The 57,414-nt window shown below is 45.5% G+C and carries 58 protein-coding genes, 1 pseudogene and 1 riboswitch (1 of these 60 only partly in view); of the genes and pseudogenes, 12 read left to right on the forward strand and 47 right to left on the reverse strand.

All coding sequences use genetic code 11. From position 1 onward, the window contains the following. Nucleotides 1–124: 124 nt before the first annotated feature. The 4 genes from ACI39P_RS05885 to ACI39P_RS05900 form a co-directional block, all read right to left on the reverse strand. A complete protein-coding gene (locus ACI39P_RS05885; protein WP_439719744.1) occupies nucleotides 125–451 on the reverse strand; it encodes a hypothetical protein in 327 nt (108 codons plus the stop codon). A gap of 235 nt (nucleotides 452–686) precedes the next feature. Beyond that, complete coding sequence (locus ACI39P_RS05890; RefSeq protein ID WP_439719745.1) at nucleotides 687–1,703, reverse strand: transglutaminase domain-containing protein; 1,017 nt, start codon at nucleotides 1,701–1,703, stop codon at nucleotides 687–689. Further along, a complete protein-coding gene (locus tag ACI39P_RS05895; protein WP_439719746.1) occupies nucleotides 1,676–1,861 on the reverse strand; it encodes a VOC family protein in 186 nt (61 codons plus the stop codon). Before ACI39P_RS05895 ends, ACI39P_RS05890 begins: the two co-directional genes overlap by 28 nt. Nucleotides 1,862–1,876: 15 nt before the next feature. Beyond that, the gene (locus ACI39P_RS05900) at nucleotides 1,877–2,632 is read right to left on the reverse strand and encodes an exodeoxyribonuclease III (RefSeq protein WP_439719747.1); all 756 of its coding nucleotides are present in this window, start codon (nucleotides 2,630–2,632) and stop codon (nucleotides 1,877–1,879) included. A gap of 125 nt (nucleotides 2,633–2,757) precedes the next feature. On the opposite strand from ACI39P_RS05900, the gene ACI39P_RS05905 reads away from it, so the two are divergent. From ACI39P_RS05905 to ACI39P_RS05915, 3 genes are read left to right on the forward strand one after another with little or no spacing between them, the layout of a single operon-like run. Then, nucleotides 2,758–3,093 carry an arsenate reductase family protein gene (locus ACI39P_RS05905; protein ID WP_439719748.1) on the forward strand — a complete coding sequence of 112 codons (336 nt, stop codon included), beginning with the start codon at nucleotides 2,758–2,760 and terminating at the stop codon, nucleotides 3,091–3,093. A 26-nt stretch (nucleotides 3,094–3,119) separates the two neighbouring features. Continuing rightward, nucleotides 3,120–3,920 (forward strand): nitrilase-related carbon-nitrogen hydrolase, encoded by an 801-nt coding sequence (locus ACI39P_RS05910; protein ID WP_439719749.1) that lies wholly within the window; start codon nucleotides 3,120–3,122, stop codon nucleotides 3,918–3,920. Next, nucleotides 3,889–4,995, forward strand: a complete 1,107-nt coding sequence (locus ACI39P_RS05915) for a M20/M25/M40 family metallo-hydrolase (protein WP_439719750.1) — start codon at nucleotides 3,889–3,891, stop codon at nucleotides 4,993–4,995. Before ACI39P_RS05910 ends, ACI39P_RS05915 begins: the two co-directional genes overlap by 32 nt. Before the next feature lie 65 nt (nucleotides 4,996–5,060). On the opposite strand, the gene ACI39P_RS05920 is transcribed toward ACI39P_RS05915, so the two are convergent. Together ACI39P_RS05920 and ACI39P_RS05925 are read right to left on the reverse strand one after the other, a co-directional pair. Beyond that, nucleotides 5,061–7,673, reverse strand: a complete 2,613-nt coding sequence (locus tag ACI39P_RS05920) for a M56 family metallopeptidase (protein WP_439719751.1) — start codon at nucleotides 7,671–7,673, stop codon at nucleotides 5,061–5,063. Nucleotides 7,674–7,675: 2 nt separating this feature from the next. Continuing rightward, nucleotides 7,676–8,059, reverse strand: coding sequence for a BlaI/MecI/CopY family transcriptional regulator (locus ACI39P_RS05925; protein ID WP_439719752.1), 384 nt, complete (start codon nucleotides 8,057–8,059; stop codon nucleotides 7,676–7,678). 213 nt (nucleotides 8,060–8,272) lie between these two features. On the opposite strand from ACI39P_RS05925, the gene asnA reads away from it, so the two are divergent. From asnA to ACI39P_RS05940, 3 genes are all read left to right on the forward strand, one after another. Beyond that, complete coding sequence (gene asnA, locus ACI39P_RS05930) at nucleotides 8,273–9,280, forward strand: aspartate--ammonia ligase (protein ID WP_439719753.1); 1,008 nt, start codon at nucleotides 8,273–8,275, stop codon at nucleotides 9,278–9,280. Between the two features lie 174 nt (nucleotides 9,281–9,454). Further along, on the forward strand, nucleotides 9,455–9,697 hold the full coding sequence (locus tag ACI39P_RS05935) for a hypothetical protein (RefSeq protein WP_439719754.1): 243 nt from the start codon (nucleotides 9,455–9,457) through the stop codon (nucleotides 9,695–9,697). 71 nt (nucleotides 9,698–9,768) lie between these two features. Further along, nucleotides 9,769–10,662, forward strand: coding sequence for a LysR substrate-binding domain-containing protein (locus ACI39P_RS05940; RefSeq protein ID WP_439719755.1), 894 nt, complete (start codon nucleotides 9,769–9,771; stop codon nucleotides 10,660–10,662). Nucleotides 10,663–11,176: 514 nt separating this feature from the next. On the opposite strand, the gene ACI39P_RS05945 is transcribed toward ACI39P_RS05940, so the two are convergent. From ACI39P_RS05945 to ACI39P_RS06010, 14 genes are all read right to left on the reverse strand, one after another. Continuing rightward, the gene (locus tag ACI39P_RS05945) at nucleotides 11,177–12,256 is read right to left on the reverse strand and encodes a glycosyltransferase (protein ID WP_439719756.1); all 1,080 of its coding nucleotides are present in this window, start codon (nucleotides 12,254–12,256) and stop codon (nucleotides 11,177–11,179) included. Between the two features lie 113 nt (nucleotides 12,257–12,369). Continuing rightward, complete coding sequence (locus ACI39P_RS05950) at nucleotides 12,370–13,050, reverse strand: V-type ATP synthase subunit D (protein ID WP_439719757.1); 681 nt, start codon at nucleotides 13,048–13,050, stop codon at nucleotides 12,370–12,372. A gap of 6 nt (nucleotides 13,051–13,056) precedes the next feature. After that, entirely contained in the window at nucleotides 13,057–14,433 is a 1,377-nt protein-coding gene (locus tag ACI39P_RS05955) for a V-type ATP synthase subunit B (RefSeq protein ID WP_439719758.1), read from the reverse strand. Further along, the gene (locus ACI39P_RS05960) at nucleotides 14,430–16,205 is read right to left on the reverse strand and encodes a V-type ATP synthase subunit A (RefSeq protein ID WP_439719759.1); all 1,776 of its coding nucleotides are present in this window, start codon (nucleotides 16,203–16,205) and stop codon (nucleotides 14,430–14,432) included. Before ACI39P_RS05960 ends, ACI39P_RS05955 begins: the two co-directional genes overlap by 4 nt. A gap of 25 nt (nucleotides 16,206–16,230) precedes the next feature. Continuing rightward, on the reverse strand, nucleotides 16,231–16,548 hold the full coding sequence (locus ACI39P_RS05965; RefSeq protein ID WP_439719760.1) for a V-type ATP synthase subunit F: 318 nt from the start codon (nucleotides 16,546–16,548) through the stop codon (nucleotides 16,231–16,233). Beyond that, nucleotides 16,541–17,518: a V-type ATP synthase subunit C gene (locus ACI39P_RS05970; protein WP_439719761.1), complete on the reverse strand. Its 978-nt coding sequence runs from the start codon at nucleotides 17,516–17,518 to the stop codon at nucleotides 16,541–16,543. Before ACI39P_RS05970 ends, ACI39P_RS05965 begins: the two co-directional genes overlap by 8 nt. A gap of 12 nt (nucleotides 17,519–17,530) precedes the next feature. Further along, entirely contained in the window at nucleotides 17,531–18,091 is a 561-nt protein-coding gene (locus tag ACI39P_RS05975) for a V-type ATP synthase subunit E (protein ID WP_439719762.1), read from the reverse strand. A gap of 30 nt (nucleotides 18,092–18,121) precedes the next feature. Then, nucleotides 18,122–18,616, reverse strand: coding sequence for a V-type ATP synthase subunit K (locus ACI39P_RS05980; protein WP_439719763.1), 495 nt, complete (start codon nucleotides 18,614–18,616; stop codon nucleotides 18,122–18,124). Beyond that, nucleotides 18,600–20,597 carry a V-type ATPase 116kDa subunit family protein gene (locus tag ACI39P_RS05985; protein ID WP_439719764.1) on the reverse strand — a complete coding sequence of 666 codons (1,998 nt, stop codon included), beginning with the start codon at nucleotides 20,595–20,597 and terminating at the stop codon, nucleotides 18,600–18,602. The genes ACI39P_RS05980 and ACI39P_RS05985 overlap by 17 nt, the downstream gene beginning before the upstream one ends. Beyond that, nucleotides 20,584–20,910 (reverse strand): hypothetical protein, encoded by a 327-nt coding sequence (locus ACI39P_RS05990; protein WP_439719765.1) that lies wholly within the window; start codon nucleotides 20,908–20,910, stop codon nucleotides 20,584–20,586. The genes ACI39P_RS05985 and ACI39P_RS05990 overlap by 14 nt, the downstream gene beginning before the upstream one ends. Nucleotides 20,911–21,568: 658 nt before the next feature. After that, a complete protein-coding gene (locus tag ACI39P_RS05995) occupies nucleotides 21,569–22,027 on the reverse strand; it encodes an NUDIX domain-containing protein (protein ID WP_439719766.1) in 459 nt (152 codons plus the stop codon). Nucleotides 22,028–22,053: 26 nt separating this feature from the next. Further along, complete coding sequence (gene hslO / locus ACI39P_RS06000; protein WP_439719767.1) at nucleotides 22,054–22,932, reverse strand: Hsp33 family molecular chaperone HslO; 879 nt, start codon at nucleotides 22,930–22,932, stop codon at nucleotides 22,054–22,056. Nucleotides 22,933–22,947: 15 nt separating this feature from the next. Then, nucleotides 22,948–23,694, reverse strand: a complete 747-nt coding sequence (locus ACI39P_RS06005) for a methyltransferase domain-containing protein (RefSeq protein ID WP_439719768.1) — start codon at nucleotides 23,692–23,694, stop codon at nucleotides 22,948–22,950. 386 nt (nucleotides 23,695–24,080) lie between these two features. Beyond that, nucleotides 24,081–24,290, reverse strand: coding sequence for a small, acid-soluble spore protein, alpha/beta type (locus ACI39P_RS06010; protein WP_439719769.1), 210 nt, complete (start codon nucleotides 24,288–24,290; stop codon nucleotides 24,081–24,083). Between the two features lie 157 nt (nucleotides 24,291–24,447). Then, nucleotides 24,448–24,624: riboswitch (Lysine riboswitch) on the forward strand. A gap of 239 nt (nucleotides 24,625–24,863) precedes the next feature. On the opposite strand from ACI39P_RS06010, the gene ACI39P_RS06015 reads away from it, so the two are divergent. From ACI39P_RS06015 to dapB, 3 genes are all read left to right on the forward strand, one after another. Next, entirely contained in the window at nucleotides 24,864–25,862 is a 999-nt protein-coding gene (locus ACI39P_RS06015; RefSeq protein ID WP_439719770.1) for an aspartate-semialdehyde dehydrogenase, read from the forward strand. Between the two features lie 59 nt (nucleotides 25,863–25,921). After that, entirely contained in the window at nucleotides 25,922–26,803 is an 882-nt protein-coding gene (gene dapA / locus ACI39P_RS06020; protein ID WP_439719771.1) for a 4-hydroxy-tetrahydrodipicolinate synthase, read from the forward strand. Nucleotides 26,804–27,092: 289 nt separating this feature from the next. Further along, the gene (dapB, locus tag ACI39P_RS06025) at nucleotides 27,093–27,845 is read left to right on the forward strand and encodes a 4-hydroxy-tetrahydrodipicolinate reductase (protein ID WP_439719772.1); all 753 of its coding nucleotides are present in this window, start codon (nucleotides 27,093–27,095) and stop codon (nucleotides 27,843–27,845) included. A 612-nt stretch (nucleotides 27,846–28,457) separates the two neighbouring features. Here dapB and ACI39P_RS06030 read toward each other — a convergent pair. The 17 genes and pseudogenes from ACI39P_RS06030 to plsX form a co-directional block, all read right to left on the reverse strand. Next, nucleotides 28,458–28,598, reverse strand: a pseudogene (locus tag ACI39P_RS06030) (S-layer homology domain-containing protein); the annotation flags it as partial. Between the two features lie 21 nt (nucleotides 28,599–28,619). Beyond that, nucleotides 28,620–29,117, reverse strand: coding sequence for a cob(I)yrinic acid a,c-diamide adenosyltransferase (locus ACI39P_RS06035; RefSeq protein ID WP_439719773.1), 498 nt, complete (start codon nucleotides 29,115–29,117; stop codon nucleotides 28,620–28,622). 23 nt (nucleotides 29,118–29,140) lie between these two features. Continuing rightward, nucleotides 29,141–29,818, reverse strand: a complete 678-nt coding sequence (locus ACI39P_RS06040; protein ID WP_439719774.1) for a single-stranded DNA-binding protein — start codon at nucleotides 29,816–29,818, stop codon at nucleotides 29,141–29,143. Nucleotides 29,819–29,952: 134 nt separating this feature from the next. Next, on the reverse strand, nucleotides 29,953–30,261 hold the full coding sequence (locus ACI39P_RS06045) for a hypothetical protein (protein ID WP_439719775.1): 309 nt from the start codon (nucleotides 30,259–30,261) through the stop codon (nucleotides 29,953–29,955). A gap of 171 nt (nucleotides 30,262–30,432) precedes the next feature. Then, complete coding sequence (gene uvrA, locus ACI39P_RS06050; protein WP_439719776.1) at nucleotides 30,433–33,267, reverse strand: excinuclease ABC subunit UvrA; 2,835 nt, start codon at nucleotides 33,265–33,267, stop codon at nucleotides 30,433–30,435. Between the two features lie 162 nt (nucleotides 33,268–33,429). Beyond that, entirely contained in the window at nucleotides 33,430–35,409 is a 1,980-nt protein-coding gene (gene uvrB, locus ACI39P_RS06055) for an excinuclease ABC subunit UvrB (protein ID WP_439719777.1), read from the reverse strand. Between the two features lie 1,021 nt (nucleotides 35,410–36,430). Then, the gene (locus ACI39P_RS06060) at nucleotides 36,431–36,799 is read right to left on the reverse strand and encodes a hypothetical protein (protein WP_439719778.1); all 369 of its coding nucleotides are present in this window, start codon (nucleotides 36,797–36,799) and stop codon (nucleotides 36,431–36,433) included. Nucleotides 36,800–36,899: 100 nt separating this feature from the next. Continuing rightward, nucleotides 36,900–37,961, reverse strand: a complete 1,062-nt coding sequence (locus ACI39P_RS06065; protein WP_439719779.1) for a zinc-binding dehydrogenase — start codon at nucleotides 37,959–37,961, stop codon at nucleotides 36,900–36,902. Nucleotides 37,962–38,156: 195 nt separating this feature from the next. Continuing rightward, complete coding sequence (locus tag ACI39P_RS06070) at nucleotides 38,157–38,651, reverse strand: hypothetical protein (RefSeq protein WP_439719780.1); 495 nt, start codon at nucleotides 38,649–38,651, stop codon at nucleotides 38,157–38,159. Between the two features lie 129 nt (nucleotides 38,652–38,780). Then, complete coding sequence (locus ACI39P_RS06075; protein WP_439719781.1) at nucleotides 38,781–39,056, reverse strand: hypothetical protein; 276 nt, start codon at nucleotides 39,054–39,056, stop codon at nucleotides 38,781–38,783. A gap of 97 nt (nucleotides 39,057–39,153) precedes the next feature. Continuing rightward, on the reverse strand, nucleotides 39,154–39,699 hold the full coding sequence (locus ACI39P_RS06080; protein ID WP_439719782.1) for a hypothetical protein: 546 nt from the start codon (nucleotides 39,697–39,699) through the stop codon (nucleotides 39,154–39,156). Beyond that, nucleotides 39,696–40,790, reverse strand: a complete 1,095-nt coding sequence (locus tag ACI39P_RS06085; RefSeq protein ID WP_439719783.1) for an ATP-binding protein — start codon at nucleotides 40,788–40,790, stop codon at nucleotides 39,696–39,698. Before ACI39P_RS06085 ends, ACI39P_RS06080 begins: the two co-directional genes overlap by 4 nt. Beyond that, nucleotides 40,787–41,458 carry a response regulator gene (locus ACI39P_RS06090; RefSeq protein ID WP_439719784.1) on the reverse strand — a complete coding sequence of 224 codons (672 nt, stop codon included), beginning with the start codon at nucleotides 41,456–41,458 and terminating at the stop codon, nucleotides 40,787–40,789. The genes ACI39P_RS06085 and ACI39P_RS06090 overlap by 4 nt, the downstream gene beginning before the upstream one ends. Next, nucleotides 41,433–42,116, reverse strand: a complete 684-nt coding sequence (locus ACI39P_RS06095; RefSeq protein WP_439719785.1) for a hypothetical protein — start codon at nucleotides 42,114–42,116, stop codon at nucleotides 41,433–41,435. Before ACI39P_RS06095 ends, ACI39P_RS06090 begins: the two co-directional genes overlap by 26 nt. Nucleotides 42,117–42,284: 168 nt before the next feature. Then, nucleotides 42,285–42,983, reverse strand: coding sequence for a ribonuclease III (gene rnc / locus ACI39P_RS06100; protein ID WP_439719786.1), 699 nt, complete (start codon nucleotides 42,981–42,983; stop codon nucleotides 42,285–42,287). Further along, nucleotides 42,980–43,228, reverse strand: coding sequence for a phosphopantetheine-binding protein (locus ACI39P_RS06105; RefSeq protein ID WP_439719787.1), 249 nt, complete (start codon nucleotides 43,226–43,228; stop codon nucleotides 42,980–42,982). Before ACI39P_RS06105 ends, rnc begins: the two co-directional genes overlap by 4 nt. Before the next feature lie 215 nt (nucleotides 43,229–43,443). Then, the gene (plsX, locus tag ACI39P_RS06110; protein WP_439719788.1) at nucleotides 43,444–44,436 is read right to left on the reverse strand and encodes a phosphate acyltransferase PlsX; all 993 of its coding nucleotides are present in this window, start codon (nucleotides 44,434–44,436) and stop codon (nucleotides 43,444–43,446) included. A 197-nt stretch (nucleotides 44,437–44,633) separates the two neighbouring features. Between plsX and ACI39P_RS06115 the strand changes: the two genes are divergently transcribed. Next, nucleotides 44,634–45,407, forward strand: coding sequence for an AIM24 family protein (locus ACI39P_RS06115; RefSeq protein ID WP_439719789.1), 774 nt, complete (start codon nucleotides 44,634–44,636; stop codon nucleotides 45,405–45,407). Between the two features lie 94 nt (nucleotides 45,408–45,501). Here the strand turns inward: ACI39P_RS06115 and rpmF are convergent, their stop codons facing one another. From rpmF to ACI39P_RS06140, 5 genes are all read right to left on the reverse strand, one after another. Further along, complete coding sequence (gene rpmF, locus ACI39P_RS06120; protein WP_066090780.1) at nucleotides 45,502–45,681, reverse strand: 50S ribosomal protein L32; 180 nt, start codon at nucleotides 45,679–45,681, stop codon at nucleotides 45,502–45,504. 2 nt (nucleotides 45,682–45,683) lie between these two features. Then, entirely contained in the window at nucleotides 45,684–46,190 is a 507-nt protein-coding gene (locus ACI39P_RS06125; protein ID WP_439719790.1) for a YceD family protein, read from the reverse strand. A 49-nt stretch (nucleotides 46,191–46,239) separates the two neighbouring features. Further along, nucleotides 46,240–47,436: an acetate/propionate family kinase gene (locus tag ACI39P_RS06130; RefSeq protein ID WP_439719791.1), complete on the reverse strand. Its 1,197-nt coding sequence runs from the start codon at nucleotides 47,434–47,436 to the stop codon at nucleotides 46,240–46,242. Nucleotides 47,437–47,629: 193 nt separating this feature from the next. Further along, nucleotides 47,630–48,631, reverse strand: a complete 1,002-nt coding sequence (gene pta / locus ACI39P_RS06135) for a phosphate acetyltransferase (protein WP_439719792.1) — start codon at nucleotides 48,629–48,631, stop codon at nucleotides 47,630–47,632. 194 nt (nucleotides 48,632–48,825) lie between these two features. Then, nucleotides 48,826–49,881, reverse strand: coding sequence for an ATP-binding protein (locus ACI39P_RS06140; RefSeq protein WP_439719793.1), 1,056 nt, complete (start codon nucleotides 49,879–49,881; stop codon nucleotides 48,826–48,828). Between the two features lie 336 nt (nucleotides 49,882–50,217). On the opposite strand from ACI39P_RS06140, the gene ACI39P_RS06145 reads away from it, so the two are divergent. Both ACI39P_RS06145 and ACI39P_RS06150 read left to right on the forward strand, forming a co-directional pair. Further along, nucleotides 50,218–51,441, forward strand: a complete 1,224-nt coding sequence (locus ACI39P_RS06145; RefSeq protein WP_439719794.1) for a nucleotidyltransferase — start codon at nucleotides 50,218–50,220, stop codon at nucleotides 51,439–51,441. Nucleotides 51,442–51,568: 127 nt separating this feature from the next. Next, nucleotides 51,569–52,678: a nucleoside recognition domain-containing protein gene (locus ACI39P_RS06150; RefSeq protein ID WP_439719795.1), complete on the forward strand. Its 1,110-nt coding sequence runs from the start codon at nucleotides 51,569–51,571 to the stop codon at nucleotides 52,676–52,678. Nucleotide 52,679: 1 nt separating this feature from the next. Here ACI39P_RS06150 and ACI39P_RS06155 read toward each other — a convergent pair whose 3' ends face one another. The 5 genes from ACI39P_RS06155 to ACI39P_RS06175 form a co-directional block, all read right to left on the reverse strand. Further along, the gene (locus ACI39P_RS06155; protein ID WP_439719796.1) at nucleotides 52,680–53,183 is read right to left on the reverse strand and encodes a hypothetical protein; all 504 of its coding nucleotides are present in this window, start codon (nucleotides 53,181–53,183) and stop codon (nucleotides 52,680–52,682) included. 10 nt (nucleotides 53,184–53,193) lie between these two features. Further along, entirely contained in the window at nucleotides 53,194–53,673 is a 480-nt protein-coding gene (gene coaD, locus ACI39P_RS06160; RefSeq protein WP_439719797.1) for a pantetheine-phosphate adenylyltransferase, read from the reverse strand. Continuing rightward, a complete protein-coding gene (rsmD, locus tag ACI39P_RS06165; protein WP_439719798.1) occupies nucleotides 53,670–54,230 on the reverse strand; it encodes a 16S rRNA (guanine(966)-N(2))-methyltransferase RsmD in 561 nt (186 codons plus the stop codon). The genes coaD and rsmD overlap by 4 nt, the downstream gene beginning before the upstream one ends. A gap of 103 nt (nucleotides 54,231–54,333) precedes the next feature. Beyond that, complete coding sequence (recG, locus tag ACI39P_RS06170; protein ID WP_439719799.1) at nucleotides 54,334–56,550, reverse strand: ATP-dependent DNA helicase RecG; 2,217 nt, start codon at nucleotides 56,548–56,550, stop codon at nucleotides 54,334–54,336. Next, nucleotides 56,444–57,414 carry the 3' portion of a DAK2 domain-containing protein gene (locus tag ACI39P_RS06175; protein WP_439719802.1) on the reverse strand. It continues 670 nt past the right edge of the window, so the window shows 971 of its 1,641 coding nt (coding positions 671–1,641); its start codon lies beyond the right edge, outside the window; its stop codon occupies nucleotides 56,444–56,446. The genes recG and ACI39P_RS06175 overlap by 107 nt, the downstream gene beginning before the upstream one ends.

A 57,414-nucleotide genomic window follows, 5' to 3' on the forward strand; every position in this document is an offset into this window, starting at 1 on the left:
CAGCATTATTTCTAATACTGAGATCCCGATTCGTCATCTTAACTTAATGACATTGCCCTAATACCTCTTTAATTAACTTAGAAGAAAGACCGAGAGGGAAATTCCCTTCTCGGTCTTTCTTCTTTTATATTACAGAAACTGACTTAAAAATTCTACGACCTGATCCTTTTGTACTGTTTTGGAATATTCTATCGTTATTCCAAACATGCCATCCCATCGAAATAATAAAATTCAATGGGGCATTTAAAAATTTATATTGCATATCTCCCATTTCAATAATATCTGTCTCCAAATTCATCCCTATTTTCTTTAACAAAAAACAAAAAGAATCTGGTTCATCTAAATCCCATCCGCAATCACTGGATATGAAAATCCACCGTTCTTCCTCATCAATTCTAACTATTCTGTAATGAAAATTATGCGCTCTTTTCCCTCCAGCAATTTCTTCCATAATCCACCCTCCAAAATGCTACACATCTCCATCTACAAAGCCAATACCAATGCCATCTTTAGATTTTAATACTCCTACGTATTTTCCCTTTTCAAAATAGAACTCATTTCTTCGAGAATTCTATCCCATCTGTTTCTTTATTCCAGGAAAAAGGATCTTTCTCGTCCCAAAATCTGTAATTTCATTATTCAACCTAAATAACCATCTTCAGTCTAAACCTGTTTTAATTCATCCTTTATTCTTTTTCCCCTTCATTGGCCTCTTCCATAGTCAGCTCTTCCAGCGGGGCTTGTGTAATGAATTCCACCCGTACCACCGCCTGCGCCCAGTTCAGGGAAACCTTGGCGAATTTTTCTTTTTTTGCCGCTTCTTCCTTGAAAATCTGCAAAAATTCCTGCACGATCTCTCTGGTCATATAGCCGCCCCGCCAATGAAACAAAAGAATCCTGCCTTTCTTCACCGCCTGGGCGGAACGTTTCCGCACATCCTCCATCTTTGTGAAGGAGAACTTCTTCTCTTTATAATAAAACCGATCTCCATCTGTACAGGCAGGCATTTCCCAGACCAGTTTTTCATGATCCCGGAAAATCTGCTTATCAGGCAGAAGGAAATAATCATAGCGAATCTCCTCCGGAGTTCCCAAAGAATTATCAAAGGTGCAGTCCAGATGATAATATTTTTTATCCACACGGACAACATTCCAAGCATGGCGATATTTTACGCCCTTCTCCGGATTATTTTCCGCAAGGGCAACAACGCACCAGAGATTCAGCCCATCGCACAACACCTTGACCGCCTTGGCGATCCCCTCACAGACCCCCATCCCATGGCCCAAAGGGCCGATGATTTCATGGGAATACTGCTTTTTCAGCTTATCATACCGCACATTTTTGCAGATAAAATCATGGATATACAGCAGTTTTTCCATTTCACTCAGCTTTGCCGCCGGGCGTATCAGCTTTTCCACACGGGCCTGCAAGGCCTTCTGATGCTCCTTGATTTTCCCCTTTTCGAACAGATACTCGGGTATCATCTCCGCATTTTCGGAATCAGGATAATAGCGATACTGGAAGGTGCCTGCATAAAAAAACTGAGGATTGTCCAGCCGCACCTTCATAAAAACCTCGGAAAGCTCCTTCCGCTCCAGCAAAGGCACAGAAAAAGACGGTGCCACGGACTGTAACCCTATCTTAATGGCATTGTAAGTATTCTGTTGTGATTTTTTCAATGTATTGTAATAATACTGCTCCATTTTCTCTTTCCTTTTTCCTTTGTCTGCAGGCAAACGCCTCCCGTCAGGGTCACATTCGCCCCAAAATCCATGATACCCCGGAGCCCCAGCACATCTTTATAAAATTTCTTCGATTGTTCCATATCTGTAACAACCAATAAAGGGTTTTTGAATTTCATATCCGCATCCCCTTTTTACAGTTCTATCTCCAATTCCACCGGACAATGGTCGGAACCCATGACTGCAGTATGGATCTTGGCATCCACCAGCTTTTCCTTCAGCCGTTCAGAAACCACATAATAGTCGATACGCCATCCGGCGTTGTTCTGTCTGGCTTTGAAGCGATAGCTCCACCAAGAATAGATGCCTGTCGCATCGGGATAAAAATAGCGGAAGGTATCCACGAAGCCGGCTCCCAACAGCTCAGTAAATTTGCCCCGTTCCTCATCTGTAAAGCCGGCACTGCGGCGGTTGGTGGAAGGATTTTTCAGATCGATCTCGTTATGAGCCACATTCAGGTCACCGCAAATGATCACAGGCTTTTTCTCATCCAGCCCCTTCACATAGGCACGAAAAGCATCCTCCCAATCCATGCGGTAAGCCAGGCGGGCATTTTCCTGCTGGGAATTGGGTGTATAAACCGTAACGTGGTAAAAATCTTCAAATTCCAATGTAATCACACGGCCTTCATGGTCATGCTCCTCCACGCCGATGCCGTAAGTCACCGCCAAGGGTTCCTTTTTCGTAAATACCGCCACACCGGAATAGCCCTTCTTTTCGGCATAATTCCAATATTGGTGATATCCCTCTGTTTCCAAGTCAATCTGCCCTGCCTGCAGTTTCGTTTCCTGCAGAGAAAATATATCCGCATCGGCTTCTTTGAAATATTCCAAAAAACCTTTGCCCACAGCGGCCCGCAGACCGTTTACATTCCATGAAATCATTCTCATTTTATCCTGCCTCCTTCTGAAAAGTACTTTCAGTATACCAGAACAACTGTCCTTTGTCTTGCCCCCCGGGCTAAAATCATATAAAATTAAGAAAAAGCAAATTTTGAGAAAGGAGCTTTTTGCAGATGAATATACAAATCTATGGTTCCAAGAAATGCTTCGATACCAAAAAAGCAGAACGCTATTTCAAGGAACGGAAAATCAAATATCAATCTATCGACCTGCATCAATTTGGCATGGCGAAGGCTGTTTTTGAAGCAGCCAAAAAATGTATCCCTGTGGAAGATATGATCGACCGCAAAGCAAAGGCCTACACCAAACTCTACATGGATTACATCGACGAAGCGAAACGGGAAACGACCCTTTTTGAAAATCCCGAGCTGTTCGCAACACCAATCGTACGCAATGGCAAGGCATTCACCCTGGGCTTCTGCCCTGATATTTGGAAAACATGGGAATAAGAAAAGAAAACGTTAGGAGGATTATTATGAGAATTGCACTGGGACAAATCGACATGGGTTTTGAAGAAAAAGAAAGAACAATGGCATTGTGCAGCCGCCTGATGGCAGAAGCAAAGGAAAAAGGCGTTGATTTCGTAGTTTTTCCGGAAATGACACTGGCAGGCTTTACGCTGAACCCCGAAACCTATGGTGAAGATAGAAAAGAAAGTAACTCTCTGGCATTCTTCAAGGAAGAAGCCAAGAAAAATGGTGTGGCCGTATGCTGGGGCATGCCTGTTTATGAAAACGGCGTTTCTACCAACCACTGCATCATTTTTGATGAAAACGGCAATCAGCTGGCGGATTATGCCAAAATCCATCCCTTCTCCTTTGGCGCAGAGGCAAAGCATTATATCGGCGGCAGTGAACTGCAGTTCTGTCAGGTAAAGGGCGTACCCGTTTCTCCCCTGATCTGCTATGATTTGCGCTTCCCGGAACTTTTCCAGGTCCTGTCTGAAAAGAGCCACATCATCACAGTCATCGCCAGCTGGCCCACAGCCCGCAGAGACCATTGGATGACCCTGCTGAAAGCCCGTGCCATCGAAAACCAGTGCTTTATCATCGGCGTAAACCGCAGCGGCGATGGCGGCGGCCTGTCCTATCATGGGGATAGCATGGTGATTTCTCCCAATGGCGAAGTGCTGGCCCATGTAGAAGGCGGCAATGGCCTGACTATTGTAGATATCGACCCTGAAGAAGCAGAAAAAGTACGGGCAGGGTTCCCCCTGAAAGCAGATCGGAAACCGGAATTGTATCATGCCCTTTGGGAACAGCATCACGAAAGATAAGGTGATACAGGTGATTCTCGAAACCATCCTGCAGCTGCGAAAAAAGCTGCATGCCTGCCCGGAAATTTCCGGCAGAGAAGAAAAATCAAAAGCCCTTTTAACGGATTTTTTCAAGCAGCATACTACTCTGGAAATTCACCCCTGCGGTGACGGGTTTTATGCTGCCCATAGGGAACCCGGCGCAGCCAAGCCTGCCATCGCCCTGCGGGCCGATTATGATGCGCTTTCCCTGCCCGATGGCAATGCAGGCCATCTTTGCGGCCACGACGGGCATGCCGCCGCCCTTTGCGGCGCGGCTCTCTCTGCAGAAGGAAAAACATTCGGCCGAAATATATTTTTCCTGTTCCAGCCTGCAGAAGAAACAGGCGCAGGGGCAGAAGGCTGCTGTGAACTGTTTGCAAAAGAAACTGTCCATGAAATTTATGGTGCCCATAATCTGCCGGGCCTTCCCCTGGGGCTGGTAACTACTCGCCCCGGTACATTTGCCTGTGCTTCTCGCGGGGTCATTTTATATTTTCAGGGGAAACCCGCCCATGCGGCATATCCGGAAAACGGCATCTCCCCTGCGGAGGCAGTCGGAAAACTATTATGCGCTCTGCCTGCGCTATCCGCCCCCTCCCGCTATACCGGCATGACGATGTGTACTGTCATTGGCGTAAAAATGGGGGAAAAAGCCTTCGGCGCGGCAGCGGAATCTGCGGAAATCTGGCTGACCCTCCGGGCAGAACATGATCAGGATCTGGCATCTCTATTTGATGAAATTCTGCGTCTGTCTCAAAATCTGGCAGCAGAACAGCATCTTTCTTTCTCCCATCAGCTGCAGGATGTTTTCCCCGCTACAGAAAATGATCCTGCCTGCGCTGAAAAGGTGCTTTCCCTCTGCCAGGGGGAACTGCTGGAAAGCCCCATGCGCTGGAGCGAAGATTTTGGGCATTATCTGCATATTTGTTCCGGAGCATTCTTCGGCATTGGCGCAGGAATCGAACAGCCGCCTCTGCATACAGAACATTATGAATACCCTGATGCCCTGCTGCAGCCCACAATAAATGCATTTCTTGCGCTCATGCATTCCTGATTTTTAAAAGAACCGCCCTCTATACGAAAAGGGGCGGTTCTTTTATCGTTGAAATAAACGGGCTTTTATACGCCTGTTTCATACATTGGGATGATTTCAATCAATTGGTTTATTTTTTCCATATTGCTCTCTTCCATATAAGAATGGAAATAAATCGGCATACGCATCCCTTCATAATACGCCTGCATATAATAGACGATATTTTGCCACAGCAGCATCTGGCAAGCCTCACTGTCATAGGAAATCATTTTATTTGCCAAACCGCCGTTTCCATTGCACATTTCCCTGATGGAATCCCCATAATCGCTGCCATCCTGGGCCTGTGTCCATTTTATCAGCACCCAGTTTCCGCCCCGTTTTTCAAAATCGAGACGGGAAGGAATGATGGAACCACCCTGCTCAAAAAATGCGTATCCGCCGCCTTTGGTGCGGCTCATGGCATAGGTATTATCGAAAATCACAGCAAACACACTCATGTTGTTTCCTTTTTCCACGATTTCCTGCACCAATGGTGCATAAAACGTCACCTTATGCCCCACTGTCATTTTCTCATTAAATCTGGCATCCAGTGCGGCATAGACTGCCGCCAGCCGTTCCTCCTGCCCGGCCGCCGCAACGCTCCATTTTTTTGCTGCGGAAACATCCAGCCCATATTCCTTTTCCATATCCGCCCCATAAAGCATTGCATCATAGGCAAAAGGGGCGCAGAGAGTAGAATCCAGAGCGGCGTATGCCTGATACCATTCCGTCGGCTGCAAATCCGCATGCCTGGGTTCTCCTAAAATATCCTGACAAGCCAGCATCATCACTTGCCCCCGCAGGTCATCCTCCACATATCCCATGGCAAATTGAGAAAGAAATTCCCGCAGAGCAGGCTCCCCCAGTTTCACCAGTTCATCATATTGGGGACATTTAATATAATCCGCAGGATTGGAGGAAGTCAGCTTTTGCCCTGCAATTTCATCCACCAAGCTGTTCGCATAGATCATCTGATAAGACATAGACTGTTTTTCAATGTCCTCCTCTGCCGCAGGGGCACCGGAAAGCATATCGTTCATACGTTTCTGTGCTGCCCCTTCGTTCAAATGCATCAGATTATAAATCTCCTCCGGTGTGGTGATGCCTTCATAAAAATAGCGGTTGATGGCGAAAACAAAATTACGGAAGGCTTCTTCATCGGCGGCAAATTCCCGCAAATCCTGCTCCCCAAAATAGTTCTTGGCTTTTTCTCTGTCAAAAGACAGTGATGTCACAACTACCCCATCCTCTGCCCCTGCCGCATGCAGGGAAACATTGAAATCGCCCGCATTTTCCACCAATGCAAGAAAAATCATGCCGTGAATCTGACTCCAGCGGTCATCCAGATAGCTTTCTCCATCGTATTCATAGGTGGTTTCTCCATTCCTTTCCCAATCCAAATGCCGCCGCACGCCATAGGGTTCTTCGCTGGTATACAGTTCAATCCCCTCGCTGTTATTCGTCACCCCGTCCGGCATAGGCAGTAATCCCAAAATCTTTCCTACACCAATATGGTCGCCGATATATTGCAGCTTGGCTTCATAAAGCTGGTGAACGATTTCCTCCGTATACTCCCCATAGACCACGCCCGTCAGGGTTTCTTCCTGCGGCTCCATTGTGGTACAGCCTACAAAAGCCGTCCCGCCGCAGACCACTATCGCCGCTGCCATAAACAGGGCAATCCCCCGTTTTTTGGCCGTCATATCAAAAATATTTTCAAATCTTGTTTTTAACTCCTTTTTCCCGCCGGAAAAAGCCGTGCTCATCTGCATATTTTTCCTTTTGGCTTCTTTCACCGTCCGCAGAATAGCCATACTATAGGCCTCTCTTTCCGCCATGCCACAGTTTTCCATCACCGCCAGGTCGCAGGAAAGCTCCATATCCTTTTCCGCCAGCTTCGCCATCCAATGGACAAAGGGGTTAAAAAAGTGCATGGCTCTGGCCAGCATCAGCACACCTTTATACCACAAATCCTTTCTCCGGCAATGGGTCAGTTCGTGCTTCAAAATCAAAAGGATATCCTCTTTTTCTCTGTCCTCGGAATTGATATAGATTTCCTGCTTCCAAAATCCCACGCAAAGGGGGCTGGGCAGCCCGCCGCAGAAATATAGCTCCGGTCGTTTTTTCATACCCATGTTCCTGCAAAGGGTATAGTAAGTATCCAAAACCGCCGCATCCAATACCTTTCTTCTGCTGCGTTTCAGCATCCGCCGAAAGCTGGCATATTTCCACCCCTGCCATGTAAGAAACAGCATCACACCCGACAGCCACAGAAAATCCGGAAAATTCAAGAAGAAATTGAGGAGAAGCTCCCCTGTTTTCTGTTCCCTTTCCGCCTGAACAGGCTGGCTTTGCAGCATAGGCTCTGCGGGTACAGGCATAGCCTCTGCCTCCGCAGATGGCTCTTTCTCATAGAGTTTATCCTGCCATTCCTGGGTTTGCGCTGCCACATTGGGCACCTCCACCCGCATCCCCGTCATGGGTTCCGGCAAAGTCAGCTGCATGGGCACACAAAGCCGCACCGCCAACACCAGCCAAATCAGATACCGCCACTTCGCCCCATATCTTTTCCCCAGCAGATTAGAGCAAAGAGCCAGCACCAAAATAACAGGGATAGCAAATAAACTCATTTCCCATACACTTTGAAAAATCACACTCATCCTCATTCACCTCCCGTTTTGGAACGAATAAAGGCCGCCAGTTCATCCAGATCCGCTTCTGAAATAGAATGACTGTCATATAAAGAAGCCACCAACTTCGTCACGGAACAATCATTGACCTTTTCCAGAAAGGCTCTGTTTTCCACTGCCAGGTAGGCATCCTCGGTCACCAGAGGCGTGTAGTAACGATTCTTTCCTTCTTTATAGCTTTCCAAAAAGCCACGGTCGATGAGGCGGTTTAAGAGGGTCTGCAACGCAGAAACATTCCAAGGCCTGTGCCGCTCCAACAATGCCTTCACTTCAGAGGTAGAAAGGGTTTTTCCGCTTTCCCAAATGGCTTTCATAATTTCCAGTTCTGTATCCGGCAAACGCATGAGGTCTCCCATTTTCATCATCTCCTGTTAATTCATTTCCTACAAATGTAAGAATTATGTTTTTCTATATCATACAATTGTATGAGTTGTATGTCAATACCCCCTATTCGTTTTTCTGATGGAAACTTCCCTTGACAAAAAAATCTTCTGTGTTATCCTAAAAGATATGGAAAATCTTTATCTGCAATAAGATATAAAAATACATTCAGAAACGAGGTGCTTTTGATGAGCAAAACATATATCCCTGCAGGCTATCAGTCCGTGTTGACCTTATATGAAACACAGAACGCCATTGGTGTGATCCACCACGCCTTTGAAGAACACCTGGGCCAGACGCTGAACCTGAAACGTGTTTCCGCTCCTCTGTTCGTCGACCCCGCAACTGGTCTGAACGACAACTTAAACGGCGTAGAACGCCCCGTAAGCTTTGAAATTCCTGCCACAGGTACTGTTGCAGAAGTTGTACATTCTCTTGCAAAATGGAAACGTATGGCGCTGTATCGCTATGATTTCCGCCCCGGCAAAGGTCTTTATACAAATATGAACGCCATCCGCCGTGATGAAACACTGGATAACTTGCACTCCATCTATGTTGACCAGTGGGATTGGGAAAGAGTCATCACTCCTGAAAAGAGAAATATTGAAGAACTGAAATTTACTGTACAGGGTATCGTTTTGGCTATCTGTGATACACTGGAAGTGGTAAAGAAAAAATATCCCCGCATCACAACAGAATTGTGCCGGGAAGTAACCTTCATCACCTCTCAGGAACTGGAGGACAGATATCCCGACCTGACCCCCAAGGAAAGAGAAAATGCCATTGTCAAAGAACATAAAACGGTGTTTATCATGCAGATCGGCGATAAACTGCGTTCCGGGGAACCCCACGACGGCAGAGCACCCGACTATGATGACTGGCAGCTGAACGGCGACCTGCTGTTCTACAACGCTGTTCTGGACAGTGCTCTGGAAATTTCCTCCATGGGCATCCGTGTTGATCCCTACAGTCTGGATCAGCAGCTGAAAAAAGCAAACTGCGATGACCGCAGAAGCCTGACCTACCATAAAATGCTGCTGGAAGGCAAACTGCCCTGCACCATCGGCGGCGGTATCGGCCAATCCAGACTTTGTATGCTGCTTTTGGGCAAAGCCCATATCGGCGAAGTGCAGTCCTCTATTTGGGATCAGGAAACCATTGATGTCTGCAATGCTGCTGGTGTCACATTGTTGTAATCAAAAAGTTACCCCTCTTTTGAGGGGTATTTTTTTGCGATTTTCTATTAAAATTTGTAATGATAATATTTAAATCATTGAATTTTACAAATAAAAAGAACCGTGTTATGATAGAACCATAAAAGAGATCTCTGAAAAATAAAATTCCATTGAACTTTTCAAGGAGGTAATCTTATGAAAAATGATTATACAACACGCTGTGGTTTTTATGCACTGGTTTCCCTTTTCTTCTATATTGCCTGCTGCTACATTGGATTTTCTGAACCTTGGAGCGTTGGCATTATGAAAATTTTTATGGCAGGAATCCTTGCCAGCGGTGTGCTGTTTGTATTCTTCTGCGGAAAATGCGCCAACGCTGCTGAAAAATACCAGAAAAACGGCACACAGCACTTCACCCTTGCACATTCTCAATGCTGATATTATAATGAAAAAAGCAGTATCGAAAGATGCTGCTTTTTCTTTATCATCTGGATCTACAGGAGGTTTTTATGGAACTGCGCAATCTTTTTACTTTTTTGAAAGTTGTCGAAACCGGTAGTTTTTCCAAAGCAGCAGAACAGCTTTTATATTCTCAATCCACTGTTACCGTACAGATTCAGCAGCTGGAAGAAGAACTGCATGTGCATCTGTTCGACCGCATTGGCAAAAAAGTCTTTGTTACGGATAAAGGATGGGAACTGCACACCTATGCCCAGCAAATAGCGGATTTGGCGCAGAAAATCTCCTGCATCGGCAACGAAGGACAGGAATTATACGGCGAATTGCGTATCGTTTCCATAGATTCCCTGATGGTAGCCGTTTTGCCCGATATTCTGTTAGAATATCATAAACGCTATCCCAAAGTTGATCTTGTTGTAAAAAGTGCCGACAGCATGGCAGAAATCGATTACATGCTCTCCCACAACGAAGCCGATTTTGGGTTTCTTTTCCTGGAAAAACAAGGTCAGAAAGATTTATATTCTGCCTTTTCCCATAAAGAACGCATCGTTTTTTCCGCACCGCCCACCCATCCTTTGGCTGCAAAAAGGAATATCTCCATGGATGAGATTGCCAAAGAAAAATTGATCGTTTCCAATAAACATGCTTCCTTTACAGAAATTCTCAGCATTCATGCCAAATCCCTGACTTATGAAATCAGTCCCACTTTTGATATCTGGAATGCTACAGGCGCGATGATGATGGTCAAACGCGGGGGCGGCATTGGGCTAATCCCCTATTACCTGATTGCCGATGCTGTAAAGAGCGGGGAATTGTGCGTATTGGATGTTCCTGAAATGAATCTTACCGTTTGGGTGCAGGCTCTCTATCACCAGCATAAAGCCGTCACTCCTCAGATGAAGGCTTTTTTCTCTTTGCTGCAGGAAATCTATCCTGCTATCTAATTTCCTGATAAAATGAATTCCATAAAAAATTAATTTGATACTTTTAAATTACCTCTTCACTTTTTTTCTTTATCGTGATACAATATTAACGTACCAAAGAAAAGACATAAGTGTACAAAAGAGCAATCCAAATCAACCTAGCATTTATCTTCTCGGCGTCGATATCCCCTTTCTCTCTCGACAATAGATAAATGCCAAAGACAGCCCTTCCCTCAGGGCTGTTTTTTTGATGCTTAGCTCTTTCTAACTCCACCGTTATAAATATAATATCCAGAAAAGCTGCTTTTTTATCTTCAGAAGAACTGCAAAAAGACTTTTATCAAAATATATAATAGTAATCTTTGATTCTATCAATTTCACATTACCTTACAGATATGTTACAATGAAACTGTACCGAGGGGGTACAAAATATATCACACGATATCGCCATACGGCTCATGGTGATCTGCCAATTTTCCTTTCTCCTGGCATCAATGTGTGGTCTCAGCCTTATGCATTGCTTAAGGCTGTTTTTTCATTTTTTCATAATTTTCTCGAAATATCTTTTATTCTGCACCACAGCCCGATCTTCCGGTTTGAATACTCCTGCCATTTCATTATACATCTTAGCCCGTTCCCAATCGCCCAGCCTGTCATAGCAGACGCAAAGCTGGATGCAGGGCAGAAATCCATAGCACTCCTCCTGCACGAAAGCTCCCTGCTTTGTTCGACGCTCCGCCCGCAATGCGTTTTCATACCAAAAGATAGCTTGCTCCCATTGTTCCTTTCCATAAAAATAGCTTCCAATATCGCAGCAATGCTCCCCTGTAGGCGGTGCCAGCTTCAGCCCCTGCAAAAGTGCATCGATAGCTTCCTCTTCCTTTCCGACAGCAGATAAACAATAGGAAAGAAACCGATTCGCTTCCAGCTTATTTTCCAACCACCCCTGCGGTTCCGACAAAAAGTTCTGAAAGACTTTCGCCGCTTTTTCATATTTTCCGTGATAATACAATTCCCGGCCATAATAAAACCATTCCCTGGGGTCAAACTTCCGGCCCTTTTCCAGCATTTTTTCATAAATCAACAAATTCCTGTCAGAGTATTCCAGGTTTTCTTTTCGATGCTCAAAATGAATTTCCTCATACCGTATTTCTCCAAAAGGCGGGATGACCTCATGCACACAGCCAACCCATTTTGCCTGCTCTGAACGGCGCATCAACCGCTCCCGATAATAAGAAAATGTCACCTTTCCTCCTTCATCAAACCCTGCATCATAGAGCATCATTACCATGTCACAGGGGTGTTTCTCCAAATCTTCTTTCAGCACAAGCAGCTTTTCCTTCTCTTTTTCCGGAAAGACATCATCCGCATCCATCCACAGGAGATATTCCCCGGTTCCTTTGGAAAAAGCAAAATTTCTCGCTGCTGAAAAATCATCAATCCACTTAAAATCATATATTTTATCCGTAAATCTTTCTGCGATTTCTTTCGTTTTATCCACAGAGCCTGTATCTACAATAATAATTTCATCCACGCAATCCGCAATGCTTTTTAAACACCGCTCCAGTACATCCTCTTCATCCCGCACGATCATACATAAACTGATCTTAATCATGCAATGCACACTCCTTTCCGTTGCTGCCAGTTTATGCAAACGAAAAAAAACTGTGCATCTTTCCAACAAAAAAATAACGGTACCCACAAAAGGGATACCGTTTATTTTTGAAATTATTCGCCGGAAGCGGCTGCTTCCTGCTGTTTTTTCGCTTCGATCGCTTTCTTTGCGACCATATCCTTCACCTTCATCAGGCGGGTCGTATTGGCACGTTCATTTTCTTCCAGCTTCATGGTGATATATTTGATCGTCTCCTGATAGTTGGGAATCATAACGTTTTCCAAAGCGTTTACACGGCGGCGGGTACGTTCAATTTCCTGCGCCAACAACTGTGCTGTCTTTTCACTTTCTGCCAGACGGAGCAAAGGCTCCATAGCATCGGAGAAAGAAAGCATTGCGCTGTCCAGTTCGCCGGAGGTAAACGCCATACCATAGGGATAAATGTTGCTGTCACTGCCGCCTTCCTTCTGGAAGTCGAATACAGGCACATTTACACTCATGATATTTTTATTCGTCACCTTAACAGATACAGACTGTTGAGGAATCATCAATGCTTCCCCCAGGCTGGCTTCGCTCAGTACCGCTCTGGCGATGATGAAGTTTTTATAAGCATTTTCCAGAGCAGCTTCTGCTTCTTCTCTCAAACGCTTATTTTCCCGCACAATTTCCATGAACTGCTTCATCAGTTCATCCAGTTTATCTTTCAGCAGCTTATGACCTCTGGTCGCTGTTTTCAACTGGCCTTTCAAGCGGGTCATTTCCATACGGGTGGGATTGACATTCAATCTAGCCACACTTCATCACTCCCCGCTGTTCAGATATTTTTCCAGATATTCGTCACGAATACGTTTCAATTCACTCTTCGGCAGCATCCGCAGCAGGCTCCAGCCTGTTTCCAGTGTCTGCTCAATGGTTCTGTCCGTCTGGAAGCCCTGAGAAACGTATTTCTTTTCAAATTCATCCGCAAATTTTGCATAGATCAGGTCAACTTCGGACAAAGCGGATTCGCCCAGAATTGCCATCAGTTCTTTTGCATCCTTACCACGGGAATACGCTGCAAACAGCTGGTTCATAGTATCCGCATGGTCTTCTCTTGTCTTGCCTTTCCCGATCCCTTTATCTTTCAGACGGGACAGAGAGGGCAAAACGTTGATGGGAGGCTGGATGCCTTTTTTATCCAGTTCACGGCTCAGGATGATCTGACCTTCTGTGATGTAGCCTGTCAAGTCGGGGATAGGATGAGTCTTATCTTCTTCGGGCATTGTCAGAATAGGGATCATTGTGATGGAACCGGGATGACCTTTCATACGGCCTGCACGTTCATACATAGTCGCAAGGTCTGTATACAGGTAGCCGGGGTAACCACGACGACCGGGAACTTCTTTTTTCGCTGCGGAAACCTCACGAAGGGCTTCTGCATAGTTTGTGATATCTGTCAGGATGACCAGAACGTGCATATCCTGTTCAAATGCCAGATATTCCGCCGCTGTCAGTGCCATCTTAGGGGTACAGATACGTTCTACAGCAGGGTCGTTTGCCAGGTTTACAAAGACAACGGAACGGTCGATAGCACCTGTCTGTTTGAAGTCGTTGATGAAGAATTCAGCATCTTCAAAAGTGATACCGATAGCGGCAAATACTACCGCGAATTTAGAATCTGTACCGCGAACCTTCGCCTGTCTCGCGATCTGTACTGCCAGATTTGCATGAGGCAGACCGGAAGCGGAGAAGATAGGCAGCTTCTGGCCACGAACCAGTGTATTCAGGCCATCGATAGCAGATACACCGGTCTGGATAAATTCCGCAGGATATTCACGAGCCGCAGGGTTAATAGGTGCGCCGTTGATATCCAGTCTCTTTTCAGGGATGATTTCGGGGCCGCCGTCGATGGGGTTCCCCATGCCGTCGAAGACACGACCCAGAATATCAGGGGATACGCCAAAATCCAGGCTCTTGCCCAGAAAACGTACTTTACTTTCCGCCAAGTTGATACCTGTTGCACTTTCAAACAACTGTACCAGCGCAGTATCGCCGTTTACTTCCAGAACCTTACATTTTCTGATCTCGCCGTTGGCCAGCTCGATTTCGCCCAGTTCATCGTATGTGACGCCTTCAACACCGGAAACAACCATCAGAGGGCCGGCTACTTCCTGAATGGAACGATATTCTTTTATCATAATTCATCTGCCCCCTTTCTGATCAGATCCTGTATCTGTGCTTTAATTTCGTTTTCGATTTCATCGTAGCTCTTATCTACATTGGCTTCTTCCACGTATTTTGCACGCCCGATACGTTCGATAACGTCCAGTTTTGTCAGCTTCTGAATGGTGATACCCTGTTTGATGGCTTCGTTGGCTTCTTTATAGAAAGTCAGGATCAGCTTCATCATACGATACTGCTTATGCAGAGATGTATAGGTATCCACTTCATGGAAGGAGTTCTGATGCAGGAAGTCTTCACGGATAGAACGGGCAACTTCCAGAATCAGTCTGTCGCTGTGGGACAGCGCATCCACGCCGACCAACTGTACGATTTCATTCAATTCCGCTTCTGTCTGCAGCAATCTCATGGCTTCGATACGCTGTGCGGAGAAGTTAGGTTCTACATTTTCATCTGCCCATGCGTCAACCTTTGCCTGATACAGAGAGTAGCTGGTCAGCCAGTTGATAGCAGGGAAATGACGTTTATACGCCAGAGAGGAATCCAGACCCCAGAATACCTTTACGATACGCAAAGTTGCCTGAGATACGGGTTCGGAAATATCACCGCCGGGAGGAGATACGGCACCGATGGCTGTCAGTGTACCAACTCTGCCTTCATTCCCCAGACAAACAACACGGCCTGCCCGTTCATAGAACTGCGCCAGACGGGAACCCAGATAAGCGGGATAGCCTTCTTCACCAGGCATTTCTTCCAGACGGCCGGACATTTCACGGAGGGCTTCTGCCCAACGGGAAGTGGAGTCTGCCATCAGGGCTACGCTATAGCCCATATCACGGAAGAATTCCGCAATGGTGATACCTGTATAGATAGATGCTTCACGAGCCGCTACGGGCATATCGGAAGTATTTGCGATCAGAACAGTTCTCTGCATCAGAGACTCCCCTGTACGAGGGTCTTTCAGTTCAGGGAACTCGTTCAGTACGTCTGTCATTTCGTTGCCGCGTTCGCCGCAGCCGATATAAACAACGATATCCGCATCGGCCCATTTTGCCAGCTGATGCTGCGTAACTGTTTTACCGGAGCCGAAGGGGCCGGGGATCGCAGCAACACCGCCCTTTGTAATGGGGAAGAAGGTATCGATAACACGCTGCCCTGTAATCAGGGGCGCATTGGGGGATTCTTTTTCTTTATAAGGTCTTTCCCGACGTACGGGCCATTTCTGCATCATGGTCACATTGACATCGTTGCCCTTTTCATCTGTAATGATACAAACAGTTTCTTCTACGGTAAAATCACCAATGAAGATTTCTTTAATGACACCCTTTAGGCCAAAGGGCACCATGATCTTACACTGAACCACAGCAGTTTCCTGAACGAAACCAATCACATCCCCTGCAACAACAGCATCGCCGGGCTGCTTTGTGGGTTCAAATTTCCATTTCTTTTCTCTGTCCAAAGAAGGTACTTCAACACCTCTGCGGATGTTTGTGCCGCCGACTTCGTACATTTTTTCCAGAGGACGCTGGATACCATCATAAATCGTGGAGACCAGACCGGGGCCCAGCTCTACGCTCATAGGCATACCGACGGATACCACTTCTTCACCGGGGCCAAGACCTGCGGTTTCTTCATAAACCTGAATGGAGGCTTTGTCTCCGTGCATTTCGATGATCTCGCCGATCAGATGTTTATCAGATACACGAACCACGTCGAACATGTTGGCATCTCTCATGCCTTCCGCAATGACCAGTGGACCTGATACTTTTACGATCGTGCCTGTTTTCATATGCTCATTCACCTACAATCATTCTTTATTCACTAAACAATATATCTGCGCCGATGGCCCGTTTGGCCGATTCGCGCACTTCATTCATGCCCAAACCCATGTTTCCGCCGATACCGGGGATCACAATGATGGCGGGCAATTCCATATCTTTGTATTTGGCAATGCTTTCCTTCGCCTTCAGGCTGGCTTCTTCCGTGATATAAATGATCGCGTATTCCTTTTCTGCCAGTCTGTGGATGGTCTTTTTGATCTCCTCCGCTGTGTAAGCGGGGAAAATATCGATCCCCAGAGCAAGGAAGCCCATAACTGTGTCCTTATCGCCAATGATACCAACTTTAGACATATGCTTCTCTCACCCTTTCTTTGATGGTTTCCGCATCAATCTCATGCAGTTTGCATGTCATAATGATACGGACACATTTTGCCTCTGTCTCCTTTGCAAGGATATAGGCTGCAACAGGTTCGGGCGTCAGCGTTTTATATTTTGCCTCTTTCACATAATCCATCAGATAATCGTCACAGGCTTTTTCAAAAGCAGTAAAGCCCTGCTCCATGCTTTCCCCGCAAAGATTGCCATAGGCTGTTTCTTTCAGCACAGAAACGGCACTGTCGCTTTTCAGCGCGCGCACCAGTGTTTCTGCGCTCAACTCACCGCCAGGAACAATGCTTTCCAGCAGTTCCTGCTCTGTTCTGTGCAGCGTACGGATACGGAACAGCGTTTTCAGATTCGTCACATCCGCCAGCTTTTGCACATATTTCCTGACATATTCGATGCCCAATTTTTCCGCTGCATCGGACATCACCTGGAAACAGGCCTTATCCAGAACAGAGTCAATATAGCGTCCGTTCTTTGTCTTTGCGTAAAGCTCAATGGCTTCTTCCACAGCCTTTGCATCGATATGGGGCATTTCCAGGTAGTTTCTTTCCCGGAAAAACTTCCGCAGTTCCTCTACCGGGATCGAGCCGCCCTGAATCATGAATTTCTTGCCATTGACCCTAGAGATCTCTTCCTTAATCAATACCTTCACATTATGATAATCGTTCTTGAACCGGAAGATATCCATAAAGGTTTCATTGGGGATCAGCTTGCCCACAGCCTGATAGGCCTCTTCCAAATTGGCCTGAATCATGGTTTCAAAATCGTGGACATCTTTGACCTGTGTTTTCCCATAATCACTATCCTGCAGAAAACGCAGCGCTTCTTCCGCATCTTTGGCTTCCGCCATCTGCATCAGCTTTTGCTTTGTCAGCAGTTTATTTTCCATGGAACGCACACTGGCCACGGCGAAAGGGTAAATTCTTTCTCTTGCCATCTCTACCCCTCCTTAAAATAAAATTTTTGCTGCGATCTGCTGGATTTCTTCTTTTTCTACTGTAATGATCGATTCAAAAGAATAGTTATATTCAATATCTCCGTTTTTCACGATAAAACCGCCGCTGATATCCGCAGTTTTTTCAGAAAGGACAAAGCCCTTTTCCGCTACCACTGCCGCCAGGCGGGACACATCCTTTGCAGAAACGATAATTTCTGTACCCAGGGACTTATCCAGGCGTTCCAGCATACCGCCGATGACCTTTGCATATTCCGCATCCTCAAGAGAAAGCAGTCTTTTTTCTGCTTCTGCAATGACTTCTGCAAGGATATTCTGCTTTTCTTCCAAAATGGCCTTCTTCGCCTGCATTTCCGCACCGGAAATTTCCTTTGCAGATGCTTTTGCCGCTTCTGCCTGGGCATTTCTATCGAAAACATCCATTTCCCTGTCCACTTTATCCTGGGCATTTTTCAGAATGGCATCCACTTCTTTCTGGCCCCTTGCCAGTGTGGCTTTTGCCGCTTCTTCTGCTTCTGCGATGATTTTATCAATGATAATCTTACCATCATTCATAGGAGTTACTCCTCCTTTTCGTATTATTGATTACAGCTGGATGCTGTTGAGCATCAGGAAGGAAACGAGCAGCGCCAGAACGGCATATGTTTCTACCATCGCTGCAAACAGCATACCTTTTGCCAGTTCGCTGGGTCTTTTGCCTACCAGCATAACACCTGCTGCAGCTGCTTTCCCCTGAGAGATACCGGAAATCAGACCAACGAATGCAATAGGCAGACAAGCTGCAAAAATCGCCGCACCCTGTACTACTGTCAATTCTACCATACCATCGCCGCCCAACAGGCCAACTTTTACCATTACGATAAAGGCAATCAGCAGGCCATAGATCCCCTGTGTACCGGGCAGAGCCTGCAGCAGCAGTACCTGACCGAATTTATTGGGGTCTTCAGAAACAACGCCGGCAGCCGCTTCACCGGCAATACCAACACCTTTTGCGCTGCCGATACCAGCCAGAAGAGAAGCCAGAGCCGCGCCGCCTAATGCCAAAAATTCACCACTTAATAAACTATCTAACATTGTCATTACCCTCCTTGAGAATCTTGATATATTTTGTTTTTCTTTCAAATGGAGCGAAAGGTCTTCCGCCGCCTGTATAGAATCTGCCGAAGAATTCAACATACTGCAGTCTGCAGGAATGAACGAAAGCGCCCAACGCGTTGATCGCGATATTGAATACCGTACCAAACAGGAATACTACGATCAGCAGGATGCAGCCTGCGATCCCGCCGCCTGCCAGAGAACCCAGTGTATTGAATACCTGTGCAACTACGCCTGTTGCCAGGCCCAGTGCCAGCAGTCTGGAATAAGAAAGAACATCGGACAGATAGCTTGTAATCCCGTAGAGGCTGCCAAACCCGCCTGTGATCTTTCCGAAAATGCCTTTTTTCTTTCTGCCGCCTGTTACCAAAATGCCAACCGCGCCAACGATCATCATGATCTTGCCAACACCGGGGGCACCTGCGCCAAGGCTGCCGCCAAAGCCAAACAGGACAATACCGATCAACAGTACATACCACAGACCGATATCAAACAGCGCATCCAGAGGATGACCTTCTTTGATATAAAGGTACGCCTGGATTGCCATACCTACGAAAATATGGACGCCGCCCAAAATCAGGGATACAACCAAAAGTTTCATAGGTTCGCTCAGCGGATCAAACCACAAAGGCTTGATCACAAAGTCTTTGTTAAAGAACGTCTTTGCCGCTACTGTGAAGAAATTGCCAAACCAGCCGCCGAAAAGAGCGCCCCACATAAATGTGGAAATACCGCAGAACATAAACATTTTGATCATACGGTATGTGGTGCCTTCCAGCTTATATTTCTTCAGGATAATTGCGCATAATGTCGTCAGGATGATACCATAGGCAGCATCACTGAGCATCAAACCAAAGAACAGGAAATAGAACGGCGCCAAAAACTTTGTCGGATCCACATCATGCCGGCCGGGCAGGCTGTACATGCCTGTTACTGCTTCAAATGGTGTGACAACAGAATTGTTGTTCAGCAGAACAGGAACTTCCTCATCGGGATCCGGTTCCTGAATGTCATAATAGAATTCATATTCCTTCAGGAGCGCCTCTACTTCTGCCTGGGCTCTTGCAGGCATCCAGCCATCGAAGTAGAACACCATTTCAGTGCTCACCATATCGCCGACAACTCTCGCTCTGTCTCTGCGCATCATCAGGCTGTCGTAAAGAAATTCGATATTTTCTCTTGCCGGTGCCAAAGCCTTCAGCACTTCTTCATTTTCCGCAATGCTCTTTTCGATTTCTTCGATATTTTTTTCGTAACGATGCATCGCTTCCGCAGCAGTCCCTTTCTGGTCTGTCAGGGCAACTGCCGAGAAATTATAAGGGCGCAAGGCTTCAAACGCCTGCTCCTTTTCTTCCTTCAAACAAATGATGGAATAATACTTTTGCTGCTTATCTTTGCTGATTTCCTGCACAATGGCGGAGGGTGCCGCCTCCAGTACATCTGTCATCAGCTTTGCTGTATCTGTCTTTGCGCTTGCCACGCCAAGAACAACAGCAGCATATTCCGTTTCATTCATTTCCAGCGGGATATCCAACATTTCCCACGGTTTCAGCCCTGCAATCAGGGAACGGAGACGGTTGATCTCACTTTGTCCATCGGCAATGCCTTTATAGGCACCCACCGCTTTATCCACACTCAGTTCCGTTTCCGTTTTTGTGGAATCCATCAGTTCAGCAAAATCTTCCCTTATTAATTCTTTTCTTGTACGGAACAAGGGTTTCTTTGCCGTATCATATTTTCCAATGGCTTCCAGCGCAGTGCTCACGCGGGCAATATCCGCTTCCAGACGCGAAACATCGGCACTGTTACTGGTTCGAAAGATATCCGGCATCCATTCCTCATCGCTGATAGCCCCTTCCTGGGAATTGATTTCCACAACTCCAAGGTGCATCAGTTCATGAATGAAAGGTGTTCGGCTGCTGTTCAAACCAATGACAGTAAGCTTCCGCATCTCAACAACTGCCATACGTTCCCACTACCTTTCCGATCACCGCCTGAACGGCTTCTTCTTTTTTTTGGGATGCCTGCTCTCTGATCTGGGCGCAGGTTACATCCGCTTCTTTCAAAATCTCTTGGATCGCCCCTTTGCTTTCCTCTACAGCTTTTTTTACGGCTTCCTGCATTTCTTTCTTCCCCTGCAGTCCAGCCTCTTCCAGCAGGACTTCCTGCTGTTTCAGTGCGTTGGCCTTCATCTCTTCGGCCTGTGCGACAGCCTGCTTTTTGATTTCCACAGCACGTGTTTCTGCTTCCACGATGCTTTTCAGGATCTCATAAGCCATAATACTCACCTCTCTTGCTGTATTTTATGTTTGAACAAATTGCACAGGTACAAAATTTACTCCCGTTAAAATCATCTTGTTAAAATTATAACACTTATATTTTTCTAACTACTATAGAGAATTGTCCCTGTTCCACTCGTTCTTGTCCCCCCCCAAAAAAGGGAAGGATTGTTCGAATTTTCCGGTTATTTCCATGAAAATTCTTAGTATGTACAAAAAATCAAACATACCTCAATCTAAATAATACGTGATTTATGCGATTATGTCAATGTTTCTTCTATTTCGTCCAAATTGACAAAACTTTTTTTCTGCCAAATATGTTTGTTAAAAATCCATCAGAATTCACTTTCGTAAAAAAGCGATTTTCTTTAGATTTACAAGGTTTGGCGCTGATGTCTCGCATGCGATTTATTTGTATCCAAAATTGCAATATCCATATTTTTCCATTTTTACCATAGAAATTTATACAAAACAAACAAAACTTAAATGTATTTTTTTGTCGGTTTCCTTTTAGGAAAATTCTTATTTCGCTGAATAAAACTTTCTTGAATGAAAAATTATTCATTCAACGCCTCGAAAATGTATTTTCACACCGTCTATTTTATCTGTATGCAGTTTTTCTTGTATAAATTCGATAAATAAAAAAGACCCCATTTTCTCAGGAAATAGAGTCTCTCTCTTCATCATTCTTTTTATCTTCCTTTAAAACAGCAAAGGCTCCGCGAATATCTCTTTTCATCCAATGGGGCAATTCACTTTTTTCCATTTCTTCTTCCGTTACCCAGAAATAGGATTCATGTTCCGCACTGAGGCTTACCTCGCCGCCCTTCCATCGGCAGGCGTATGTAAAGATGCAAAGATGGATATGGTGCTTGATGGCATCAAACAAGGACAATGGCGGCCCAACGGAAACCTCCAGATCCGTTTCCTCCCTGATCTCTCTGCGCAGCCCCTCTTCCGCCTTCTCAAAGAAATGCAGACCGCCGCCGGGCAGATCCCATTTCTGATGGCTGTTCATGAAGCTGCCTTCCATTTCATGCTTGGAGCGGCAAAGCACCAGCGCTTTATTCTCTTTTATGATGACAGCCTTTACAGCCACCGCAAAATCCCTTTTCACAGGATCTCCCCCTTTATGGCTCCTTCTTATTTTGCTTCTTCCAGCAGTTTTTTCAATTCTTCTTCATTGAAGTCATATTCTTTGCTGCAAAAATGGCAGTGCAGGTTCGCTTTCTTATCTTCTCTGATGATCTTTTCCAATTCTTCCCTGCCAATGCTGATGAGTGCCTTTTCCACTCTTTCCCGGGTGCAGTTACAATAAAATTCCGCAGGAATCGTATCTGTGATCTTCAAATCCATATCCCCCAAAATCATTTGCAGAATATCTTCGGGGGTCTGCCCCATATCCAGCAGATCGGATACATAAGGGATCGTCGCCAGCTTCTGTTCCAGTTTGGAGATCATTTCTTCTGTTGCATCGGGCAGCAGCTGGATGATAAAACCACCGGCTCTGCGGATAGAGGTATCCGTTTCCACCAGCACACCCAAACCAACGGCAGAGGGGGTCTGTTCCGACTGTGCAAAATAGTAAGTCAAGTCCTCTGCGATTTCCCCAGTTACCAGTTCGATACGACCAGCATAGGGTTCTCTCATACCGATATCCTTAATCACACTCAGATACCCATTGCCGATGGCCCCGCTGACATTCAGCTTGCCGGGGTACAGATCGGGCACTTCTACGCCGGGGTTGAATACATAGCCTTTGACCCTTGCCTGACTGTCGCTGGTCACCACAATACCCTGCAAGGGGCCTTCCCCCCGCACCTGCAATGTTATGATATCTTTTTCCCCCTTCAGCATACTGCCCATCATGGCCGCCGCTGTCAGCATTCTGCCCAGTGCCGCAGATGCTACGGGAGAGGTATGATGGATTTCTCTGGCATGCTGCACCAAATCTCTTGTAGTAGCGGCAAAAGCACGGATACTGCCGTTGCCTGCCGTTGCTCTTACGATATAATCACTCATTCTGATTCCTCCAATTTATTTCAATCTGGCTGCGAAAAGCAGGCGTTCACTTTCTGCATGGGGCGCATCGAAAGAATAGCCATCATAAACTTCCATTAATTCCATGCCTGCCGCCTGCAGACCATTTTCGATTTCTTCCATAGAATAAGCCCTTTCATAGTGGTATTCTTCCACTCTCTCATACAAACCATTTTCCTGTTCGATGAAAAAGCTTACATAATATTCATTGATCTTTTCTTCCTCGTCGTAATCATTTTCCCAGATATACGCCGCAGTTTCCTCTGCAGAGCCAAAAACATTCTGCCCCAGCACTTCTCGAAATTTGTATTCTGTATTCATATCAAATAGGAAGAGACTCTCTTTTTTCATATGACGGGCAATGCTTCGGAAGGCATCCTCCAGCTGCCCATCTTCTGTCAGGTAATTCATACAATCGCATAGGCTAAGGATACAATCCGCTTTCTCTCCCAACTCCAATTCTGTCATATCCTGACAGACCAAGCGCAGGGAAAGCCCTTCTTCTGCCGCTTTATGATCTGCCTCCGTCAACATTTCAGGAGAAAGATCTACGCCGATCACCTCAAATCCTTCCTTTGCCAAAGGCAACAGGATGCTGCCCGTACCACAACCCAGATCGATCACCGTTTTCGGCTTCACGCCAAGCCTGTCCCAAACAGCATGGATATGGTTCAGCCACTGGTCATATTCCACTTGTTCCATAAAAAGATCATATACAGATGCAAAGGCTTCGTAGGTACTCATCGCCGCTTCCTCCAAAGTCAGATTCTTTCACAACTTTATATTATATCTTTATACCTATACAAATGCAAGCATAAATACACGGAAAATCACTGCGTCAAGCTTGCTTGTAAGCAATGACTTTTCCGTGTATTTATATTTGGATTTCATCCAAATGAGGATTTCCTCGGGAAATCCGAATCTTGCATTTGTAGTCTTTTTCATCTTTAATTGTATCACTGCGTCAAGCTTGCTTGCAAGCAATGACTTTTCCGTGTATTTATATTTGGATTTCATCCAAATGAGGATTTCCTCAGGAAATCCGAATCTTACATTTGTAGTCTTTTTCACCTTTAATGGAATCACTGCGTCAAGCTTGCTTGCAAGCGGTGATTTTCATGTGCCTTTGTTCATTTGTTTTCTTCTTTATTCTGTTCTTGTTTTCTGGCTTCTATTTTTCTTCTTCCCATGATGCCGCCAATGCGTCCGCTTTCCTTCGCCGTCAGCCCCTTCCAGCCAAGCTGCTCCACTTTCTCCAGCAATCCTAACTCCGCAGCGATTTCATATTTCATGGCAAGGTCTCTTTTTTCCGCTTCTGTCAGTTCCTTTTTCTGTCCCATACCGTACGCCTCCCTTTTTCCTCTCAGTATGCACAGACAAAGCCGTTCTATGTACTTTGTACACACGCAAATGTTTTTCAGAAAAAATACTATTTTTTCTAACAAATTGTTTGACAGAATAGGGAACTAGTGTTAGACTATGAGACAAATACATATTTTTCAAAGTAGAGGTGCGTTTTTCAAGAGTATCCGGGTGAATATCATAAGGGATAGATGCAGCCCGCAAAAAGGGGAAAACGCCGAAGAAGGAAAATGCCTTATCTTTTCTCTTCTGGTTGTGCAGTCAATAGCTGTATGACTGTCATTGGAAATCCAATGGAGCGCTACAAAAATCAATCAAACTGCGGCAGTTCACACAGACTTCTACCTCAGTTTCCTTGGAAGTCGGCGCGGGCCGGCTATTTTTTGTTTATAAGCGGAGAAAGCCAGTTTTCATCTGTATCAATCAACGGAATCTGTTTGCAGAAATTCAGTTGTTTATACGAGTGGCTTTCATGATGAACTCTATCTGCTTTGGAAAGCAACAAAAATACACAAATGATACGCAAACGCCAAAGAAAGAAGGAATTAAAAATGAAAAAAATCAATCTGGCCGTTGTTGGTGCAACTGGTATGGTAGGCAGAACTTTTCTGAAGGTTCTGGAAGAAAGACAGCTTCCCATTGAAAACTTCTATGTGATGGCATCTTCCCGTTCTGCCGGTAAGACACTGGAATTCAACGGCAAGGAATATGTTGTAGAAGAACTGAATGAACATTCTTTCGATAAACCAATCGATATCGCCCTGTTCTCCGCAGGCGGCGGCACAAGCGAAAAATTTGCTCCCATCGCAGCGGCTCATGGCTGTATCGTTATTGATAACAGCTCCCAGTGGAGAATGGACCCCGAAGTTCCCCTGGTTGTTCCCGAAGTAAACCCCGAAGACATCAACTGGCACAAAAACATCATCGCCAACCCCAACTGCTCCACCATTCAGGCTATGGTTGCATTAAAACCTCTGGATGACAAATATAAAATCAAACGTGTCGTTTATTCTACATATCAGGCAGTATCCGGCGCAGGTGTTGCCGGCTGGCAGGATCTGGAAAACGGTATCAAAGGGGAAGCACCCAAAAAGTTCCCTCACCCCATTGCAAGCAACTGCCTGCCCCACATCGATGTATTCCTGGATAACGGCTATACAAAAGAAGAAATGAAAATGGTAAACGAAACAAGAAAGATTCTGCACAACGACGCAATGCGTGTTACAGCTACAACAGTCCGTGTTCCTGTTTTCAGCTCTCACAGTGAATCCATCAACGTAGAATTTGAAAATCCCTTTGATCTGGATGAACTGATTGAAGTACTGAGAAATGCTCCCGGCGTTGTGGTACAGAACGATGTTTCCAAAAACGAATACCCTATGGCAGTAGAAGCAGCAGGCAAAGATGAAGTATTCGTTGGCCGTATCCGCCGCGACGAAAGCGTTGAAAACGGTGTCAACCTGTGGGTAGTAGCCGATAATATCCGTAAGGGTGCAGCTACAAACGCAGTTCAGATTGCCGAAGAAATCGTAAAAAACATGAATAAATAACAAAAGCATAAAATAATTAAGGCAAAAATTATAGTTCAATCGTTGAGGAGGTCATACTTATGTCTATTTTCACTGGTGCAGGTGTCGCTCTGGTAACACCCATGAATGCTGATCACAGCGTAAATTTTGAAAAAATGAGAGAATTGATCGAATTCCAGCTGGCAAATGGTACAGATGCACTGATCATCTGCGGTACCACCGGCGAAGCATCCACAATGTCTGATGAAGTGCAGATCGAATGCATCCGTTTTGCAAAAGAAGTTGCCGCAGGCCGCGCACCCGTTATTGCCGGCGCAGGCAGCAATGATACCGCCCATTGCATCGAACTGGCACAGGGCTGCGAAAAAGCTGGCGCTGATGCCGTTCTGCTGGTAACTCCCTACTACAACAAAGCAACACAGAAGGGGCTGATTCTGCACTACACAGCAGTTGCAGAAAGCATCAATATCCCCATCATTCTTTACAACGTACCCGGCAGAACAGGCTGCAACATCGCTCCCAAAACAGTTGCTGAACTGGCAAAAGTAAAAAATATCGTAGCTGTAAAAGAAGCCAGCGGCAATCTCTCTCAGGTAGCTGAAATCGCTGCTCTGGTTGGCCCCGATTTCGATATCTACAGCGGCAATGATGATCAGATCCTGCCTATCCTTTCCCTGGGCGGTAAAGGTGTTATCTCCGTTTTGTCCAACGTTGCTCCTAAACAGACCCATGATATGGTTATGAATTTCCTGAATGGTGATGTAAAAGCGGCTACAAAACTGCAGCTGGATGCGATCGAACTGATCTCCGCTCTGTTCTGCGAAGTAAACCCCATCCCCGTTAAAACAGCTCTGAACCTGATGGGTTACGAAGTTGGTTCCTGCAAAGCACCTCTGTGCGATATGGAACCCAAGAATCTGGAAACATTGAAAACAGCAATGAAAAACTACGGTCTGATTTAAGACCGTGGGGCTCCGCCCCATCCCCCCGCAGGCCTGTTCTGTACTTTGCTTCGCAAAGCCACCTTCGGTGGGTAGGGCATCTTCCCTACTACCTTCTTATAAAAAGGCTTGACCTAAACTTTATACGAAAAACAAATTTCTTTGAAATTTGTTTCAAATCAGGGGCCAGGGAATTTGTGCACCGCCAAGAATAAGGCGGCGGCGAAGCCGTCTTCCCAAGGGGAAGATGCTTGACCAATTTCTCTGGTGGGAGTTTGAGGGCAACACCCTCAAAGAGAGGAGTATTGATATGATAAATGTGATTATCCACGGCTGCGGCGGCAAAATGGGCCGCGTGGTAGCCGATTTGGTAAAAAATGAACCTGATTGCCAGGTGGCTGCCGGTATCGACCCCAGCATGCCTGAACTGGGCTTTCCTGTATTCCCCAGCTGTGATGCCTGTGATGTTGCCGGTGATGTCATCATCGATTTTTCCACAGCAAAGGCAGTCCCTGCCCTTCTGGCATTCTCCAAAGAAAAAAATATCCCTGTTGTTCTTTGCACAACAGCATTATCCGATGAAACAACCGCATTGATGAAAGAAACCAGCAAGGATGTGGCAATCCTGAAATCTGCCAATATGTCTGTTGGCGTAAACCTGTTGTTGGATTTGGTGCAGCGAGCAGCAGCTATTCTTGCAGAAAGCGGCTTTGATATCGAGATCGTGGAAAAACACCATAATCAGAAAATCGACGCCCCCAGCGGCACGGCGATCGCTCTGGCAGATGCTATCAATCAGGCCATGGATGAACGGTATCACTACGTTTACGACCGTTCTCAGGTGCGCGAAAAACGTGAAAAAACAGAAATCGGCATCCATGCTGTCCGCGGCGGCAATATCGTTGGAGAACATGATGTCATCTTCGCCGGCAGAGATGAAGTCATTGAACTGAACCACCGGGCAACTTCCCGTGAAGTATTCGCCGTTGGTGCAGTGAAAGCAGCAAAATTCCTAGCTGGCAAGCCTGCAGGGCTTTATACCATGAAGGAAGTTTTGCAGTAACGATTCTCAGAATAACAAAAGGCGCTCTTTTAGTAGATTCCGCTTAAAAAAACATTGATTCTATAATTTATTGATTTCTTATGCGGAACTACTAGCGACATTCTTAGAAGAAAACGAACATAGACTAAAAGGGATGAATCCTTATCGTTTAAGGATTCATCCCTTTTTAATGTTTTCTTCTAAGGATGTGCCATTGAGTGCCTTTTCTTTATTAGATACATTCAGTCGTGCCCACTTTGGAATAATGCAGCTGCATATCGCCGCTCAAAGATTTTTTCCATTCAGCCTTGAATCCGCATTCTTCAGTAAATCTGTGTATTCCGTATAGCTGTAACCGTGCTTTATGCTAAAGTCATCGTATCGGTCACTTTGCCTTTATAGCAACGATAATACCTCATACCATGGGTTGTCTGAATATATTCATCCCCATCCATAATGATTTCGATCTGAGAAATGATAGGCTTATTGCCTCCACCATACCCCCTGCAAAGCATCCAAAGCTGCATTGCCTGTTGACTTAGGCTTTTCTGTCAACGTAAAGGAACTTCTCTTACTTGCATCCGTCATCAGCGTCGCCATCGTTGGCACTCCTGTCCTCTGTATATTATTTCCAGGATAATATATACCATAATCCTCCTTCCCTTTGATGATATCTGCATTATACAGACGGTATACGGCGTCTGCGTAACTTGCGGACTTCGGTACATCGGGAATAGATGTGATTACGATATAAAAAAGACCCCCTTCTATCACAACCAAAGGGAGGTCTATCCTTTATTTCTCTGTTTTGATCTGATAAATACTTTCCGCCTTTTCGGACAAGCCTTCCGGGAGGATTGTTCCCGTCAGGATAATGTCCATATATTCGGGCCTTCTCTCAAGAATCTCTTCCAATTCAGATTCCTGCAGATAGCCTTTTTCCACACATTCCAAAATGCCATCTAATAATAGCATTTCGCATTCACCTGTATCTGCGATCTTCTTCGCAAAATTGAATGCATTGCGAATCTCGCCAAAAATCTCTTTATGCAGTGCCTCATCAATCTTCGCATCCCGCACATCCATTCCATCCCGATCTTTTTCAAAACGGAAAATACGGAAATCCGGTTCCAGCTTTTTCAGCAAGGCAATTTCCTTGCTGTTATGATAATCTAAAAATTGAATCATGACGACCCGCAGATTTTCGCCAATGGCGCGCATACCACGCCCCACTGCAACTGCCGTTTTCCCTTTTCCTGCACCGTAATAAACTGATATTTGACCTTGTCTCACGTTTTTTCACTCCTGTTTCTGTCTCAGGCTTTTTTCGTTTCTGTAATCTGACCTTCTGCTTCTGTTCCATGCTCTGCCCGATCCGGAAGCTCAATTTTGGAAACAGAAACTTCATAGGCAACCCGTTCTTCTGTCTCTTCTCCAACACGCTTCTGGTACGTTCTGCTCTGCACACGGCCCCAGATACGAATATTGGAACCTACTTCCAGATTTGCCATATATCTGGCGTTTCTTCCCCATGCAATACAGGGAATATAGTCGGATTTATTATAAGCACGGTTCACCGCCACCAGAATATCGGAAATTTCCCTGCCAAAGGGCGTTTTCCGATAGATGGGAGGCTTACAAATAAAGCCATTGAGGAAGATTTGATTTTCATTCTTTCCTTCTTCTTCTCCCATCAGCCTGATCTCTCTTGCAAAAATCGTCAGCACCAGACGATTTTTCTTGCTATTGTAATTATTATAACTTCTCAACTGTCCAATGATATCCACTTTCGCACCGATCTGCAGCAAACTCATATCGATCAGCCGCTCGGAAACAGTAACCGGCAGGATATCTGCCTTATCACTGAGGCGTTCAGAAGAAATCTGAAACGTATAGAAACCTTCGCCATATACTTCATGACTAAAGGTACAGCCTTCTACGATTTTACCGGCAATGAGAACAGTGTTGTTTTCCGGCAATCCATCTATTTGCATCTCTTTCTCCCCTTTGCTTCACCAAAAACAACTTTGGCAATGATCCTTCAGTAATTCAGTTTATGCAAAAAAACAGCCTTTCAGAATCAAACTTGTCAGATTCCTGTTTTTTTGCACATCCCTCCGTCTGTTTCTCACTGTTCTGTCAGATTTTTTCCATTGCGGAAAATAAACCCAATCTTTACACAGTCAATGGCAATCACCATCGTGTAATCTTTCGTTCTATAGATCATAGGCACACCGTTCTTTTTCACAACAACGGCATCCACCTTTTTGCCTTCTTTTGTCCAGTAGCAGAGGAAGGTAAAATCTTCGTCCTCTCTGACTGCCCATTCAAAATCAAGCAGTGGTTTTACGAAAAAATCCCCATCGCAGCCGAAATAACCGTTGATCCGTTTTCTTGCCTGCTCAAAATCTATTACCGGTCCTTTTTCTTTTGCCATAACTTCCTCCAAAATAACATAGTACTTACTATTACTATGGTACTTATTTTTTTGTCAATTGTCAATAAAAACCTGTCCTTCCTTATCAAACATGCTGTCTTTTGCTCATGAAAAAAACGCTGTATTTGTCGAAATGCACAGCATTTTCCATTGACACAGCGTTTTTTGTTTTTACTTTCTTTTGAGGATATCTTTCAGATATCTTCCTGTATAGGATGCAGGCACTGCACAGATCTCTTCCGGGGTTCCGGCTGCCACCAGTGTACCGCCGCCGTCACCGCCTTCCGGGCCAAGGTCGATAATATAATCTGCCGTTTTAATGACATCCAGATTATGCTCGATGACAACCACCGTATTGCCGCCCTCTGCCAATCTCTGCAAAATATGCACCAGCTTATGGACATCCGCCGTATGCAGGCCTGTGGTCGGTTCGTCCAGGATATACATGGTGCAGCCTGTGCTCTTGCGGCTCAATTCCGTAGCCAGCTTCACCCGCTGGGCTTCCCCGCCGGAAAGCGTTGTAGAAGATTGCCCCAGCTGTACATAGGAAAGCCCCACATCATACAGTGTCTGCAATTTAGATTTGATTCTGGGAATATTTTCAAAGAAAACCAACGCTTCCTCCACTGTCATATCCAATACATCGGAGATGGTCTTTCCCTTGTATTTTACCTCCAATGTTTCCCGATTATACCGCTTGCCATGGCAAACTTCGCAGGGTACGTAAATATCCGGCAAAAAGTGCATTTCTATTTTCACAATACCGTCACCGGCACAGGCTTCGCATCTGCCGCCCTTTACATTAAAGCTGAATCTGCCCTTCTGATACCCTCTGACCTTGGCTTCCGTGGTCTGGGCAAATACATCACGAATCATATCAAACAAGCCCGTGTAAGTAGCAGGATTACTTCTGGGGGTGCGTCCGATGGGAGACTGATCAATATTGATGACCTTATCCAGCTTTTCCAGCCCCAGCATATCCACATGCTTGCCAGGTCTCGTTTTTGCTCTGTTCAAATCTCTGGCCAGTCTCTTATATAATATTTCATTGATGAGCGAGCTCTTCCCAGAACCGCTGACCCCTGTTACACAGGTAAACAGCCCTAAAGGAATTTCCACATCAATATTTTTCAGATTATTTTCCGCCGCTCCCTGAATGACCAGTTTATTTTCCGGTACAAAAGGTCTGCGTTCCTTCGGCACTTCGATTTTTTTTCGTCCGCTCAGGTATGCCCCTGTTACGGAACGTTCGCAGGCCATAATTTCTTCCACACTGCCGGCTGCCACGATCTCACCGCCGTCCCGTCCGGCGCCAGGCCCAATATCTACTACATAATCCGCCGCCAGCATGGTATCCTCATCATGCTCCACCACGATGAGGGAATTGCCAATATCCCGCAGGTGCTTTAAGGTGGCCAACAGCTTGTCATTATCCCTCTGATGCAGGCCAATGCTGGGTTCGTCCAAAATATATACAACCCCCACCAGACCGGAACCGATCTGCGTAGCCAGACGGATACGCTGGGCTTCCCCGCCGGAAAGTGTTCCCGCCGTTCTGGAAAGCGTCAGATATTCCAGCCCCACATCCATTAAAAATCCCACTCTGGCATGAATTTCTTTCAAAATGCGTTCGCCGATCATATTTTCCCGTTCTGTCAGCTGCAGATTCCGGAAAAATTCCTGCATTTTACCAATGGATAACTCCGTTACTTCGGAAATATTTTTCCCGCCAATGGTAATTGCCAGGATTTCCGGGCGCAACCTTCTGCCATGGCAATCAGGGCATTCGATATTCGTCATCAATTCTTCAAATTCCCCCCGCATGGTTTCGGAAGTCTCCTGATATCTGCGCTGCAGGGTATTGATGATCCCCTCAAAGGCATATTCATAAAACCCTGTACCCCGGTAGTTGCTGTATGTGATTTTCAGCTTTTCGCCGCCGGTACCATAAAAAATGATATCCTTAATCTCTCTGGGCAGTTCCTTGAACGGTGTATCCAGAGAAAAGTTGTATTTTTCTGCCAGAGCATCAAAAAGCACACGGCTCATACTGCCCTTGGCATTGATGGAATTATAGCCTGTCGCAGCAATGGCCCCTTGCAGAATACTCAGATTTTCATTGGGCACAATCAGATGTTCATCAAATTTCATCTGCATGCCCAACCCTGTGCAAGTGGGGCAGGCACCGCTGGGGTTATTGAAGGAAAACATTCTAGGTTCGATTTCCATCAGGTCTACGCCGCAATCCGGGCAAGAAAAGCTCTGGCTGAACACCAGTTCATCCTCCCCCTGATTTACATCTACAATCAGCAGGCCACCGCTCAAGGCAGACGCCGTTTCGATGGATTCTGTCAGGCGCATCTGCATCCCTTCCTTTACCATCAATCGGTCTACTACAATCTCAATGTTATGTTTTTTATTTTTTTCCAGTTCGATTTTTTCGGATAATTCATACATCAAACCATCCACCCGAACCCGCACATAGCCGCTCTTTTTGGCATCCTCCAAAAGCTTCACATGCTCCCCTTTCCGCCCCCTGACCACAGGCGCCAAAAGCTGCAGCTTTGTCCGCTCCGGCAGCTCCATAATGCGATCAACGATTTGATCGATGGTCTGTTTCTTGATTTCCTTGCCGCATTTGGGGCAATGGGGAATGCCGATTCTGGCATATAACAGACGCAGATAATCATAAATTTCCGTCACTGTCCCCACGGTAGAACGGGGGTTATGGCTAGTGGTTTTCTGATCGATGGAAATGGCAGGGGAAAGCCCTTCGATCAGGTCAACATCAGGCTTTTCCATCTGCCCTAAAAACTGTCTGGCATAAGAGGAGAGAGATTCCACATATCTTCTCTGCCCCTCCGCATATATGGTATCAAAGGCAAGGGAGCTTTTGCCGCTGCCGCTGACCCCCGTAAAGACCACCAGCTGATCTCGGGGGATGGTCAGGTCCACATTCTGCAGATTATGCTCTCTGGCCCCTTTGATTACAATTTTATCCTTCATAACTCCTCCTTAAAACCTTGAGGGCGTTGCCCTCAAACTCCCAGCAGGGGATCATCCCCTGCACCTGATTTGTCATTGCACAGTTTGTGCAATGACGGAGTAAAAGTTTTTGCCTTACTTTTTTCAAAAAGCAAGCAGGGTTTGGGACAGCGTCCCAAGGTCTTATATCATTTTCTTTAACTCCAGTATCTTATCCCGCAGCTCTGCCGCCCGCTCAAATTGCAGTTCCATAGCAGCCTGTTTCATCTCTTTATCCATCTTTTTGATAAGCTTGTTCAATTCTTCCACACTCATGGATTCAGGGTCTTTTTCCAAGCCGAATTTTTGTTTTTCTGTTGCCGCTTTGGTAATCTGGATCACATCGTGCACCTTTTTCTGAATCGTCTGAGGAACGATGCCATGTTCTTCGTTATATGCCTGCTGAATGGAACGACGGCGGTTGGTTTCGGTAATGGCCCGATCCATGCTTTCCGTCATTACATCGGCATACATAATCACACGTCCATTGGCATTTCGCGCCGCACGGCCTACTGTCTGAATCAGGGAGGTTTCAGAGCGCAGGAACCCTTCCTTATCCGCATCCAAAATAGCCACCAGACTGACCTCCGGAATATCCAGACCTTCCCGCAGCAAGTTGATGCCTACCAGCACATCAAACACATCCATACGCAAGTCGCGGATGATCTCTAATCGTTCCAAAGTATCGATATCAGAATGGAGATAACGCACCCGTACCCCTGCTTCCCGCAGATAATCTGTCAGGCGTTCCGCCATTTTCTTCGTCAGTGTCGTCACAAGAACTTTATCCCCTGCCTCTGTGGTCTTTCGCACCTCGGAAAGCAAATCATCAATCTGCCCATGGATAGGACGCACAGAAATTTCAGGATCCAGCAGCCCGGTCGGTCGGATGATCTGTTCCGCCGTCTGTTCAGAGTGCTCTTTTTCATACACAGAGGGCGTTGCCGAAACGAACAAAAGCTGATGAATCTTACTCTCAAATTCACTGAATTTCAACGGTCTGTTATCCAATGCGGAGGGCAAACGGAAACCATATTCCACCAATGTGGTCTTTCTGGAACGGTCTCCTTCATACATCCCGCGAATCTGCGGAATAGAAACATGGGATTCATCGGCAATGATCAGAAAATCATCGGGAAAGAAATCAATCAGGGTAAAAGGCGTACTGCCCGCTTCCCGCAAAGAAAGATGGCGGGAATAGTTTTCAATGCCCGTGCAAAAGCCCATTTCCTTCAGCATTTCCACATCGTAATTGGTACGCTGTTCCAAACGCTGGGCTTCCAGCAGCTTGTCCTCCCGCTTCAGTTCCGCCAGGCGCACTTCCAATTCGTCCTCAATGCGCTGGATGGCAATTTTCATTTTATCGGGAGCTGTCACATAATGGGATGCCGGGAAAATAGAGATATGATTTCGTGTTCCGATGATCTCCCCTGTCAATACATCAATTTCCGTAATCCTGTCAATTTCATCACCAAAAAATTCCACACGGACTGCATGCTCCGAAGAGCCGATGGGAAAAATCTCCACCACATCCCCCCGCACGCGGAAGGTACCACGCTCAAAATTCGTATCATTCCGATCATACTGCATTTCTATGAGGGCACGCAGCACCTCATCTCTATCCTTTTCCATCCCCGGGCGCAGGGAAAGCATCATTCCATAGTATTCCTCCGGGTCGCCCAAACCATAGATGCAGGAAACGCTGGCAACAACGATAACATCTTCCCGTTCCACCAGTGCCGCCGTGGCAGAGTGGCGCAGCTTATCGATTTCATCGTTGACCGAGGAATCCTTTTCAATATAGGTGTCCGTACTGGGTACGTAAGCCTCGGGCTGATAATAATCATAGTAAGATACAAAATATTCCACCGCATTCTCCGGGAATATCTCTTTTAACTCGTTGTAAAGCTGTGCTGCAAGGGTTTTATTGTGGGCTATGACCAATGTTGGTTTCTGGATTTTCTCAATAACATTCGCCATGGTGAAGGTTTTACCGGAACCCGTTACCCCCAGCAAAGTCTGGAATTTCAAGCCTTTTTGGAACCCATCGGCAATCTTTTCGATTGCCTGTGGCTGGTCACCTGTCGGTTTATATTTAGATACTACTTTGAATGGTTTATCCATAAAACACCTCCCAGTGACCACCCCTAAAAAGCTGTTGATTGGGCAAAAATTGCCGTTTTTTCGCTATGCACATATTCAGCGAACCTTCTTTTTCCCTTCGGTTCGAATTTGGGTCACTTGAACAAGAATTGAAGACTATTTGACACTATATCACACACGGATTATGATAATGGAATTAAGTCTCTCAGAATTATAACATAGAAAAAAAATAATGTATAGCGAACATGCAAAATTTCCAAACATTTGTTCTATTTGAAGTCATCCGGCCAGATCTATTTTTTCAAAATCAATGTCATCTTCTTTCTATCGTTTTCTGTCTTTTCTATTAGTGAGCTGTTGTATCTGTATCGATATGACTGTGATCTGGCAAAAGAGAGTTGATATTGTTAAATGTCATTTTTCCTCCCCTTTCTTATACAAATCAGCAGATACTATTCCTTGCCGTATTTGTACAGCCGGAAAGTACAAATATTACTGCTGCTGAAACAACCCATATCAAAGACATTGCCATTTCCATCCCACCTTCCAAACTTATCCTATAATAAAAATTACAAAAAAATAGAAACTTCTGCAGAAGTCTCTATTCGTTTCTCAGTATATCCCTATCGGTATATCTAAAATTCATTATTCTATTTGATTTTCTTTACTGCTTCCAAAAATCGTTTCTGTTGGATGCAAGGAATGGAGCAGTCCAAAGGGAATCGTATAATCCCATTCAACGGGCAGTATTTTTCAAAGAGGATGGGCATGCTGCCAAATTTCAACAACCATTAAAATATCATCGCTGTTTTCACATTGGTTAAAAATATCTACATCATAGAAGTCTATATCCACAACTGAGGATGATTTTTCTATCCTGCACGCTGGCGGAGATTAAGCATTGTATCATCGAAGATCCCCGCCGCCCCATCAATATCCTGACCAAGCTTCTTCATAATTTCTCTGCTTCATTACAGCAGGAGGAGATAGAAGCAACTTTTCCTCCTAACTGCACTCTTTTTCTCCTTTCCAAATCACAATTTTATCTCAAACCCTTGCAGAGAGGGATCAGCAGTAACAAAATAACGATACCAATCAGACCAATGATAATCCCCAGCACCATCTTACCAAACACCATCGACAGGCACATGCCAACGCCCAACAGCAGCGCGCCTATCACCCCAACCAGTATAGAAAATATCGTTTTTCCGCTGATTCTGATGGGTGCTTTTCCTTCCATCTTTCGCCATACGCCAATTGTAATCAACAAAACTACGATACCGATCGCACCGGCAATGATGCCTTCCTGGAACATATTCCATTCAGGAAGCATACACATACACATACCCAGTGCAAAAAACACAATCCCTATCGTGCCTAAAATCAATGCTGCAAAGTTACTTTTCTTCATTTTTTAAACCTCCATTTATTTGCTTTTTCCTATCAACTGCAGACAGGATACTTCAGAAATGTTTCTCAAATGTTTTCGTTTTGTTTGAAAAGTGTTAAAATTATTCCATATCTAAAATAACCTTGATCGTTTCCAATTGGGAAGAGGCCAGCTGAAATGCATCTTTCGCATCCTCCAAAGGAATACAATGAGATACCATATAAAGGGCATTGGTCTTGCCTGCTGCCAAAAATTCAATCACTTCTTTGACATCTTCTGCTTCATATCCCCTGGAGCCAAGAATTGCACATTGGGTACTCATTACTTCATGGAAGCGCACAGGGAAAGCCGTTCTATGTACCGCCACGCTGCAGAAACGGGAATACTGCTTTGCATGCAGTAAGAATTCATCAATAAATGCTGTCATACCTGCGCAGTCGAATACTACATCCACATCCAGAACTGCATGTTCTGTTACATCCACATCTTCCTCCCCAAACTGCACACGGTGGTTTCTGTTCTTCATCACACCAAAATAAGCTTCCAATTCATCTTTTAATCTTTCCAGATTGTTGCTCTGGCTCAGGATCGGATGTGCTCCCATCTTTCTGGCACATTTCAGACGGTATTCGTCCTTGTCGATGATAGCGATCGTTTTATTCCCCTGGGCACGAAGGGCTGCGACTACGCCAAGGCCAATGGGCCCCGCGCCACAAACCAGCACCTTTTCGTGGGGTTTCACCATAGCCCTGTTTTTTGCATGCGTACTAACGCTAAGGGGTTCGATAAGCACCGCCTCCTCATAAGAAAGATTTTCAGGCAAAGGATAGAGATTCACGCCAACCTCTGCATGATTCACCTTCGTATATTGAGAAAAAGCCCCCGCCATATTCGCTTCATAGGGACTCAACATTGCCTTGATGGGTTCCACGAATACCCGGTCTCCTTCTTCCACACCTTTTACCTTCTCTCCTTTTTTCCAGACATAGCCTACCATTTCATGGCCAAATTCCCTGCCGGAAAAAATATTCATATTTTCACCGCCATGCAGATACGCCGTCATATCAGAACCACAGATGCCTGCCCGCATGTTGCGTACAATAACATCATCGGGCCCACATAAGGGAATTTCTCTTTCTTCTACTCTTACATCCTTTACACCATGATAAATCAACGCTTTCATCTTCATTCCTCCTAAAATTTTATATATTCATCAAAAATCTTTTCTTATTTTCTTTCCGATAATCCCCAATGCCACTATGATTGCCGCAACAACCACAACAATAACTTTTCTCACTTTTCCCACCTCCTTTGATAGCTCGATCATAGGCTTTCTTTGTTTTTGTTTTGCTTCTGTTTTGTTTCAAAATTGTAAAAATCAAACCAAATTTTGAATCGCCGCAATACACTGGGGATGTCCCTGTAAAAGACTGATAAAATGATTCGGCAGAAAAACCTGAGGTTTTCTCTGCAATTTCACCGCACCGGAATCCTCCAGCAATTCCGCCACAAACTGAGAACAGAAATATCTGTTTTTCCAATGAAACGGCAGATGCATCACACAACACAATACACCAAATCTGGTATAACGATACCGCTCCTGATTTTCCTGAAAAGAAAGAAGCTTATTTTCCATTTTCGCATACGCCTCTTCCGAAATCTGCACCTGAAAGCAAAAGCTGCGGCGCACGCCCCTATGGCGATGTTTTTCGATGGTCTCCACAGCAAAACCTTTGTAATTGAAGCTATAGTATTCCTTTGGTTCCTCTCCCAAGGCAATAGAAGCATGGGTATATTCCCGCCCGGCGATATAATAGACCAAGTTGGAAACCCAATCTGAATATTTCGTAAGTAAAATGCTGACCTGCTTCATTGATGTCCTCCATTCCTTTAGAATGGATTTATCTTACAAAACTTTTATTTCCGAAATACTTGCGTTTTGTTTCTGAAATATGAAAAAGCATTCTCTTCTTTGTTTTGAAATAGAAAAAGACCGCCCTTTTTATGACGGTCTTTCTGTTTCTTCTTCCTCTTCTTTTTCCAGAAAGGTATCCACAAAAGCATCTTCCACCTTCCGATATGCGCCTGTCACGCCATCTTCGATCGTTTTATATGCCTTTACTGCTTTTTCCGCTGTCTTGCCTGTTTTCAGGCGAAGGCCAAATTGGCTGTTCTCATCCTCCTCCAGAAAGGTATCTACAAATTTCTGTTCTGTCTTTTTATATGTATCTACGACCTTCTGCCCAAGTTTTCCTGTTTTGAAACGATATCCTGCCATGATTGATATACTCCTTTCAAATGTTCCAATACTGTTTTTCTGCTCAGAGTATAGCTTGGCAATATTTCATCTTTGTTTCACTTTTGTTTCTGAAACATTAAAACAAAAGCCGCTTTCCTTTTTCACAGATAGCATGCAGCTCATCATATTTTTCTTCAATGAGTACAGCCACCTTCTCCGCCTGATGATGCAGCACCTTCTTATAAACAAAATAAGCCGCCGCCCAACCGATAAAACCGGGGATCGCCAGAATTATGGACAAAACCACCATAGGTGCTTCTGCCGTTATGGCAAAAACAGAGCCTGCCATGAACGCTGTACCGATCAGCCCTACCACCAGCGACCATATAGTCGCTGCGGAAAATTTGGAGCGTTCCAGATATTCAATCTCCGAAACACATCCATCGAAATTTCGCTGCAAACGGGTCAATTCTGTTTTATTACAGATCTTTCGGTTCCGCCGAAACCGCAGGGATATCTCCCCACCGCGCCGAACACCCCCATACTGCGCTCCATTTGGGTCCTCCTCCCAGCCAAAGCAGGGGTAACAATCCAGATACAACGATACCAGAGAAGCCGGCACAATCTTATCTTTATATTCATAACCGATATAATCCGTGCTGCTTTGTTTCCATTCTGTCATATATTCTGTTCCTTTCCTTCCTGTTCCATCCCCTTGGGAAGGCGCACTGTAAAGATACTGCCTTCTCCTTCTATGCTGCTTACGGTGATAGTACCACTGCTCATCTGCAGAATGCGCAGCACCAGTGCCAACCCCAGCCCATTTCCTTCTGTGGAATGGGAAGTATCCCCTTGGTAAAACTTATCGAAAATATGTTTCAGAACAGCCGAAGACATCCCGCATCCTGTATCCTTCACTTCTACAACAACTGCATCTTCCACAGAAAATTGCCGGAGAGAAACCATTCCCCCTGCCTGCGTAAATTTGAAAGCATTAGAAAGAAGATTGTTCCAGACCACTTCCATCAGTTCTTTGTCTGCTTCAATCACTGCGGATTCTTCCATCTCCACCTCGATTTCAATATTTTTCTGTTCCCAGATGCTTTCAAAGCCAAGAATACTCTCTTCCAACTGGCGGCACAGGTCATAGGAAGATGGCTTCAGTAAAATCTTCTGGCTTTCCAGTTTGTTCAGCTTCAGAATATTATAAATCAGAGAAGCCAGTCTGTTGGTTCCCCCTGTGATGGCCTCTACATATTCCTTTTGCTTTTCTGTCAGCTCTGTGGTTTCCAAAAGCTGCGCATAGTTCTGTATCACCGCCAGGGGCGTTTTCAATTCATGAGAAACATTTGCCGCAAAGTCATTTTTCAAAGTTTCGATGGAACCCAATTCTTCCACCATCAAATTAAAATCCCGAAACATAACATCCAGATAATCCAGTTTATCTGCAGCATGCCTGGGCGGGATATAAACAGAGAAATCTCCTGCCGCTACCTGTGCCGTGGCCTCCGCCATCATCTTCATAGGCATTTCATAGGTTCGCTTCATGCGAATGCTCGTATAAATGGTAAGCCCCATAGCGATCACCGCCCAATAAACCATTGGAATGATGACCTGCATGATTTCGTTCCTCTCCAGCTTATGCATCAGTACGATCAACCCTGTATGAATACCAGACATTAACAATAACACAATAAAAAACACAATGAATAGAGAAGCCGGAAAAATAGACTGCTTCACATTTTCCCTCTGGCTCCGCGTCAATTCTTTCATACCAGCACCGCCTTATAGCCCAGCCCCCGTACTGTCTTGATCTGTACCTCGGAGCAGACAGAAAATTTATCCCTCAGCTTTGTAATATATACATCAACCGCCCGCAGGCTGGTTTCTGTTTCGATTCCCCAAAATTCATCCAACAGTTGAGAACGGGAAAAGGTGCGGTTGGGATAAGAAAGCAGTTTGAACATAATGTTGAATTCTCTTGTTGTCACAGGAATCTCCTGTCCATCCATAGTAGCTGTCATGGCATCCGCATCCAGAACCAGGCCGCCGACGCTCACCTTGCGGCTGGCTTCGATATTGGCCCGGCGCAAAAGTGCCCGCACCCGCATCAGCAGTTCGCTCAGGTCGATGGGCTTTACCATATAATCATCAATCCCGATATCAAACCCTTTCTGCTTGGCAGGCAGATCATCCCTAGCGCTGACAAACAGCATCGGGATGGCTTTATTCAGTTCACGAATCGTCTGGGCAAAAGCAAAACCATCCGTTCCCGGCATCATAATATCGGAAATAATCAAATCGTACAGATTGTTATACATCTCATCATAGGCACCTTCTGCAGAAAGCACCCCTTTGGCTGCATAGCCACTGTTATTCAGATAAGAGCAAACGCTCTGGGTCAGTTTTTCATCATCATCTACTACCAAAATATGTATCATCCTCTGCTCCTCCTTCTTTCTCAATCTTATTGATACGCCAGATTAGATAGATGCCCAGCATCGCTGCTGCCAAGCCCATCAAAGTGCCTAAAAATCCATTCACTGCCGGATATTGCAGATCATCCGCAAAAGACAGAATTGCTGACTGGGTCAGCACCAGTGAGATCAAAGATGTCCCCAGTCCAATGGTTTTCAGGGTATGCAGCAGCGGAGTATGGCTTTTGCGATATTTCAAAACACCATAAATATTGATGCCGATTTCCGTAAAGGTGATGGTAGCAATGGTCAGTGCCAGTATTTTGTCAAAAGCCGTTTCCTTTGGATGAAAGACAATCCAGAGGGAATACGCAATATAAAGCAGACTGGAAAAGAGCATCACATATCCAGACCGACGGCAATAAGCATACTGATCCTTCTTTCCATCGGCATGGACGGTTCCCATTAAGGCACAATATCTTGCTGCCGCCATTCCCAAGGTATAAAACCCATTGATGCAGATAAAAAAAGATAAAGATGTGATGCCAGACAAAATTTTCCCCAGACCCAGCAGGATACTTGCCGCTCCTGCAGCACCTGAGATATGTAAAGAACGTCTGTCTTTTCGTTCGTATCTTTCCCGTATTTTTTGATTTCCATATGCAAAACGTTTTCGAATCATGTTTTTTGCTCCTTTGTTTCCATAGGATAGCATTCATTTGTTTCTGTTTTGTTAAAATCCCTTTGTATTTTTCATTTTAATTTTTTTCAGAAAAATAAAATAACCTCAAGTCTGGTTTGACTTGAGGCCAAATTTATTTTTTTACAACACCCTCGAGCATATCCCGCCTTATGTACGGTTCATATGCTCCAATGCGTTATTTGCGGCGTTCTGTTCCGCTTCTTTTTTGCTTCTTCCGCTGCCCTTGCCCAGCACACGGCCATCATGGGTCACCTCTGCCACAAATACCTTATTGTGATCGGGGCCCTGCTCATCCACAATGGCATATTGCAGTGGCACTTTACTCACCTTTTGGATCACTTCCTGCAGATGGGTCTTACAATCCAGATTGCGGAAGTTGCTCTTTGTATTTTCAATCTGATCCACCATGAAGCCCATGATATATTTTGTCACCGCTTCCATACCGCCGTCAATGCATATGGCACCAATGATGGATTCAAAAGCATCCGCCAGAATGGAATCACGGTTTCTGCCGCCGGTGCTTTCTTCTCCCTTGCCCAGCAGCAGGCAGCGGCCAATCCCCAGCTTTCTGGAAAGCTCTGCAAGGGAACCTTCGCACACCACTGCCGCCCGCAGCTTTGTCAATTCCCCCTCGGGCATCTTGGGGAAATGGCGATACATATATTCACTAACCACCATATCCAGCACAGCATCCCCCAAAAATTCCAGCCGTTCATTATTTTCATGGCTGCCTTTTTTGGTTTCATTGGCGTAAGAACTATGCGTCAGTGCCAGAACAAGCAAATTTTTATCTGAAAAAGTATATGCAATTTTCCGTTCAAATTCTTCCAGATTCAAATGGTTCATAATGATTCTTCTTCCTTAGCCGCAACCAATTCCGCAATGTAATCCAATATATCGCCTACCAGTTTGATGTTTTCTGCTCTATCATTATCGAATTCAATTTCGAATTTTTCTTCCAATGCTACAATGATCTGGAACAATTCCAGAGAATCCGCATTCAGATCTGCAAATGCTGTTTCTGCAGACAGGCTTTCTACGGGCACCCCAACCTGTTCTGCAATTACTTTCAGTACTAAAGATTCATCCATATTCATTACCTCCAATGTTTCGCTTTTGTTTTTCCTTTCCTACTATACTCTATTTCCCCGTTTTTGTCAGCAAAAAAACTGGAAAATTCAGAAAATGTTTACAAATGGTCTGCCGGGAAAAACGACAGACCATCGCCCTGATTTTATGGGATTCTTCCATGATATCCAACGATACTTCTTTCGACTGCCTGCAAGCCGGAAGGATGCATAAAACCTTAAATCTTATCCTTAATCTTGCCGATGATATCTGCTTCTGTGAACAGCACACACTGGCGCACAGCGTTCTTAAACGCCTTGGCATTGGAACTGCCATGGGCTTTCACGACCAAAGATTTCAGACCGATAAAGGGCGCCCCGCCGATCTCATCAGAGTCCAAAAATTTCTTCATATTTTTGAAGGGAGTTTTCAAAATCAAAGCGCCTACCTTGTAGAAGCCTTTCATGATCTCCCCTTTCAGGATATCAAAAATCGTTTTTGCCAGGCCTTCCGATAATTTCAGAATCGTATTGCCCACAAAGCCATCGCAAACGACAACATCCGCTTCCCCATAGGGGATATTTCTGGGTTCGATATTGCCTGTAAAATTGATATTATCTGCCTGTTCCAGCAATTCATAGGTTTCCTTTGTCAGGGCATTTCCTTTTTCTTTTTCTGCGCCGATATTCACCAATGCAACCTTGGGATTTTTGATTCCAAAAACATTTTCCACGTAAACAGAGCCCATTTTTGCAAACTGTTCCAGATATTTTGCCTTACAGTCAACATTAGCACCGCTGTCCAGCAGGAATGTAAAACCATTTTTAGTCGGCAGGCATGTCCCCAAAGCAGGACGCTCGATACCAGGCAAACGGCCTACGATCAGCAGAGCACCCGTCAGCAAGGCACCCGTACTGCCGGCAGAAACGATTCCATCTGCCTCACCGTTTTTTACCAGATTCAAAGCAACTACCAAAGAGGAGTCTTTCTTGCGGCGAATAGCCATTGTCGGCACTTCATCTGTGCTGATAACCTCAGAAGCATGTACCACTTCGATACGCTCCTGATCGTATTCATATTTTGCCAGCTCCGCCTTCACCACATCTTCCTGTCCGACCAGCTTGATGTTTACATTCAGTTCTTTGACCGCTTCTACTGCACCTTTGACCGTTTCCACCGGTGCATAATCGCCGCCCATTGCATCCAGTGCAACTGTAATTCTTTTCTCCATATCTCTTCCACCTTTCTGTGGGATTTTTTATGCGTTATCTTTTAGTATACAGAAATTATATAAAAATTACAATCTTTCCTTTCTTTTCTTTTTCGTTTTCTTTTTATAAAAAAATTAAGAAAGTCTTTCATTGCTCCCAAATCCTTTCTATGATACGATCATTTCATAAACATATAAATCCGAAGGAGGTTTTCTTTATGTATCAAATCAAAAATTTCACCGCTAATGACGATATTCGTGTATTAGACACATTGGGGCCCTTCACGGTCATCGAATATCTTCGCGATTTAAGCGTTACTCCTCTCAATGCGCAGGCAACTTATTTTGCCAATAAAATGAATATTCGCAAACGCCAGGTCATCTGCGATCTTTCCAAGGCAAACGTAACAATTCAGGCAGGCGCAATGCAGTGGATGGTCGGCAATGTCAATGCCACTACAGGGATCAAAGGGGTCGGCGATCTGTTTGGCAAAGCCATGCGCGGCAAAGTAACCGGTGAATCCGCCATTAAGCCCGAATACACAGGCAATGGCACATTGGTGCTGGAACCTACATATAAATACATCCTTTTGGAGAATCTGGCAAATTGGAATGGTGCTATTGTTTTAGATGACGGTCTGTTTTTGGCCTGCGATTCCAACCTGAAGCACAAAGCCGTCATGCGTTCCAATCTTTCCTCCGCTGTTGCCGGCAATGAAGGTCTGTTCAATCTGGGCATCGTTGGCGATGGTATCGTTTGCCTGGAATCCCCCTGCCCTAGGGAAGAACTGATTGAAATCACCTTGCAGGATGATGTACTGAAAATTGATGGCAATATGGCGATCGCGTGGAGCGGCTCTCTGGATTTCACTGTAGAGCGTTCCGGCAAAACACTGATCGGTTCTGCTGCCTCCGGCGAAGGTTTGGTCAATGTTTACCGCGGCACAGGCAAAGTACTGCTGGCCCCTGTTGTGGCAGCTGCAAATATCTAATTTTATAGTTTTTCAAAGGGTGATACAAATGTCGTATCACCCTTTTTTATTAAAACAAAAAGGCAGCATTTCTGCTGCCTTTCAAAATCAACAATTAGTCAACTTTGATGATTGTTTTTTTGTTGTAAGCACCGCAAGCTTTGCAAACCTGGTGAGGAACCATCAGTTCGCCGCATTTGCTGCATTTTACCAGGCTGGGGGTTGCGATTTTCCAGCTCTGTGCTTTTCTCTTGTCTCTTTTGGATTTAGACACTCTACCTTTGGGTACAGCCATTTCTACACCTCCTCGTCATCATTGAAAAGAGCCCTCAAACTTTCGAACCTAGGATCTCTTTCTGTACGGTCGCATCCGCAATCGCCATCGTTCAGATCCTTGCCGCAGACAGGACAGAGCCCCTTGCAGTCCTCCCTACAAAGTACCTTCATAGGAAGTTCTCCAATGATACCTCTTTTCACAAAATCCGCAAGATCGATCTGATCTCCCGTAAAAGTTTCTGTCTCTTCGTTTTCTCTGCCTGTATGAGCAAAACGTTCCTTAATTTCGAAGCAAAGCTCTTTTCTGACAGGGGCCAGACAACAGCTGCATTCCATCAGCACTGCTGTTTCCCCCTTTACATCCAGAACGAAAACATCGTCTTCATTCTTAAGAGTTCCCTCAATTTTTACAGGCTCTACAAATTCCACAACATCAGGATAATCTTTTGCATCATTGATCTGCTCTACCAGTTCCACGGGCAGGGTCGCCCCTTTCCGGTTGAACAGATATCCCATTTCAATAATCACATAAATCACCCCTAAACAGTCGTACTAAAATATTATATAGAAGTTACTCTTATTTGTCAAGCAATTCCTTTGTATCTCTTGCAATTACCAGTTCTTCGTTTGTAGGGATAACCAGTACTCTTACTCTGGAATCGGGAGCAGAGATTTCGATTGCTTTGCCTCTCAGAGAGTTGTTGTAGGAGTCAATGTGAACGCCCATGTAGCCCAGGTAGTCGCAGATTGCTCTTCTTGTTGTAGCGGAGTTTTCGCCCAGACCAGCTGTGAATACGATACAGTCAACGCCGTTCATAGCAGCTGCGTAAGCGCCGATTCTCTTTGCTACTTTGTAAGCGAATACGTCCAGAGCTGCTTCTGCTCTGTCGTTGCCGTGTTCAGATGCTTCTTCAACATCACGGAAGTCGCTGGAAACACCGGAGATACCCAGTACACCGGATTTTTTGTTCAGGATGTTATCCATTTCATCGGGTGTCAGGTTTTCTTTCTTCATCAGGTATGTGATAACAGCTGCGTCAACGTCACCTGCTCTGGTACCCATTACCAGGCCTTCCAGAGGTGTGAAGCCCATAGTTGTATCGATGGATTTACCGTTTCTTACTGCACAGATGGAACCGCCGTTGCCCAGGTGGCAAGTGATTGTCTTTGTCTGGTCATAAGGTCTGTCCAGCATTTTTGCAGCTTCTTCAGATACGAATCTGTGGGATGTGCCGTGGAAGCCATATCTTCTGATTTTATATTTTTCATAGTATTCATAAGGCAGAGCATACAGCCATGCTCTTTCGGGCATTGTCTGATGGAAAGCTGTATCGAATACTGCTACCTGAGGTACACCGGGCATGATTTCTTCGCAAGCGTGGATACCGATCAGGTTTGCAGGGTTGTGCAGAGGTGCCAGATCGCAGCATTTTTCGATCGCTTCGATAACTTCGGGTGTGATTACTACGGAGTTTGCGAAGTATTCACCACCATGTACTACACGGTGACCAACTGCGTTGATTTCTTTCATGCTCTTTACTACGCCGTATTCAGGGTTTGTCAGGGCATCCAGAACCATTTTAACGGATACGCTGTGGTTTTCCTGATAATCATCGAAGATAACTGCTTCTTTGCCAGCAGGCTGGTGTTTCAGTCTGGAACCTTCGATACCGATTCTTTCGCACAGACCTTTTGCCAGTACGCCTTCTGTTTCCATGTCGATCAGCTGATACTTCAGGGAGGAGCTGCCGCAATTCAGTACAAGAACTTTCATTTTTTTCTCTCCTTTAAATTCACTATAATTTTTAAAACCGTGGGACACTGTCCCACACCCTGCCCCCTTTTTGAAAAAGCGGGCCAAAAACTTTTATTCTGTGATTGCACTGTAAGTGCAATCACGACCCGGGTCAAGGAGCTGAGCCCCTTGCGGGTGTATTGAGGGCAGAGCCCTCAAGGTCTTTCTTTTTTTATTTGCCCATTACCTGAGCTTGTACGCTCGTCAGAGCAACTACTGCAACGATATCATTTGCAGAGCAGCCTCTGGACAGGTCGTTAACGGGTTTTGCAATCCCCTGCAGAATAGGGCCAAATGCTTCTGCGCCGCCAAATCTCTGTACCAGTTTGTAACCGATGTTACCTGCGTCGATATCAGGGAATACCAGAACGTTTGCTTTACCAGCTACTGTAGAGTTGGGTGCTTTCAGTTCGCCAACTTCTTTTACGATAGCTGCGTCCAGCTGGATTTCGCCATCCAGTTTCAGTTCGGGATATTTTTCTTTCGCGATCTTAACAGCGTCAACAACTTTTGTTACGTCAGCATGTTTTGCGGAACCCATTGTGGAATGGCTCAGCATAGCAACTCTTGCTTCTTTGCCGATGAAAGCGCTGTAGGATTTTGCGGAATCGCCGGCGATGCAAGCCAGTTCTGCGGGGTTGGGGTTCTGGTTCAGGGCACAGTCAGCGAACAGCAGGATACCGTCATCGCCATACTGAGGTGTTTTTGTAACCATGATGAAGAAAGAGGATACCAGTTCTGTGCCAGGTGCTGTTTTCAGGATCTGCAGAGCAGGTCTCAGTGTATCAGCTGTGGAGTGGATTGCACCGGATACCATACCATCTGCAACACCCATTTTTACCAGCATAACGCCAACGAACAGAGCATCATCCAGCAGAAGTTTTCTTGCTTCTTCCAGTGTCATGCCTTTGCTCTTTCTAGCTTCTGCCAGGCCTGCAACCATTTCATCCATTCTTTCATAGTTTTCAGGATCTACGAAGATTGCTTTGGAAACATCGAAGGAACCAGCTGCTTCCATGATCTTTTCTTTGTTACCGATCAAAACGATATCTGCCAGTTCATCTCTCAGGCATTCAGCCGCTGCTTCCAGATTTCTTTTTTCATAGGATTCGGGCAGAACGATAACTTTCTTATCTGCCTTTGCTTTTGCTTTCATTGTGCTTAAAAAATCCACAGGTATTACCTCCTATTTTATAAAATACTTTTAACGTTTGCATTACCTTTTATATTGCACCCATTTTGAAAAACGGACATGCATATCTATTTTATTATAAACAAAACATGCTCTGCATACAAGAGTATCCCACAAAAAACCGTAATTTTTTTATAAAATTGATTTTTCTTTCCGGAGAATCATACGCTTTTGCCTCAGGACATTTCATCCACTACGGGGAATTCCATAAAGAAGGTCGTTCCCATATATTCCCGGCTTTCAATACGGATACTGCCGCCCAAGGAAGCCACTGCCGCATGCACCACATCCAAACCAACGCCTCTGCCGGAAAACAAAGTTGCGCTGTTCTTTGTGGTAAAACCAGGGCGAAGCAGAAAAGCATAGATTTCGCTGTCCTCATATTCTTCCTCCGGCTTTTTCAGCAGTCCTTTTTCTTTGGCTTTTTCCAATATCTGATTGCGGTTCAGCCCCCGTCCGTCATCCCGGAAGGCAACAAAGACCCGCTGCCCCGCCTTCTGGATCTCCACAGAGATTTCCCCCACAGGGGTCTTCCCCATGCATTCCCGATCCGCTACCGATTCCAAGCCATGATCCATGCTGTTTTTCATCATCTGCAAAACCGCCATGGAAATCTTATCATAAATATCTCTGGGGACTTCCGTATCCGCACCGGATACTTTTACCATAAATTCCTTCTGCAGTTCCCTTCCCATCACCGTCGCCAGCCGTTCCATCTGAAGAATCAGCCCTTCAAAATTGGTATAGGGAATCCGCTGTTTTCCCTTTCTGGTATAAGCGATCTGATAACTGGGGCCTTCCGGCTCGTTTTCACTATCTACATGGGACAGGAAATTCTTGATGCGGCGCACCACCGCCCAGCCAAAATCCGTTACCTCATCGTCTGTTTCCAATCGGCGCAGTTCCCTTTTCAAAAAACCGGAAACCATACGCAAAAGTTGTAAAATCGTCTGCAGATCCTTCTGCGCCGGTGTTGTTTCCTCCCGCAGGTAAGAAAACAGATCCTCTGCCGCATGGGCCGTTTCGGAAATGGCAGGATACCCCATCATAGATGCAGAGCCTTTGATGCTATGCATCACACGAAACAGGCTGTTTACTTCTTCCGGCGTCACTTCAAATTCTTCCAAATTTGCTTTGGATTCAATAAACCCATCGATTTTATCTACATTTTTCCAGGTTTCTTCCAGAAAAAGCTCCTGCAAATAATCTGGATTTTCTACAAACCTCTCCACTTCATCATCCTCTTACTACATTATGTCAAAAGAAGTTCGCCCCTCTTTTTTATCTCATTATCGTTCTCTTGAGGAAAGAAAAAAGAGAGCGTTCTTTTCCGCTTCCTTCTTTCCCCATGATAACACAAGTATAGACCTAAACGCAGAAAATTTCCAGTTGATTTTATCAAAAAATCTCAAAAAATGTGGTATACTTTTACTAAATTCAAAAACGTCTTTTTATGAGATATTTTTGTCCGTAAAAAAGAGCTATTGGAAAAGATACTTAAAAATAACAGGAAAATCCTGCTTTGAAAATATTTTATCAATCCCATTGCAAAGAAAGGATGAGAAACCATGAAAACCCTTGGTATCATTACCGAATATAATCCCTTCCACAAGGGGCACGCATATATGATCGAAAAAGCAAAGCGCAAAGCCAACGCAGACCGTGTCGTTGTGGTAATGAGCGGCAGTTTTGTCCAAAGGGGCGAACCGGCCATCTTTGACAAATGGACAAGGACAGAAGCCGCCCTGAAAAACGGCGTGGATATGGTGCTGGAACTGCCGGTTCTCTTTGCCGCATCCAAGGCAGAGACTTTCGCCCGTGCCGCTGTTCGTATTTTGTCAGAGAGCGGTATTGTGGATGTCCTGTGTTTCGGTTCAGAAAGCGGAGACCTGCACTCCCTGCAGGAAGCAGCTAAGCTGATGGCCAATGAAACCGAAGAATTTCAGCGTCTGCTGAAGGAACAACTGGACGAAGGTCTTTCCTACCCCTCCGCCCGGGCAAAGGTACTGGAAACCGTTTCCCATATCAGCAGCGAAATTTTATCCCGACCCAATCATATTTTAGGGTTGGAATACCTGAAAGCACTGGACTATTATTCCTGTTCCATAGAACCTATGACCATCAAACGGGAAGGCGATTATAACAGCACTTCCCTCACCGATGGCTATGCCTCTGCGGCGGCTATCCGCAAGGCTCTGGCTGAAAACCGCAGCACAGAAGCCATGACGCAGCTGCCGGAAAATACCCACGATCTTTACAATAAGGCACTCTCCCTGGGTACTGCCCCCGTTTTCTGGGAAGAACTGGCGCCAGCCCTACATTATAAACTGCGTACCACTTCTGCGGAGGAACTGCGGGAAATTGCAGAAGTAACAGAGGGTTTAGAAAATCGCATCCTGCGTTCCATCGAAACCTGCTATGAAATCAATGACATTATGGATTTCATCAAGACCAAACGCTATACCCGTACAAAAATTCAGCGCATTTTGCTCCATATCCTGCTGGATATCAAGGAAAAGGAAGTTTCTTATTTTTTAAATCTTCCCAAAATGCCTTATATCCGCGTGCTGGGCTTCCAAAAGGAACATTCCGATCTTCTGGCGGAACTGACGGAAAACGCAAAATGCCCTGTACTGACCAATCTGAAAAAAGCTCCTGCTCTTCTCAATGAAGACGGGCTGGCCCTGCTGGCATTGGAAAAAACTGCTACAGACCTCCATGCGATGGCATACCCGAACCCCATCTACCGCAGCCCTAATCAGGATTTCACCAAACCTTTGGTGATTTTATAATCATGAAATGGAAAAAACAAGCATATATCATAAAAGCGGAGAAAAAAAGCCGTGGGAACTCCTTCGACAAATTGATTTGTACGAAAAGATTCCTCGGCTTTTTTACATACACAAACGGAGGGATTTCATGAAAAAGACAACACTCATCCTTGGGTTTTCCACCTGTTTTTTGCTCTGGGCCCTTTTGCGTTTTCCCGAAGCAATGCTTGCCGCCTCTGCCGAAAGCGTTCAACTTTGGCTGACGAAAGTATTTCCCTCTCTTTTTCCTTTCATTGCCGCCTGCAGCCTTCTTTTGCATATCGGTGCTGCGGAACGGATGGGGGCCATACTGCGCCCGTTGATGCAGCCATTATTTCGTCTGCCCGGCATTGCCGCATTCCCTTTCTTTTTGGGAATCCTCTCCGGTTATCCTATGGGGGCAAAAATCACCGCCATGCTCTATGAAAAAAAACTGCTTACTTTGGAAGAAGCCCAACATATCCTGGTTTTTTCCAATAACCCCGGCCCACTGTTCCTGATTGGTACTATCGGCGTGGGCTTTTTTCACATGCCCATTTTAGGGTATCTGCTGCTGTTTTCTTCTTTCTTTGGGGCTGTTGTTACCGGAATCCTCTGGAGGTTCCGCCGGAAAAACGCCTTCTTCTCCCCACGAACATCCCCTGCTTCTGTTTCTGAATTTTCCGTTACAGAAGCCCTCTCTGCTTCTGTTTCCGATGCAGTAAATACCATCCTGCTAATCGGTGGATATCTTATTCTATTTGGTGCTATTTCCGAAGCCATGGAACAGGCAAATCTTTTTTCTCTGCTCTCCTGCCTGCTCTTTTTCCTGCCCCTTGCCCCCGAAACCCTACGGGGCTTTTGCAGCGGTATTCTGGAAATGACCAACGGTGCCTATCTTCTGAGCCTTTCCCCCGATGGGCTTCGCCTGCGGTTGGCTCTGGTGGCTTTTCTGGTTTCCTTTGGCGGCCTTTCTATTTTAGGGCAGACCTTTGGTGTCCTTGCCAGGCTTCCTATATCTAAAAAAAGCTACATCAAGGGGAAGGCCTTGAATGGTCTTTTCAGCTGTCTTTTCTTCTATTTTCTCTATCCATTTTTCGAGCAAAACGCACAAAAAGCAGTCCCCGTGTTTTCTTTCTTCACGGAAACTGCTCTTACGCTGTCGTTTTTATGGCTCCTGCCGAGTCTGCTTTTCCTTGGGACCCTCTGCTGCGCTCTTATCTTAAAAAGAAAAAGATAGCTTATTTACCAACACGAAGTTCCTGGATATTTTCAGCCAGTACATTCAATGTCTGCGCAAAGTAATCATCGGTCTTTATGCTTTCGCTGTAAACAACTGCTTTCAGTTCTTTCAGTTTGCCTTCTGCATCTGCCAGCACGCTTTCCGCGTATTCCATAGCACCCAGACGCATTTCTTTAGAGGTTTTCTTTGCAGAATCAATGATGGCCGCAGCCTGTTCATAGGCTTTCTTTGTTACTTCGTTTTCATCGACCATACGAACCATGCGGTCTTCCGCATTTTGCACGATCTCATCCGCTTCTCTCTGGGCATCAATCAAAATCTTATTTCTTTCTTCGATGACCCATTTGGACTGTTTCAGTTCATTGGGCAGCTTCATGCGGATCTCACTGATGATATCGTAAATTTCTTCTTTATCCACGGAAACCTTGTTGCTGAAAGGCACAGCCTTGCTGCTGTCCATTACATCTTCCAATTCATCTAATAACTGCAGTACAGAATCCATTCTATCTCCCTCACTTCTGATATTTTTCTATAATAAACGGTTTGATTTCAGCGGGCACCATAAAACTGATATCCCCGCCGAAAACTGCAACTTCCTTCACATTTGTAGAACTCAATGCCAAATGTTCTTCATCCGCCGCCAGATAGACGGTTTCCATTCCCTCATACAGCTTACGGTTGATGAGAAACATCGGATATTCCGCGGAAAAATCCAGTGTATTCCGCAGCCCTCTGACTGCGATATTTGCACCGATCTCCTTCGCGAAATCCACGAAAAGTCCCTGAAAAGAAGCGACCTCTACATTTTCAATATGTTTTGTTGCCAATTCTAAATGGCTTTTTCTTTCTTCCACGGTAAACAGAGATTTTTTGTTGGGGTTTTCCAACACTGCTACCACAAGACAGTCAAATAAATTTGCGGCTCTTTCAATAATATCCATGTGACCCAGTGTCACAGGGTCGAAACTGCCCGCATAAATTGCTTTTTTCATACTACTTCTTCCTCCTGGCACAAGAACGTCAGGATCGTGGTCTTGTACACTTTTTCACGCAGGACAGTCATGCCTGCCGGGGGTGTCAGGGGAATCTGCGCGGAACGCTCCGCAATAAGATATCCTTCTTTTTTCAGAAGTCCCTTCTCCAGGATTTTTCCCAGCACAGGTTCATACAGCCCGGATTCATAGGGCGGATCCATAAAGATGATATCGAATGTTTTTCCTTCCGCCGCCAGTTTCTCCAGTGCAGAAAAAACATCTGTTTTCATCAATCTTGCCCGATCCTGCAGCTTAGTATGCTGCAGATTGGCCGTGATGACCTTCTGACATTCTGCCGCATCCTCCACGAATACTGCCTCTGCCGCACCCCTGGAAAGGGCTTCGATCCCAATGGCACCGCTGCCGGAAAAAAGATCCAGAAAGCTGCACGCAGGCAAATCGAACGCTATGATATTAAAGAGAGTCTCCTTGATGCGATCCGTCGTCGGTCTGGTCGCCAGCCCTTCGATGGTCTGCAGATTGTGACCCTTTGCTGCTCCTGCAATGACACGCATACTTTCTGCACCACCCAAAACACCTAATTCTACATCATATCGTTTAGAGTATAACAAAAAAATTTTCAATTGACAACCAAAAAGAAAAAAAACAACGAAAAACTCACATCTCCAGACTTTTTCCATCCAAATATCCTGCGATATGGGCTTTCAAAAGCTGATGTTCCTCCGCTTCCAGCTTCCTGTCCCGCTGCAGCAGTTCTGTTGCTGCCCTCTGAGCTTCTTTCAGAATCGCCATATCCTTATATAAATCGGCAATTTTCAATTCCGGCAGACCATGCTGGCGGATGCCAAAAAATTCGCCGGGGCCCCGCAGTTTTAAATCCTTTTCAGAAATGACAAAGCCATCCTCCGATTCCGTCATGGTCTTCATCCGTTCCTTTGCTACCTTCGTTTTCGTGTCGCTGACCAAAATGCAATAGGATTTTTCACTGCCGCGTCCTACCCGCCCTCGCAGCTGATGGAGCTGAGCCAGGCCAAACCGTTCCGCATTTTCAATCAGCATGATGGTTGCGTTGGGGACATTGATACCTACTTCAATGACTGTGGTAGAAACAAGAACATCTATATTCCCTGCCGCAAATCCATCCATAACAGCCTGCTTTTCCTTGGCTTTCATCTTTCCGTGGACACAGGCCACACGGCAATCGGGCAGTTCCTGCACCAATTCCTCTGTATACTGCAAAACAGACTGTACATCCAGCTTTTCATTTTCCTCTATCATCGGACAGATCACATAAGCCTGTCGGCCTGCTGCCACATGCTTGCGGATGAAAGCATAGATCCGCTGATGATAACGGCTGTCCACCGCAGAAGTGTCGATCTTCTGCCTGCCGGGGGGCAGTTCATCGATAATGGAAATATCCAAATCTCCATAAAGAATCAATGCCAACGTTCTGGGGATAGGGGTCGCCGTCATAACTAAGGTATGGACATTCTCCCCTTTTTCCGTTAAAGTACTTCTCTGACGTACACCAAAACGATGCTGTTCATCAGTAATAGCCAAAGCCAGCTTGTGAAACTCCACCCCCGTTTGAATGACTGCATGGGTGCCAATAATTATTTGGGCTTCGCCATTTGCCACCTTCGCCAGCCGTTCCCGTTTTTCTTTGGCAGTCAGGCTGCCTGTCAGCAGCACCACCTCAATGCCCACAGGCTCAAAAATTTTCCGGAAGGATTCCGCATGTTGGCTTGCCAAAACCTCTGTCGGCGCCATCATGGCAGCCTGCCAGCCGTTTTGAATCACCCAATAGGCTGCGAGCATGGCAACGGCTGTTTTCCCGCTGCCCACGTCCCCCTGTATCAGGCGGTTCATGATCTTTCCAGAAGTCATATCTTTTTCAATTTCCTGCAAGACCCGCCGCTGTCCCCCCGTCAAGGCAAAGGGCAGCAGGGCTTCCCCCTCTTTTAAGGCTTTTTTCTTTTTCAGGATAATCCCTTTTCCCCTGTCTTCCAGGGTGTTTTTCAACTGATACAGAGCTGTTTGCAACAGAAAAAGCTCCTCGAAAACCAATCTCCTTCTGGCATCATAGAATCCCTGCTCTGTCTTGGGGAAATGAATGTTTTCAATGGCAAAATTCCGTTCCGCCAAATGATATTCCTTTCGCAGCCAAAGGGGTAGTTCCTCCCGCATACTGCCGCCCATCTGGTTCAAGGCTTCTTCCATCAGGTTCCGCAACATCTTCTGGGAAAGCCCCTCCACAGAAGGATATACCGGAATGATACGCCCGCCGGCAAAATTTTCACCGATACGCTCACATTCGGGAGAAACCACTTCCGTTCTGCCGTATTTTTTCTGCAGCTTCCCGGAAAAAAGATACCATTCGCCCATTTTTAGGGCATTTTTCATATAGGGCTGATTATACCACAGCACCCCCACAGAACCTGTCTCATCGTATACCTTCATGCGGGTATAGACCAGTCTGCCATGGCGGCTGTTTTGCCCTTCTTCTTTAATCTGTGCTAAAAAAGTCGAACTTTCATCCATGGGTAGATCTGCAATTTTCACGATCTCACTTCTGTCCTTGTATTCCCTGGGGTAATGGGTCAGCAGGTCTTCCACCGTATAAATATCCAATTTCTGCAATTTCCGCTCCCGCTGCTCGCCGATGCCCTTCAGGGCTGAAACCGGACTGTTCCATTCCATGGATGTTCCTCCTTTCCTTTGAAAAAAACAGACATTGGTTCCCCAATGCCTGTCCTTTTTATTCTTCTTATTCCACAGAAATAATATAGTAATACAGAGGCTGACCGCCGTTCTGTACTTCCACTTCACAATCAGGGTAATTTTCTTCGATAAATGCAGCCAGTTCCTCTGCATCCTCTTCTGTTGCATCCGCACCATAGTAGATACCGACTACTTCGCTGTCCTCTGTTACAGAAGCCTGAATGAGTTCCTTGGTGCCTTCCATCACATCCTCTGCAACCACTTCGATCTGATCATTCAGCATCCCCAAAATATTGCCTTCCTTGATTTCCTTATCACCAATGGAGGTATCTCTTACGGCATAGGTCACAGTAGCTGTGTTTACCATCTGAATGGCTTCTTTCATGGCTTCTTCCATGTCTTCAGGATCTGCACCATGCTCGAAGCAGAACATGGCACTGATGCCTTCCGGTACAGAACGGGTAGGAATCACATGCAGATTTTTATCCTCACTCATGGCTGCCGCCTGTTCCGCCGCCAGAATAATATTTTTGTTATTGGGCAGTACGAAGATATGATCTGCGTTGATCTTGTCCACCGCATTCAGAATATCTTCTGTGCTGGGGTTCATCGTCTGACCGCCTTCGATGACTTCATCCACACCCAAATTTTTGAAGATTTTTGTCAACCCTTCCCCTGCGGAGATAGATACAAAACCGACATCCTTTTTGGGCTGTTCCGCTGTAGGTACTGCTTCAGGTGCAGGCGCCGCCTTGGGGGCATCTGCGGCAAAGTTGATTTTATTGGTATGCTGTTCCCGCATATTGTCGATTTTCAGACCGCTCAGGCTGCCGATGGTCAGTGCCTTTTCGATAGCCAGACCAGGATGATCTGTGTGTACATGAATTTTAATGATCTCATCATCTGCCACACAAACGATAGAATCGCCAATGGTACCCAGATAAGATTTCAGACCCTGTGTCGTTGCTTCATCAGCATTTTTTACGTTGATGAAAAATTCTGTACAGTAACCAAATG

Origin of the sequence: Anaerotignum sp., from assembly GCF_051877975.1 — a bacterium.
Lineage (GTDB): Bacteria > Bacillota > Clostridia > Lachnospirales > Anaerotignaceae > Anaerotignum_A.

Bases quoted from the DNA above. Each gene is read 5' to 3' on its own strand.
- hslO (WP_439719767.1), bottom strand. From the start codon at position 22,932: ATGAGTGATTATATCGTAAGAGCAACGGCAGGCAACGGCAGTATCCGT.
- ACI39P_RS05900 (WP_439719747.1), bottom strand. From the start codon at position 2,632: ATGAGAATGATTTCATGGAATGTAAACGGTCTGCGGGCCGCTGTGGGC.
- rsmD (WP_439719798.1), bottom strand. From the start codon at position 54,230: ATGCGTGTCATTGCAGGAGCAGCAAAGGGTCACAATCTGCAGACCATC.
- ACI39P_RS05955 (WP_439719758.1), bottom strand. From the start codon at position 14,433: ATGATAAAAGAATATCGTTCCATTCAGGAAGTAGCCGGCCCTCTGATG.
- ACI39P_RS06095 (WP_439719785.1), bottom strand. From the start codon at position 42,116: ATGATTCGAAAACGTTTTGCATATGGAAATCAAAAAATACGGGAAAGA.
- plsX (WP_439719788.1), bottom strand. From the start codon at position 44,436: ATGGAGAAAAGAATTACAGTTGCACTGGATGCAATGGGCGGCGATTAT.
- ACI39P_RS05985 (WP_439719764.1), bottom strand. From the start codon at position 20,597: ATGGCAGTTGTTGAGATGCGGAAGCTTACTGTCATTGGTTTGAACAGC.
- ACI39P_RS05945 (WP_439719756.1), bottom strand. From the start codon at position 12,256: ATGATTAAGATCAGTTTATGTATGATCGTGCGGGATGAAGAGGATGTA.
- ACI39P_RS06060 (WP_439719778.1), bottom strand. From the start codon at position 36,799: ATGAAGAAAAGTAACTTTGCAGCATTGATTTTAGGCACGATAGGGATT.
- ACI39P_RS06090 (WP_439719784.1), bottom strand. From the start codon at position 41,458: ATGATACATATTTTGGTAGTAGATGATGATGAAAAACTGACCCAGAGC.
- ACI39P_RS06145 (WP_439719794.1), top strand. From the start codon at position 50,218: ATGAAAACCCTTGGTATCATTACCGAATATAATCCCTTCCACAAGGGG.
- ACI39P_RS05905 (WP_439719748.1), top strand. From the start codon at position 2,758: ATGAATATACAAATCTATGGTTCCAAGAAATGCTTCGATACCAAAAAA.
- asnA (WP_439719753.1), top strand. From the start codon at position 8,273: ATGAGCAAAACATATATCCCTGCAGGCTATCAGTCCGTGTTGACCTTA.
- ACI39P_RS06065 (WP_439719779.1), bottom strand. From the start codon at position 37,961: ATGAAAGCGTTGATTTATCATGGTGTAAAGGATGTAAGAGTAGAAGAA.
- uvrB (WP_439719777.1), bottom strand. From the start codon at position 35,409: ATGGATAAACCATTCAAAGTAGTATCTAAATATAAACCGACAGGTGAC.
- ACI39P_RS05915 (WP_439719750.1), top strand. From the start codon at position 3,889: ATGCCCTTTGGGAACAGCATCACGAAAGATAAGGTGATACAGGTGATT.
- ACI39P_RS06045 (WP_439719775.1), bottom strand. From the start codon at position 30,261: ATGGCAAAAGAAAAAGGACCGGTAATAGATTTTGAGCAGGCAAGAAAA.
- ACI39P_RS05965 (WP_439719760.1), bottom strand. From the start codon at position 16,548: ATGTCTAAAGTTGGTATCATTGGCGATAAGGACACAGTTATGGGCTTC.
- uvrA (WP_439719776.1), bottom strand. From the start codon at position 33,267: ATGAAGGATAAAATTGTAATCAAAGGGGCCAGAGAGCATAATCTGCAG.
- ACI39P_RS05890 (WP_439719745.1), bottom strand. From the start codon at position 1,703: ATGGAGCAGTATTATTACAATACATTGAAAAAATCACAACAGAATACT.
- ACI39P_RS06070 (WP_439719780.1), bottom strand. From the start codon at position 38,651: ATGAAGCAGGTCAGCATTTTACTTACGAAATATTCAGATTGGGTTTCC.
- ACI39P_RS05910 (WP_439719749.1), top strand. From the start codon at position 3,120: ATGAGAATTGCACTGGGACAAATCGACATGGGTTTTGAAGAAAAAGAA.
- ACI39P_RS05960 (WP_439719759.1), bottom strand. From the start codon at position 16,205: ATGAAAACAGGCACGATCGTAAAAGTATCAGGTCCACTGGTCATTGCG.
- rnc (WP_439719786.1), bottom strand. From the start codon at position 42,983: ATGAACCATTTGAATCTGGAAGAATTTGAACGGAAAATTGCATATACT.
- rpmF (WP_066090780.1), bottom strand. From the start codon at position 45,681: ATGGCTGTACCCAAAGGTAGAGTGTCTAAATCCAAAAGAGACAAGAGA.
- ACI39P_RS05975 (WP_439719762.1), bottom strand. From the start codon at position 18,091: ATGAATGATGGTAAGATTATCATTGATAAAATCATCGCAGAAGCAGAA.
- dapB (WP_439719772.1), top strand. From the start codon at position 27,093: ATGATAAATGTGATTATCCACGGCTGCGGCGGCAAAATGGGCCGCGTG.
- ACI39P_RS05970 (WP_439719761.1), bottom strand. From the start codon at position 17,518: ATGGCAAGAGAAAGAATTTACCCTTTCGCCGTGGCCAGTGTGCGTTCC.
- ACI39P_RS06150 (WP_439719795.1), top strand. From the start codon at position 51,569: ATGAAAAAGACAACACTCATCCTTGGGTTTTCCACCTGTTTTTTGCTC.
- ACI39P_RS05980 (WP_439719763.1), bottom strand. From the start codon at position 18,616: ATGACAATGTTAGATAGTTTATTAAGTGGTGAATTTTTGGCATTAGGC.
- ACI39P_RS06015 (WP_439719770.1), top strand. From the start codon at position 24,864: ATGAAAAAAATCAATCTGGCCGTTGTTGGTGCAACTGGTATGGTAGGC.
- recG (WP_439719799.1), bottom strand. From the start codon at position 56,550: ATGCAGAGGAACTGGCTGCATTTATCGAAGAAAATTACCCTGATTGTG.
- coaD (WP_439719797.1), bottom strand. From the start codon at position 53,673: ATGAAAAAAGCAATTTATGCGGGCAGTTTCGACCCTGTGACACTGGGT.
- ACI39P_RS05925 (WP_439719752.1), bottom strand. From the start codon at position 8,059: ATGGGAGACCTCATGCGTTTGCCGGATACAGAACTGGAAATTATGAAA.
- ACI39P_RS06005 (WP_439719768.1), bottom strand. From the start codon at position 23,694: ATGAGTACCTACGAAGCCTTTGCATCTGTATATGATCTTTTTATGGAA.
- ACI39P_RS06115 (WP_439719789.1), top strand. From the start codon at position 44,634: ATGTATCAAATCAAAAATTTCACCGCTAATGACGATATTCGTGTATTA.
- ACI39P_RS05895 (WP_439719746.1), bottom strand. From the start codon at position 1,861: ATGAAATTCAAAAACCCTTTATTGGTTGTTACAGATATGGAACAATCG.
- ACI39P_RS06080 (WP_439719782.1), bottom strand. From the start codon at position 39,699: ATGACAGAATGGAAACAAAGCAGCACGGATTATATCGGTTATGAATAT.
- ACI39P_RS06105 (WP_439719787.1), bottom strand. From the start codon at position 43,228: ATGGATGAATCTTTAGTACTGAAAGTAATTGCAGAACAGGTTGGGGTG.
- dapA (WP_439719771.1), top strand. From the start codon at position 25,922: ATGTCTATTTTCACTGGTGCAGGTGTCGCTCTGGTAACACCCATGAAT.
- ACI39P_RS05990 (WP_439719765.1), bottom strand. From the start codon at position 20,910: ATGGCTTATGAGATCCTGAAAAGCATCGTGGAAGCAGAAACACGTGCT.
- ACI39P_RS05885 (WP_439719744.1), bottom strand. From the start codon at position 451: ATGGAAGAAATTGCTGGAGGGAAAAGAGCGCATAATTTTCATTACAGA.
- ACI39P_RS06155 (WP_439719796.1), bottom strand. From the start codon at position 53,183: ATGGATTCTGTACTGCAGTTATTAGATGAATTGGAAGATGTAATGGAC.
- ACI39P_RS05940 (WP_439719755.1), top strand. From the start codon at position 9,769: ATGGAACTGCGCAATCTTTTTACTTTTTTGAAAGTTGTCGAAACCGGT.
- ACI39P_RS06130 (WP_439719791.1), bottom strand. From the start codon at position 47,436: ATGAAAGTTCTTGTACTGAATTGCGGCAGCTCCTCCCTGAAGTATCAG.
- ACI39P_RS06040 (WP_439719774.1), bottom strand. From the start codon at position 29,818: ATGCAAATAGATGGATTGCCGGAAAACAACACTGTTCTCATTGCCGGT.
- ACI39P_RS05935 (WP_439719754.1), top strand. From the start codon at position 9,455: ATGAAAAATGATTATACAACACGCTGTGGTTTTTATGCACTGGTTTCC.
- ACI39P_RS06075 (WP_439719781.1), bottom strand. From the start codon at position 39,056: ATGGCAGGATATCGTTTCAAAACAGGAAAACTTGGGCAGAAGGTCGTA.
- ACI39P_RS06085 (WP_439719783.1), bottom strand. From the start codon at position 40,790: ATGAAAGAATTGACGCGGAGCCAGAGGGAAAATGTGAAGCAGTCTATT.
- ACI39P_RS05920 (WP_439719751.1), bottom strand. From the start codon at position 7,673: ATGAGTGTGATTTTTCAAAGTGTATGGGAAATGAGTTTATTTGCTATC.
- ACI39P_RS06010 (WP_439719769.1), bottom strand. From the start codon at position 24,290: ATGGGACAGAAAAAGGAACTGACAGAAGCGGAAAAAAGAGACCTTGCC.